This window comes from Stenotrophomonas rhizophila (assembly GCF_001704155.1).
GTDB lineage: Bacteria > Pseudomonadota > Gammaproteobacteria > Xanthomonadales > Xanthomonadaceae > Stenotrophomonas > Stenotrophomonas rhizophila_A.
Genome location: NZ_CP016294.1, coordinates 162,672 through 218,986, shown reverse-complemented (window position 1 = coordinate 218,986; position 56,315 = coordinate 162,672). Strand labels below are relative to the sequence as shown.

The 56,315-nt window shown below is 65.6% G+C and carries 51 protein-coding genes (2 of these 51 cut by a window edge); 18 read left to right on the top strand and 33 right to left on the bottom strand.

All coding sequences use genetic code 11. From position 1 onward, the window contains the following. The 5 genes from BAY15_RS00860 to BAY15_RS00840 all read right to left on the bottom strand — a co-directional run. On the bottom strand, positions 1–1,468 hold the 5' portion of the coding sequence (locus BAY15_RS00860) for a family 43 glycosylhydrolase (protein ID WP_208856128.1). 110 nt of this gene lie to the left of the window's left edge; 1,468 of the gene's 1,578 nt are visible here — the first part of the coding sequence; it begins with the start codon at positions 1,466–1,468; its stop codon lies beyond the left edge, outside the window. 89 nt (positions 1,469–1,557) lie between these two features. Further along, the gene (locus BAY15_RS00855; protein ID WP_068848098.1) at positions 1,558–2,841 is read right to left on the bottom strand and encodes a TRAP transporter large permease; all 1,284 of its coding nucleotides are present in this window, start codon (positions 2,839–2,841) and stop codon (positions 1,558–1,560) included. A 3-nt stretch (positions 2,842–2,844) separates the two neighbouring features. Further along, positions 2,845–3,378, bottom strand: coding sequence for a TRAP transporter small permease (locus BAY15_RS00850; protein WP_068848096.1), 534 nt, complete (start codon positions 3,376–3,378; stop codon positions 2,845–2,847). 11 nt (positions 3,379–3,389) lie between these two features. Beyond that, on the bottom strand, positions 3,390–4,397 hold the full coding sequence (locus tag BAY15_RS00845) for a TRAP transporter substrate-binding protein (protein WP_068848094.1): 1,008 nt from the start codon (positions 4,395–4,397) through the stop codon (positions 3,390–3,392). 37 nt (positions 4,398–4,434) lie between these two features. After that, positions 4,435–5,256 (bottom strand): 2-keto-4-pentenoate hydratase, encoded by an 822-nt coding sequence (locus tag BAY15_RS00840; protein WP_068848092.1) that lies wholly within the window; start codon positions 5,254–5,256, stop codon positions 4,435–4,437. A 164-nt stretch (positions 5,257–5,420) separates the two neighbouring features. On the opposite strand from BAY15_RS00840, the gene BAY15_RS00835 reads away from it, so the two are divergent. The 3 genes from BAY15_RS00835 to BAY15_RS00825 all read left to right on the top strand — a co-directional run bounded on the left by BAY15_RS00835 (position 5,421) and on the right by BAY15_RS00825 (position 8,778). After that, the gene (locus BAY15_RS00835) at positions 5,421–6,404 is read left to right on the top strand and encodes an alpha/beta hydrolase (RefSeq protein WP_237334297.1); all 984 of its coding nucleotides are present in this window, start codon (positions 5,421–5,423) and stop codon (positions 6,402–6,404) included. Then, the gene (locus BAY15_RS00830) at positions 6,401–8,026 is read left to right on the top strand and encodes a carboxylesterase/lipase family protein (protein WP_068848090.1); all 1,626 of its coding nucleotides are present in this window, start codon (positions 6,401–6,403) and stop codon (positions 8,024–8,026) included. The genes BAY15_RS00835 and BAY15_RS00830 overlap by 4 nt, the downstream gene beginning before the upstream one ends. Positions 8,027–8,187: 161 nt before the next feature. Continuing rightward, positions 8,188–8,778: a cysteine dioxygenase family protein gene (locus BAY15_RS00825; RefSeq protein ID WP_068848089.1), complete on the top strand. Its 591-nt coding sequence runs from the start codon at positions 8,188–8,190 to the stop codon at positions 8,776–8,778. A gap of 21 nt (positions 8,779–8,799) precedes the next feature. Here BAY15_RS00825 and BAY15_RS00820 read toward each other — a convergent pair whose 3' ends face one another. Beyond that, a complete protein-coding gene (locus BAY15_RS00820) occupies positions 8,800–9,156 on the bottom strand; it encodes a hypothetical protein (RefSeq protein ID WP_068848087.1) in 357 nt (118 codons plus the stop codon). Positions 9,157–9,321: 165 nt separating this feature from the next. Here BAY15_RS00820 and BAY15_RS00815 point away from each other — a divergent pair, with 165 nt between their 5' ends. Then, positions 9,322–10,161, top strand: a complete 840-nt coding sequence (locus BAY15_RS00815) for a PhzF family phenazine biosynthesis protein (RefSeq protein ID WP_068854478.1) — start codon at positions 9,322–9,324, stop codon at positions 10,159–10,161. A gap of 4 nt (positions 10,162–10,165) precedes the next feature. On the opposite strand, the gene BAY15_RS00810 is transcribed toward BAY15_RS00815, so the two are convergent. Both BAY15_RS00810 and BAY15_RS00805 read right to left on the bottom strand, forming a co-directional pair. Next, positions 10,166–13,981: a LamG-like jellyroll fold domain-containing protein gene (locus tag BAY15_RS00810; protein ID WP_083214017.1), complete on the bottom strand. Its 3,816-nt coding sequence runs from the start codon at positions 13,979–13,981 to the stop codon at positions 10,166–10,168. Between the two features lie 205 nt (positions 13,982–14,186). Then, positions 14,187–16,946 carry a TonB-dependent receptor gene (locus BAY15_RS00805; RefSeq protein WP_068848085.1) on the bottom strand — a complete coding sequence of 920 codons (2,760 nt, stop codon included), beginning with the start codon at positions 16,944–16,946 and terminating at the stop codon, positions 14,187–14,189. Positions 16,947–17,220: 274 nt separating this feature from the next. On the opposite strand from BAY15_RS00805, the gene BAY15_RS00800 reads away from it, so the two are divergent. Genes BAY15_RS00800 through BAY15_RS00790 form a run of 3 tightly spaced genes read left to right on the top strand, consistent with a single transcriptional unit; the run spans position 17,221 to position 19,251 of the window. After that, the gene (locus BAY15_RS00800) at positions 17,221–18,237 is read left to right on the top strand and encodes a sugar kinase (protein ID WP_083214240.1); all 1,017 of its coding nucleotides are present in this window, start codon (positions 17,221–17,223) and stop codon (positions 18,235–18,237) included. Then, positions 18,224–18,862, top strand: coding sequence for a bifunctional 4-hydroxy-2-oxoglutarate aldolase/2-dehydro-3-deoxy-phosphogluconate aldolase (gene eda / locus BAY15_RS00795; RefSeq protein ID WP_068848083.1), 639 nt, complete (start codon positions 18,224–18,226; stop codon positions 18,860–18,862). The genes BAY15_RS00800 and eda overlap by 14 nt, the downstream gene beginning before the upstream one ends. A gap of 5 nt (positions 18,863–18,867) precedes the next feature. Further along, entirely contained in the window at positions 18,868–19,251 is a 384-nt protein-coding gene (locus BAY15_RS00790) for a hypothetical protein (RefSeq protein WP_068854475.1), read from the top strand. 14 nt (positions 19,252–19,265) lie between these two features. Here the strand turns inward: BAY15_RS00790 and ligD are convergent, their stop codons facing one another. The 3 genes from ligD to BAY15_RS00775 form a co-directional block, all read right to left on the bottom strand. After that, complete coding sequence (gene ligD / locus BAY15_RS00785) at positions 19,266–21,821, bottom strand: DNA ligase D (protein WP_068848081.1); 2,556 nt, start codon at positions 21,819–21,821, stop codon at positions 19,266–19,268. 5 nt (positions 21,822–21,826) lie between these two features. Next, a complete protein-coding gene (locus tag BAY15_RS00780) occupies positions 21,827–22,783 on the bottom strand; it encodes a Ku protein (protein ID WP_068848079.1) in 957 nt (318 codons plus the stop codon). A gap of 96 nt (positions 22,784–22,879) precedes the next feature. Next, entirely contained in the window at positions 22,880–23,278 is a 399-nt protein-coding gene (locus tag BAY15_RS00775; protein WP_068848077.1) for a hypothetical protein, read from the bottom strand. 154 nt (positions 23,279–23,432) lie between these two features. On the opposite strand from BAY15_RS00775, the gene BAY15_RS00770 reads away from it, so the two are divergent. Beyond that, complete coding sequence (locus BAY15_RS00770; RefSeq protein ID WP_068848076.1) at positions 23,433–23,774, top strand: hypothetical protein; 342 nt, start codon at positions 23,433–23,435, stop codon at positions 23,772–23,774. A gap of 21 nt (positions 23,775–23,795) precedes the next feature. On the opposite strand, the gene BAY15_RS00765 is transcribed toward BAY15_RS00770, so the two are convergent. Further along, complete coding sequence (locus BAY15_RS00765; protein WP_068848073.1) at positions 23,796–25,931, bottom strand: TonB-dependent receptor family protein; 2,136 nt, start codon at positions 25,929–25,931, stop codon at positions 23,796–23,798. A gap of 149 nt (positions 25,932–26,080) precedes the next feature. Between BAY15_RS00765 and BAY15_RS00760 the strand changes: the two genes are divergently transcribed. The 7 genes from BAY15_RS00760 (at position 26,081) to BAY15_RS00730 (ending at position 34,430) form a co-directional block, all read left to right on the top strand. Beyond that, on the top strand, positions 26,081–27,283 hold the full coding sequence (locus tag BAY15_RS00760) for an aromatic amino acid transaminase (RefSeq protein ID WP_068854474.1): 1,203 nt from the start codon (positions 26,081–26,083) through the stop codon (positions 27,281–27,283). Between the two features lie 155 nt (positions 27,284–27,438). Continuing rightward, positions 27,439–28,452, top strand: coding sequence for a class 1 fructose-bisphosphatase (locus BAY15_RS00755; protein WP_068848071.1), 1,014 nt, complete (start codon positions 27,439–27,441; stop codon positions 28,450–28,452). Between the two features lie 101 nt (positions 28,453–28,553). After that, positions 28,554–29,264, top strand: a complete 711-nt coding sequence (locus BAY15_RS00750) for a 2OG-Fe(II) oxygenase (RefSeq protein WP_068848069.1) — start codon at positions 28,554–28,556, stop codon at positions 29,262–29,264. Positions 29,265–29,583: 319 nt separating this feature from the next. Next, positions 29,584–29,904, top strand: coding sequence for a SymE family type I addiction module toxin (locus BAY15_RS00745; RefSeq protein WP_068848065.1), 321 nt, complete (start codon positions 29,584–29,586; stop codon positions 29,902–29,904). A 100-nt stretch (positions 29,905–30,004) separates the two neighbouring features. After that, entirely contained in the window at positions 30,005–30,385 is a 381-nt protein-coding gene (locus BAY15_RS00740) for a tautomerase family protein (RefSeq protein ID WP_068848063.1), read from the top strand. A 139-nt stretch (positions 30,386–30,524) separates the two neighbouring features. After that, positions 30,525–30,926, top strand: a complete 402-nt coding sequence (locus tag BAY15_RS00735; RefSeq protein WP_068848062.1) for a GFA family protein — start codon at positions 30,525–30,527, stop codon at positions 30,924–30,926. Between the two features lie 153 nt (positions 30,927–31,079). Next, a complete protein-coding gene (locus tag BAY15_RS00730; RefSeq protein ID WP_068854473.1) occupies positions 31,080–34,430 on the top strand; it encodes a response regulator in 3,351 nt (1,116 codons plus the stop codon). 40 nt (positions 34,431–34,470) lie between these two features. On the opposite strand, the gene BAY15_RS00725 is transcribed toward BAY15_RS00730, so the two are convergent. From BAY15_RS00725 to BAY15_RS00715, 3 genes are all read right to left on the bottom strand, one after another. After that, positions 34,471–34,845, bottom strand: a complete 375-nt coding sequence (locus BAY15_RS00725; RefSeq protein WP_068848060.1) for a DUF6404 family protein — start codon at positions 34,843–34,845, stop codon at positions 34,471–34,473. Positions 34,846–34,917: 72 nt separating this feature from the next. After that, positions 34,918–35,211 carry a hypothetical protein gene (locus tag BAY15_RS00720; protein WP_068848059.1) on the bottom strand — a complete coding sequence of 98 codons (294 nt, stop codon included), beginning with the start codon at positions 35,209–35,211 and terminating at the stop codon, positions 34,918–34,920. A gap of 82 nt (positions 35,212–35,293) precedes the next feature. Beyond that, positions 35,294–35,698, bottom strand: a complete 405-nt coding sequence (locus BAY15_RS00715) for a hypothetical protein (RefSeq protein ID WP_157771657.1) — start codon at positions 35,696–35,698, stop codon at positions 35,294–35,296. A 186-nt stretch (positions 35,699–35,884) separates the two neighbouring features. On the opposite strand from BAY15_RS00715, the gene BAY15_RS00710 reads away from it, so the two are divergent. Continuing rightward, positions 35,885–36,805: a polysaccharide deacetylase family protein gene (locus BAY15_RS00710; RefSeq protein ID WP_068848057.1), complete on the top strand. Its 921-nt coding sequence runs from the start codon at positions 35,885–35,887 to the stop codon at positions 36,803–36,805. An 18-nt stretch (positions 36,806–36,823) separates the two neighbouring features. On the opposite strand, the gene BAY15_RS00705 is transcribed toward BAY15_RS00710, so the two are convergent. Further along, positions 36,824–37,240 (bottom strand): hypothetical protein, encoded by a 417-nt coding sequence (locus BAY15_RS00705; protein WP_157771656.1) that lies wholly within the window; start codon positions 37,238–37,240, stop codon positions 36,824–36,826. A 281-nt stretch (positions 37,241–37,521) separates the two neighbouring features. Continuing rightward, positions 37,522–38,577, bottom strand: a complete 1,056-nt coding sequence (locus BAY15_RS00700) for a hypothetical protein (protein WP_068848052.1) — start codon at positions 38,575–38,577, stop codon at positions 37,522–37,524. Positions 38,578–38,700: 123 nt separating this feature from the next. On the opposite strand from BAY15_RS00700, the gene BAY15_RS00695 reads away from it, so the two are divergent. After that, positions 38,701–38,967 carry a transglycosylase domain-containing protein gene (locus tag BAY15_RS00695; protein ID WP_068848050.1) on the top strand — a complete coding sequence of 89 codons (267 nt, stop codon included), beginning with the start codon at positions 38,701–38,703 and terminating at the stop codon, positions 38,965–38,967. Here the strand turns inward: BAY15_RS00695 and BAY15_RS00690 are convergent. The 6 genes from BAY15_RS00690 to cls form a co-directional block, all read right to left on the bottom strand. Further along, positions 38,954–39,346, bottom strand: coding sequence for a hypothetical protein (locus tag BAY15_RS00690; RefSeq protein WP_237334296.1), 393 nt, complete (start codon positions 39,344–39,346; stop codon positions 38,954–38,956). The genes BAY15_RS00695 and BAY15_RS00690 overlap by 14 nt on opposite strands. A 282-nt stretch (positions 39,347–39,628) precedes the next feature. Then, positions 39,629–39,886, bottom strand: coding sequence for a hypothetical protein (locus BAY15_RS00685; protein WP_068848049.1), 258 nt, complete (start codon positions 39,884–39,886; stop codon positions 39,629–39,631). 781 nt (positions 39,887–40,667) lie between these two features. Continuing rightward, complete coding sequence (locus BAY15_RS00680) at positions 40,668–41,759, bottom strand: PA0069 family radical SAM protein (RefSeq protein WP_068848047.1); 1,092 nt, start codon at positions 41,757–41,759, stop codon at positions 40,668–40,670. 256 nt (positions 41,760–42,015) lie between these two features. After that, a complete protein-coding gene (locus tag BAY15_RS00675) occupies positions 42,016–42,759 on the bottom strand; it encodes a pyridoxine 5'-phosphate synthase (RefSeq protein ID WP_068848045.1) in 744 nt (247 codons plus the stop codon). Continuing rightward, positions 42,756–43,040: a hypothetical protein gene (locus BAY15_RS00670; protein WP_068848043.1), complete on the bottom strand. Its 285-nt coding sequence runs from the start codon at positions 43,038–43,040 to the stop codon at positions 42,756–42,758. The genes BAY15_RS00675 and BAY15_RS00670 overlap by 4 nt, the downstream gene beginning before the upstream one ends. A 63-nt stretch (positions 43,041–43,103) precedes the next feature. Then, positions 43,104–44,573, bottom strand: a complete 1,470-nt coding sequence (gene cls, locus BAY15_RS00665) for a cardiolipin synthase (RefSeq protein ID WP_068848041.1) — start codon at positions 44,571–44,573, stop codon at positions 43,104–43,106. 116 nt (positions 44,574–44,689) lie between these two features. On the opposite strand from cls, the gene BAY15_RS00660 reads away from it, so the two are divergent. After that, positions 44,690–45,319, top strand: coding sequence for a hypothetical protein (locus BAY15_RS00660; protein ID WP_157771655.1), 630 nt, complete (start codon positions 44,690–44,692; stop codon positions 45,317–45,319). A 199-nt stretch (positions 45,320–45,518) separates the two neighbouring features. Here the strand turns inward: BAY15_RS00660 and BAY15_RS00655 are convergent, their stop codons facing one another. The 10 genes from BAY15_RS00655 to dnaN all read right to left on the bottom strand — a co-directional run. Further along, positions 45,519–45,935 carry an ExbD/TolR family protein gene (locus BAY15_RS00655; RefSeq protein WP_068848037.1) on the bottom strand — a complete coding sequence of 139 codons (417 nt, stop codon included), beginning with the start codon at positions 45,933–45,935 and terminating at the stop codon, positions 45,519–45,521. A gap of 3 nt (positions 45,936–45,938) precedes the next feature. Beyond that, the gene (locus BAY15_RS00650; RefSeq protein WP_068848035.1) at positions 45,939–46,364 is read right to left on the bottom strand and encodes an ExbD/TolR family protein; all 426 of its coding nucleotides are present in this window, start codon (positions 46,362–46,364) and stop codon (positions 45,939–45,941) included. Positions 46,365–46,421: 57 nt separating this feature from the next. Then, positions 46,422–47,183, bottom strand: a complete 762-nt coding sequence (exbB, locus tag BAY15_RS00645; RefSeq protein ID WP_068848033.1) for a TonB-system energizer ExbB — start codon at positions 47,181–47,183, stop codon at positions 46,422–46,424. An 84-nt stretch (positions 47,184–47,267) separates the two neighbouring features. Further along, positions 47,268–47,936 (bottom strand): energy transducer TonB, encoded by a 669-nt coding sequence (locus tag BAY15_RS00640; protein ID WP_068848031.1) that lies wholly within the window; start codon positions 47,934–47,936, stop codon positions 47,268–47,270. A 145-nt stretch (positions 47,937–48,081) separates the two neighbouring features. Beyond that, positions 48,082–49,287: a tetratricopeptide repeat protein gene (locus BAY15_RS00635; RefSeq protein WP_068848029.1), complete on the bottom strand. Its 1,206-nt coding sequence runs from the start codon at positions 49,285–49,287 to the stop codon at positions 48,082–48,084. Positions 49,288–49,419: 132 nt separating this feature from the next. After that, a complete protein-coding gene (locus BAY15_RS00630; RefSeq protein WP_068848027.1) occupies positions 49,420–50,226 on the bottom strand; it encodes a M48 family metallopeptidase in 807 nt (268 codons plus the stop codon). Between the two features lie 68 nt (positions 50,227–50,294). Next, a complete protein-coding gene (locus tag BAY15_RS00625) occupies positions 50,295–51,134 on the bottom strand; it encodes a CPBP family intramembrane glutamic endopeptidase (protein WP_068848025.1) in 840 nt (279 codons plus the stop codon). Positions 51,135–51,207: 73 nt separating this feature from the next. After that, positions 51,208–53,667 (bottom strand): DNA topoisomerase (ATP-hydrolyzing) subunit B, encoded by a 2,460-nt coding sequence (gyrB, locus tag BAY15_RS00620; RefSeq protein ID WP_068848023.1) that lies wholly within the window; start codon positions 53,665–53,667, stop codon positions 51,208–51,210. Between the two features lie 110 nt (positions 53,668–53,777). Beyond that, positions 53,778–54,875, bottom strand: coding sequence for a DNA replication/repair protein RecF (recF, locus tag BAY15_RS00615; protein WP_068848021.1), 1,098 nt, complete (start codon positions 54,873–54,875; stop codon positions 53,778–53,780). Positions 54,876–55,671: 796 nt separating this feature from the next. Beyond that, positions 55,672–56,315: the 3' portion of a DNA polymerase III subunit beta gene (gene dnaN, locus BAY15_RS00610; protein ID WP_068848019.1), read on the bottom strand. It continues 457 nt past the right edge of the window; 644 of the gene's 1,101 nt are visible here — the last part of the coding sequence; its start codon lies beyond the right edge, outside the window; its stop codon occupies positions 55,672–55,674.

Here is a 56,315-nt window from a genome sequence, read left to right as displayed (position 1 = left end):
CGGAGACTTCCATCTGAACCGGGTACTTCTGCCAGGTTTTGCCGTCGGTGCTGGAATGGATGGTCACGATGTGGCGGTTGTTGGTCACCCGCAGCCACAGCTTGCCGCCTTTGGCACTGGGGGCCAGCCGGGTGGGGCGCTCCTCGCCGTAGCGGTGCATGATGAACTTCTCGCCGTTGCTGCCCACGCCCACGTACAGCCGGTCGCTGTAGAAGAGCAGGGCACCGCCCACCGCGCCGGGCGCGATGTCCATTTCGACCTCGAACTGGTACGCCTGGTCGCCGGCAATGGCGGTCAGCGGCGAGCTGTCCTTCGGGGTGTCGCCCTTGCCCTGCAACGTCAGGCCGTTGGCGCTGAAGCCGAGGCGTTTGTACTCGTCCTGGGCCGGGTTGAAGAACGACCACTGCGCGCCCAGGGTCTTGCCGGTGAAGTCGTCCGACAGCGCCATGCCGTGCGGGCCGACCGACTCGCCCGAAGGCTTGGCCAGCGGCTGGCCGAGATCGCCGCCCTTGGCCACGAACCAGCCATCGTCGGTCCACTCGATCGGCTCCAGCAGTGCCTGGCGGCCCAGGGTCCAGTAGCCGTTCTCGTAGCCGTGGTAGATCATCCACCAGCGCCCGTCGGTGCCTTCCACCACGGTGGCATGGCCACGCGACCACCACGGCTCACTGGCGGATTTCGTGCGGGTGATCGGGTTGTTCGGCGCGTTCACCCACGGCCCGTGGATCGAGCGCGAGCGCGCGGTGATCACCATGTGCCCGGTCGGCGGGCCGGCGGTGCCGCCCACGGCGGTGGTCATGTAGTACCAGCCGTTGCGAAAATTGATCTTCGGACCTTCCTGCGCGTAGGCCTCCACGTCCCAGCTTTCCGGGTACTTCCAGCCGTCGTAGACGTGTTTCGGCTTGCCCACCACGCTCAGGCCATCGTCGGCCAGCTGCACGTAGGCGCCGCCGCTGAGGAACAGGTAGCGCTTGCCGTCTTCGCCCACCGCGTGGCCCGGGTCGATGTAGCCGCCCAGGCCGATGTCGATCGGCTCGCTCCACGGCCCGCGGATGTTGTCCGACCACACCACGAAGTTGCTGCGGGTTTCGCCGGTACGTGCCGGGAAGTAGATGAAGTAGCGGCCGTCGTGCTTGACGATGTCCGGTGCCCAGATCGCGCCGACATTCTTCGTGATCGCGTGGCCCAGCGGCTGCCAGTTCACCAGGTCGCGCGAATGCCAGATCGGCAGGCCCGGGTAGGCGTCGAAGGAAGACAGGGTGAGGTAGTAGTCGTCGCCATCCTTGAGCACCGAAGGATCGGGGCGGTCGCCGGCGAACACCGGGTTGAGGAAGGTGCCGTTGCCCAGGTCGGCCTGGCGCTGGTTCTCGATGCCACGCTTCCACGACGTGGCCGGCACATCGGCGGCATGCAGGGCGCCGGCGAGCAGCAGGCCGGCGGTGGCCAGCCCGGCCAGCAGGGTCTTCATACGCATGGGGTGTCTCCCTGGTTCGGTGCAGGACCCGCCCGTGCGGGGCGGGTCCACGTCAGCGATGGCGGCAGTGGGCCGCCGTGCGGTCAGGCGCGCAGCAGCGCAGGCAGCCACAGCGACAGCTGCGGGAAGAACGTCACGATCAGCAGCACGCCCACCGCCGCGAACCAGAACGGCCAGATCGAACGCATGCTTTCGCCCACGCTGATCTTGCCGATCGCCGTGCCGATGAACAGCACCGAGCCCACCGGCGGGGTCACCAGGCCCAGGCCGCCGGTCAGCACCAGCACCAGGCCGAAGTGGATCGGGTCGATCCCGTAGGCCTTGGCCACCGGCAGGAAGATCGGCGTGCAGATCAGGATCATCGGTGCCAGGTCCATGAAGGTGCCCAGCAGCAGCAACATCACCACGATCATCAGCAGCACCATGAACTGGCTGTGCGCGAACGACTGCAGGAAGTCCACCGCCGCCGCCGGCACCTGCAGGAACGCCAGCAGCCAGCCGAACACGGCAGCGGTGGCGATCACGAACAGGATTACGCCGGTACTGCGCGCCGCATGGGTCACCGTGCCCAGGAACTCGCGCCAGTTGAGCTGGCGGTACAGCACCGTGGTCACCAGCAACGCGTAGACCACGGCAATGGCCGCGCTTTCCACCGCAGTGAAGATGCCGGCGCGGATACCGATGAAGATCAACGCCACCAGGCCCAGGCCGGGCAGGGCGGAGACCATGCGCAGCAACACCGCGCGCCAGCCCGGGAACACTTCCACCCCGTAGCCACGACGGCGTGCCACCACGTAGCCGGTGACCATCAGTGCCACGGTCATCAACAGCGCCGGCACGATGCCCGCCGCGAACAGGTCGGCGATGGACAGACCACCACCGGCGGCGGCCGAGAACAGGATCAGGTTATGCGAGGGCGGCACCAGCAGCGCCACCAGCGCGGCGGTGATGCTCACGTTCACCGCGAAATCGCGGTCGTAACCCCGCTTGACCATCTGCGGAATCATCGTGCCGCCGACCGCAGACACGTCCGCGATGGCCGAACCGGAGACACCGCCGAAGAACAGCGAGGACAGGATCGACACCTGCCCCAGGCCACCGCGCATGCGCCCGACCAGCGACGAGGCCAGCGCGATCAGTCGTTCGGAGATGCCGCCGCGCATCATGATTTCGCCGGCGAAGATGAACAGTGGAATGGCGATCAGCGAGGCCGAACCGGTACCGGCCGAAATCTGCTGCACCAGCACCAGCGTTGGCAGGTCCAGGTACCACAGGGTGGCAAGCGCCGCCGCGGCCAGCGCGTAGGCCACCGGCACGCCGAGCAGCAGCAGCACCGCAAATACAGTGAAAAGAATCGTAATACCCATGACTCAGCGGTCTCCCTCTGCTTCAGCGACGGCCGGTTGCACGGCCTGCACCATCTGGTTCACGGCGAACACCGCCATCAGCGCACCGCCAATGCACAGCGGCAGGTAGTTGATGCTCTGCGGCAGGTTGGCGCCGGCGGTCTTGATGTCCAGCCCATCCAGCAGCAGCACGGCTGCCCACCAGGCGATCACCACGCCAAGCAGTGCCACCACGAACGAGGCGAACACGTCCACGGCACGACGCAGGCCGGGACCCATGTGCGCGGCCAGCAGGAAGAAGCCGAAGTGGCGTCGGGTGTGCACACCGGTGGCCGCGCCCAGGCTCATGGCGGTGGCCAGCAGCAGCAGGGTCACCGGCTCGGTCCAGCTGGGCGAATCGTTGATCACATAGCGGGCGAACACCTGCCAGCCCTGCACCACCACCAGCCCGAGCAGGGCAAGTACGGCGATGTAGATGGTGATGTCGGCAACGCGGTCGAGTGCGCGCTGCGGCAGCGTGCGCAGGTCTACGGCGGTTTCGGAAGTCGGGTCGGACATCGCGGCAGGCCTCAGGCGAAGTCGCGGATGCGACGGGTGAGGGCAGCCAGCTCCGGCTGCTGCAGGTACTGCTGCAGCAACGGGTCGGCGGCCTTGCGGAAGGCCGGCATGTCGACCTCGTTGAACTGGATGCCGAAGTCGGCCACCGCCTGGCGGGCGGTGCTTTCCGAGGCGTCCCACTGCTGGCGCATCACCCCTACCGATTCGCGCGCGGTCTGCAGCAGCAGCTGGCGGTCTTCCGGGCTGAGCGATTCAAAGCTGCGGCGCGACATCAGCAGCACGTCCGGCGCATACGAATGGTCGCTCTGCGACCAGTAGCGCGCGGCCTCGAAGTGGCGGCTGGAGTGGAAGCTGCGCATGTTGTTTTCCGCACCGTCGATCATGTGCGTTTCCATGCCCGAGAAGGTGTCGCCCAGCGACATCGGGGTCGGGTTGGCGCCCAGCAGGCGCATCAGCTGGATGAAGATGTCCGAGGAGGCCACGCGCAGCTTCAGGCCGTGCAGGTCTTTCGGTTCCACGATCGGATGCTTGGTGTTGTAGAAGCAGCGCGCGCCGGAATCGTAGATCGCCAGCCCCACCAGGTCGCGGCTTTCAAAGCCGCGCAGCACGGTATCGGCCACGCCGCCGTCGAGCGCGCGGCGCATGTGCGCCACCGAATCGAACACGTAGGGCAGGCACAGCGCCTGGGTGAGCGGGAAGGCGTTGTTGAGCGCGCCGGAATACACGCGGGTGATGTCGATGACCCCGAAACGGGCCATGTCGATCGCTTCCGATTCGCGGCCGAGCTGGCCCGAATGGTACTGGCGCAGCCGCAGGCGGCCGGCGGTCTTCGCTTCCAGCTGCTGGCCGATCCACTTCACCGCGGTCACGGTGGGGTAGTCGGCCACATGCACATCGGTTGCGGTCAGCAGGCGCGCGCCATCGGGCGCGTCAGCGGTGGAACGTGAACACCCGGCCGACAACAGGGGCACGCTGAGCGCGCCCACGCTGGTGGCAAGGAAACTTCTGCGAGTAATCATCTGCGCCCTCCCAAGCGTACTCGCCATGGCCGCCCGGTTACCCGGCGGCGATGGCCCTGCAGGTAATGTCGCCGTAACCGGCGAAACGGATCAGTGCCTGTTGGCCTACGGCGATGTCATGGATACCGGTGGCATTGCCACTGGCGATCAGATCGCCGGCCTTCAGCGGGCGCCCACGCTGGGCCGAACGGGCCAGCGCGAAGGCATACGCGGTGCGCAGCCCACCCGGCAGCAGGGTGGCGCCACCGGTGCCTACCACTTCGCCTTCGATGCGGGTTTCGGCGCGCAGGTCGGCATCGTCCAGCGAGGTCCAGTCCGCAATCTCCGGGCCCAGCACCAGGCCGTTGTTGTTGCCGAAGTCCGACACCACTACGCGCGGGCCCAGCTTGTTGATCGTGGCGAGCGGGCTGCTGGCCACTTCCACGCCGATGAACAGCTTGGCGGGCAGGGCTTCCGCCTCTTCGGCGGTCCAGTGCAGCTTGTCGGCCGGGGCGTCCTGCTGCAGCTGGATCACGTACTCGGCTTCCACCGCGCCGAAGCCGCCGACGAACACCGGAATGTCCACTGTTCCACCGGTAGCATTCCAGAGCCGCTGAGAGAAGATCGGGCCCAGCAGGCGGTCGTCGCCGGAGCCATCGCGGCGCTCGGCGGCAATGTAGCCGACCTTCCAGCCCACTACCTCGTCGTCCCAGAGCGCGATGGCCTGGTCCTGCACCTGGTAGGCGGTGACCAGGTCTTCCGGGATGGTTCCGGGGAAATCCGGCAGTGAACGGCCCTGCTGGCGGGCCGTGACGAACGCGTGGGCGATGTCGCCCAACCCTTGTTCTGGCAGGTCCTGTTTGCCTTGATCGTTGCTCAAGCGGGTCTCCCGGTGAATTGTTGCACTGCCCATCGACAGCACTTGGATGAGCTGTATATGGTAAACCGGTGTCATTGGCAATGTGCACCGCGTCAGAACCTGCACGAGCCCGGCACGCTACCGTTTGCCCACCCCTGAGAGGACTGCCGCGGATGCGTTGCGCTGTGTTGATATCCCTGTTGGTCGGCTGCCTGCTGGCCGCCGTTGCCCCACCGCCGGCCCAGGCCGTTGAGCGCCCGGTGCCGCAGAGCGAGCCCGCCCCCGGCACGCCCACCCGCATCGCGCTCTGGCCCGCCGGCAGGGTGCCCGGGGAACCCAAGCGCGCCGCGGTGCCCAACGTGGTCGAGCGCAGCGCCGACCCCGCGCTGCCGGACCGCTACATCGACAACGTCTCTGCGCCCTATCTGGTCGCCTACAGCCCGGCCAGACCCAACGGCACCGCCCTCCTGGTCATTCCCGGTGGCGGCTACCAGCGCATCGTGCTGGACAAGGAAGGCACCGCGCTGGTGCCGGCCTTCGTGGAGCAGGGCGGGGTAACCCTGTTCGTGTTGCGCTACCGGCTGCCGGCCGGGCGCGGGGACCGCCAGGCCGCACTGGCCGATGCACAGCGCGCGATGCGGGTGATCCGCGCCGGCGCAACGAAGTGGCAGCTGGATCCGCAACGGATCGGCGTGATCGGCTTTTCCGCAGGCGGCCATGTTGCTGCGCGGCTGAGCAACGGCTACGCCACCGCGCTGCCGGGCATCGGCGATGCAACCGATGCGCTCAGCGCGCGCCCGGATTTCGCGCTGCTGCTGTACCCGGTGATCGACATGGGCCGGCACGCGCACAGCGGCTCGCGCACCCGGCTGCTGGGCGAACACCCCACGCCCGCGCTGGAGCAGCAGTATTCGATGCAGGCGCAGGTCAGCGCGCAGACCCCGCCCACCTTCCTGGTCCACGCGCAGGACGACGACGTGGTCTCCGTGCACAACAGCCTGCTGTACTACCAGGCACTGCTGGCGGCGGGCGTGCCCAGTGAAATGCACCTGTTCGCGCACGGCGGGCACGGCTTCGGTGTACGCCTGCCGCCCGCTGCGCTTGCCACCCAGTGGCCCACCCTTGCGCTGCGCTGGATGCAGGCGCAGAACGGGGAGAAGGCGCCATGACGTACACCCCTGCCGACCTGCAGCGCCGCCGCTTCCTGCGCGACAGTGCGCGCTACGCAATGCTGCTGGCGGCCGGTACGTTGCCGCTGGCGTCATCGCTTGCAGGCGCGTCTACCGGCACCACCCCGACCGTTTCACTGGCGAAGGTGCGCGGCGGCCGCCTGCGCGGCCGGTATGACCAGGGCGTGCACCGTTTCCTTGGCGTGCCCTATGGCGCGGACACCGCGACCCGGCGCTTCCAGCCGGCACTGCCTGAACGGCCGTGGCGCGGGGTGCGCGATGCACTGGCCTACGGGCCGGCCGCGCCGCAGGGCAGCAAGGAGGACGGCCCCGGCAGCGAAGACTGCCTGTACCTCAACGTGTGGACGCCGGCGCTGCGCGACGGCAAGCCCCGGCCGATCCTGTTCTACATCCACGGCGGCGCGTACAACAACGGCTCCGGCAGCGACCCGCAGTACGACGGCAGCGCGCTGTGCCAGCGTGGCGATGTAGTGGTGGTCACCGTCAACCACCGGCTCAATGTGTTCGGCTACCTGTACCTGGCACAGCTGGGCGATGCGCGGTTCGCCGATTCGGGCAACGTGGGCCAGCTCGATCTCATCCAGGCCCTGCGGTGGGTGCGCGAACATGCGCACGAGTTCGGTGGCGATGCCGGCAACATCACCGTGTTCGGTCAGTCCGGCGGCGGCGCCAAGATCGCCACGCTGATGGCCATGCCCGCCGCGCGCGGCCTGTTCCAGCGTGCCTGGACGATGAGTGGCCAGCAGGTCACCGCGGCCGGGCCGCGCGCCGCTACCCAGCGCGCGCACATTGCGATGGAAGCGGTAGGCGCAACGGACGTTGACGCGCTGCTGGCGCTGCCTGCCCAGGCATTGCTGGCTGCCACCCGGGCCCGCGACCCCTCGCGGGTGGAAAGCAGCAGCCTGTACTTCGGACCGGTGGTGGATGGCCACAGCCTGCCGGTGCATCCGTTCTGGCCGCAGGCGCCGGCGCAGTCAGCGGCCATCCCCATGGTGATCGGCAACACCCACGACGAAACGCGCGCGTTCCTGGGCCACGACCCGGCCAACTTCACGCTGACCTGGGAGACCTTGCCGGCCAAGCTGGAGAAGGAACAGTTCGTCGATCTGCTGCCATCGGTGGTGATCGCCGAATATCGGCGCCTGTATCCGCACTACACGCCCTCTGATGTGTTCTTTGCCGCCACCACCGCCGGCCGCTCCTGGCGCGGGGCGGTGGAGGAACTGGAAGCACGCGCGCGGCAGGGCGCGCCCACCTGGGCGTACCAGCTCGATTGGGGCTCACCGCTGGACGGCGGCAGGCTGGGAGCGTTCCACACGCTGGATATCCCGCTGGTGTTCGACAACACCCGGGCAGAGGGTTCGCGTACTGGTGAAGCGGCCGACGCGCAGCGCATGGCGGCAGCGATGAGCGATGCCCTGATCGCCTTCGCCCGCACCGGCAACCCGCAGCACCCGGGACTGCCGCAGTGGGAGCAGTACGGGCTTGATCGCCGCCAGACGATGCTGTTCAACACCCCGCCACAGCTCGCTGACGACCCGCGTGGCGGCGAACGGCGCCTGTACCAGCAGGCCCCGTTCGTACAGCGAGGCACGATGTAGCGACACGCCACGCGCGTCCCACGCATAGTCGGCCCCACTCCAAACAACGATAGGCAGCACCAACCAAACAACGAAATCCAATAGATTTTCGGCCAAAAAGCGGTAATCAGCCGTGATTCAGATCAAACATGTCCTTAACCTCCATCGCCTAGACTGGAGGCATGCAGGACCATTGCGATCCCTTTCCGCCGTTCCATGGCCGCGATCGATTGATAGCCGCCATCGATCACGCCGTGCAGCATGACGATCCCCAGCAGATCGCCAGAACCTTGCGTGGTGCGCTCTGCGAGGCCATTGCCGACAGCCGCATCCAGCTGCCGGCCTGCGTGCACCGCCCGATCAGCGACCACTACGCACGCCGCGAGCTGTACCGCAGCCCGGCGCACGGCTACAGCATCGTGGCGATGAGCTGGGCGCCGGGGCAGGGCACGCCGCTGCATGACCACAGCGGACTGTGGTGCGTGGAAGGGGTGTGGCTGGGGCAACTGGAAGTCACCCAGTACCGGCTGCTCGAACGCAGGGGCGAACGCTTCCGCTTCCAGGCCGAGCCGTCGGTGATCGGCGACTGCGGCAGCGCCGGCAGCCTGATTCCGCCGCACGAATACCACACCATCCGCAACACCAGCGACGAGCGGCTGGCCATTTCCGTGCACGTCTACCAAGGCGAAATGACCCGCAGCGCGATCTTCGAACCCGAGCACGACGGCTGGTACGAGCGCCGCATGAAGGAAATGGAAACCGACGCCGCGTGACGCGGCGTTGCCAAGCCGCAGTCACGCGGGATGGATGCACCACACCGCTTCTTCGCCTTTGCTGAAACGGGTAAGGGAGAAACGCGCACCGGCGTAGACCTCGGTGACTCTGGCGCCCTCGGGCAACTTCAACCGCCAGTTCGGCAACGACACCCGCGCTGTGGGAAACCCTACGTGGAGTGCCCAGAACACGCCCGCGGCGTAGGCGATGACCAGTTGCACCCGGCCCGTGCCGTCGCGGACTTCAACGTGGTCCACACCGCCGTCCTCGTACTCCCGCACCCGCCAACCGTGGGTTGCGCCAGAAACGTCAGGCTGTGGGCGCGGACATACCTCGATCCGCACCGCCTCATCAATGTCGGCGACGTTGGTGTTCATAGGTGTTTCCCCAAGAGAGGTGGCGCTGTGAATCGGTGTGGTGATGACGACCAGATGCTATCTGCGGCCATTGGGGTGGTGCGTTGAAAAAGATCCTAGATTTGATGCAGGGTTCACCGCCAAGATGCACGCATGTCGCCACATCCCGCCAAGGAACCGCTGCCCATGACGTCCCACCCCTTCCTCCAGGTCAACGTCTTCAGCACCGATCCGCTGCTGGGCAATCCGCTGGCCGTGGTGCTTGATGCCGATGGGTTGAGCGATGCGCGCATGGCCGCCTTTGCGCGGTGGACCAACCTGAGCGAGACCACGTTCGTATCGAAGCCGAACGACCCGCGTGCCGATTACCGCGTGCGGATCTTCACCACGCTGGGCGAGCTGCCGTTCGCCGGGCATCCCACGCTGGGCAGTTGCCATGCGTGGCTGGCCAATGGCGGCGTGCCGCGTGGCGGGGAAATCGTGCAGGAGTGCGGGATCGGGTTGGTGCGGATCCGCCGCGATGCAGCCGGGTTGGCGTTCGAGGCGCCGCCATTGCGGCGGGAGGGGCCGTTGGACCCGTCGTTGCGCGAGCGGGTGCGGGCGGGATTGGGGGTGGCCGTGGATGAACTGGTAGATGCGCAATGGGTGGACAACGGCCCGCCGTGGTTGGCGTTGCGATTGCGCAGCCGTGCGGCCGTGTTGGCGGTGCGCCCCGATTACGCGGCGTTGGATGGGCTGATGGTGGGCGTGTTCGCGGCGTGTGGCGAAGGCGACGCGGTGGATGCACAGTTTGAATCGCGTGCGTTCATTGCCGGCGAGGCCGCACCAGAGGATCCGGTAACCGGCAGTCTCAATGCGGGTATCGCGCGGTGGTTGTTGCGGGAGAGCGCGGCGCCGGACCGGTATGTGATCAGCCAGGGCACGGTGATGGGTCGCGCCGGACGCGTGCAGGTGGAACGGGTGGGGGACGCGCTGTGGATCGGGGGTGCCTGCGTGACGTGTATCGAGGGGTCGGTGATGTTGTAGGCGGTCACTCGACCGCCACCACGTTGTTGAGCTGGGTCACTTCGGCGCCGCCATCGGCCAACATCACCCGCACCTTCAGGCCGCTGCGGTTGCCGGCCGGCAGCGGCAATGCCACCGTGGTGGTCTTCGGCACCAGATCGGTGGGCGCTGCCATTGCCGGAATTTCGGTCCGCGCCAGCTCACGCCCGTCCGCATCTTCCAGCACCGCCGTCCCCAGCGGCGTGCCCACATGCCCCAGGCTGTGCACGGTCACGTGCACCTGGCGGCCATCCACGCGCACGTCGCCACGGCCTACCGCCAGGTCGGGCCGCTGTTCCACCGGCGTGCCCGCCTGGATCAGCTCGAACTCCACCACCTGCGCCTGCCCCGGCGCGAACCGCAGTGGCACGGACGCGCTGCGCTCCAGCGTCACCTCGCGCACGTCGGCCCTGCCGTCGATCCGGTCATCCCCGTCGCGGTCGACCCCGCTGGTCATCCGCCAGGTCCCGGCGGTGACATTCCACGTGCTCATCTGCGCATCCACCGCGCGCTTGCCGGTGTTGTAGGCAATCACCTTGAAGCGCTCGGTTGAGGGCGCGTGCACCAGCAACGCCACCTTCTCGGCTGCGTCCGGCTGTTCGAAGCGCCAGCTCACCGTGTGGCCCGGCCAGCTCTGGTTGCGCTTGAGCGCGATACCGCCCAGGCGGGCGCGCTGCAGGAACTCGCTCGGTGCTTCCACCCGGTCCGACCACCAGTGGCCTTCGGTGTTCATGTACTCGCGCTGCGCCTTGGCCTGGATTCCATCGGCGTGCAGCGCTTCCAGGTACTTCTTGTCGCCAGTGGCCTGCCACGCCATCAGGCTGGTGAACCCGGTGTTGCCTGCATCGGCGTCGGCGACCAGGCCGGGGTTCCACTCCGCGCCCTTGCCCAGCACCTCGACGAAGTTTTCGCCCAGGTTGGCCAGTGCGCCAGGGCCACCCCGCTGCACGCGGTAGTCCAGCGCCTTCAGGTACTTGTCGTCGCCACTCCAGCGCCACGCCGCCCAGAACGTGTGCATGACATCGCCGCCGCCGGAGCCGTTGTTGAGCTCACCGCCGCGCACCTTGCCGGTGGCCCAGTTGATCTCGTTGGGCAGCGCCCAGCGGCCCTTGTCGTCGGTGTAGGCGTGGGCCAGGTAGCTGTCGGCCAGTCCGGTGACCAGCTTGCGGCCGGTCGGGTCGGCGTTGTACTGGCCCATCAGGAAGGCCGGGTGCAGCGCCGGGAACGAGTACGGCTTCTGCCACTGCCAGTTCGGCTCGCGGTAGACCTTGTTGCCGCCGAACCAGTTGCTGGAGAACAGCAGGTGGCCCTGCGGGTTGGGCAGGATGATGCGCTCGTCGAACGCCTTCACCGTTTCCATCAGGCGCTCCACCGTGAGCGGGTCGCCCCAGTTGAGGTAGAGCATGGCGCTGTTGGCGTTGATGCCTTCCTCGTAGGCGTGCAGCTCATCGGTTTCGATGGTGCTAAGGCCATTGGAGAACATGCCGTTGCGGTACACCGCATCGGACAGCGCGGTGAGCGAGCGGTTGAGCCGGTCCGGCTCCACGCCCATCAGCGCCAGGCCCGGCCACTGCTGGGTCAGGTCGGTGTCGTCGGAGATGCCGCCACCGAAATCGCCGTAGGCGATCTGGCGGTTGTCGATCCACCAGTCCACGAAGCGGCGCACGTACTTCAGGTCTTCGGTCTGGCGGAACGCCCACAGCGGCACGCCCTTGGGCGCATCGGGCTGCGTGAACGGCGGTTTGCCCTGGCTGTTGTAGCTGATGTAGTTCCAGTACAGCCGCCCCAGTTCGTGGTCCGGGTCGACCCGCAAGAGGTCGGTCAGGTCCGCGTACACGCGCGCATACAGGCGCTGGCGCTTGGAGGTGGTGTGCTCTTCGACCAAGAAGCCCCAGTTGTCGCGGGCCTGGTTGAAGCGGTCGGCTACATGTTCCTTTTTCGCTTCGGCGCGATCCTTGTACACCATGCGGATTTCCGCACCGTCCAGCGAGCCGGCGTTGAACCCGGGCGCACCGGAAGCGATGTTGATCCACAGGCTGTCGGCGGTGAGGATGCGGTCGCGCAGGTCCAGCCACAGCGTGCGCTTCTCGTTCGGTTTCACCGACACCGACACGTCGATCATGTCACGCGCCGGCCAGATCGGGTCTTTGATGCGGATGTTGAGCGGAATGAGCCCGTCCTTCGCCGCCGGCAGGTCCAGCGCAGGCAGGTCGATGGCCACGCCGTCCAGCCCGTCATGCATGTTTTCCCAGCTGTGCGCCCAGCTGCGGATCAACGGCTGCGCAGCGGGGGCGTCGCCCACGCCCGAAGGAATCAGCACGTGCACGATCGGCAGCGGGTTGGCCGGCAGCGTATTGGCCGCACGCCGCCGCGAACCTGCGCCCTTGGGCAGGGCCATCACGGTGCTGCGTTCGGCCGCTGGATAGCGGCCGTCGATGTAGTCGCGCAGCGCGGTGATGTTGAGGTAGTCGGGCAGCGCCTGGCTGTCGATCAGGTACCGTTGCTTGACGGTGCCCGTCGGCTCGGCCGCGTCGCTGACCTGGTAGGCCCAGATTTCCTGGATGGGGGTTTCCTGCGCGGTGTTGCGGAAGTGCAGCACCCCGCCGGTCTGCGCCGGAATCTGGTCAACGCTGCGCACCACGCCCTGCGGGCGCTGCAGCAGCGGTGTAGGCGCCGCGCTGCCCGCGCTGTGACTGAGCGCGCCAAAGGCCGCGCCGCGCACCTCGATGCGGTTGACGGTCTCACCGTCAGGCAGGGTCAGGTCGAGCTGCTGCCCGCCTTCCACATAGGTGTTCCAGTCGGGCAGCTGGAAATAGTCGTTGCGACCGGGCAGGCGCGAGCGGTTGTACACGCCCGGCCAGGTGGTCTCGGCGATGCCATCGGTGGCCTTCCACATCCACTGCTTGTGGTCTTTGGTGTCGGCGAACTCGATCTTGCGGATGCTGGTGCTGGGCGCGGTCAGCGCGGGCGGTGCCGCCGCGTCCCAGCCGAAGCGGTGGTTCCAGGCGCGCATCGCATTGCCATCGGCAACGGCAGAGGCCGGTGCCCTGTTCGCGGCAAGCGCGGCCATGCCTGCTGGGTCCAGCAGGCGGTCGTAGACGCGTATTTCGTCGACATCGCTGCCGCGCAGGAAGTTGTAGCGGCTCTGCACCTGGTACGGCGCCATCACCCGGCCGGCGAGGCCGAGCTGGTCCAGCGCGGCGTCGTAGTCGGCGGTGGTCTCCTGGCGGGCGACCTCCCTGCCGTCCACGTACAGGCGCACGCCGTGGTTCTCGTCCCAGCCGAAGGCGATGTGCTGCCACTGCTCTGGCGACGGAAGGGCATCCAGTTTGAACGACACGCGGGTACGCGCCAGGTTGGCGTCGGTCACGAAGGCATCGAAGCCGTGGCCGTTCCAGTCGATGCGCAGCCAAGCCATGTCCCAGCTGCTGTGGTCGGCATAGCCGACCCGGAAAATCACGAACGGCGCTTCACCCACCGCGTAGCGGGGGCGCCAGAAGAAGCCCAGGGTGCCGCGTTGTGCCTGGATGTTGCCGGGAGCATTCCAGGACAGCACGCCGTCGTCTTCCCACTGGATGGCCGAACCGTGTGCGCCATCGGGCACGCGTTTGACCTTGTCCTGGAAGTTCGGAACCGCGTCGCCTTGCGCGGTATCGGCGGTGAAGCCGTTGTCGGCCGACACATGGAACAGCAGCTGCGGCGCGCCCTGTGCCCAGGCGCCGGCACTGCCTCCCAGCAGCAGCACCATCAGGCTGGCGGAAAGGCGGGTACGGCGGGGCGAACGGACAACGTGCAGCGGCATGGCAGGTTCCTTTCGACAACTCAGCAGTACGGCAGTGGCGTTGGAGAGCGGCACAACGCAGTGCACGTGCGCTGCGTGCAGGCGCGCGGACATCCCGGCCGCACGCCTGCACGCAGCACACGCTAGCAAAGCAGCGGTTCCCCAACATCTTGCGTCGCAGCAGCGGCGGCGTGCACGTGCACGCCGCCGCCGGGTCTGCGATGGATCAGAACTTGTAGCGCGCGCCCAGCATGAACTGCCGGCCGGTTTCGGTGTACTGAAGCGGCAGGCGACCGGTGGCCGGCGAGTACACCCACTCGTCGCTGGCTTCGTTGGTCAGGTTCATGCCTTCCAGGCTCAGCTCCAGCTTGTCGCTGATCGCGTAGCGGATCGAGGCGTCGATGAAGGTGGTGCCGGTCATGCCGTGGGTACCGTCCACGTTGAAGCCTGCTTCGGTGCCCGGCACCTGGGTCAGGTAATCGTCGCGGTTGGTGGCCGAAACGCGGCCGGAGAACACCTTGCCTTCGTAGAACAGCGTGGCGTTCCAGCTCGACTTGGACAGACCGGTCAGGTCGGCCTTCATCACCGGCTGGCCGCTGGAGTTGATGTACTGGATCTGCGATTCAACCCAGGTGTAGTTCAACTGGATGCCCAGGTTGGACCAGTTGCCCGGCAGGAAGGTGAAGGGCTGGGTGTAGTTCGCTTCCACACCGTGCAGCTCGCCACCGGGGGTGTTGACCGGTTTGGTGTAGGTGAAGTCATCGGCCGGCGAGGCGCCGGTACCGATCAGCAGCTCGGCCGGCAGGCCGCTGGCGCTGTACGGCGCCACTTCGCGGGTGGTCTGCACGAAGCTTTCGATGTCCTTGTAGAACAGGCCGATACCGGCCATGGCGCCTTCGCTGAAGTACCACTCGAAGCCCAGGTCGACGTTGGTGGCCCGGATCGGGTCCAGGTTCGGGTTGCCGCTGGAGATCGTGCGCGCACCGCCGGCCACGGCCACCGTGGCGCCCGGGGTCAGGCTGCCCAGGCCCGGGCGGCTCATCACCTTGGCCGCACCCAGGCGGATCAGGAAGTCCGGCGCCACTTCGGCCACCACGTTGAACGAAGGCAGGGTGTCGTCGTAGCTGCGGTCCACCGTGGTGGACACGGTGCCGGTGGCCAGCGTGGAAAGACCGGTGGAGCTCTGCTTGGTCTTGACGTAGCGCACACCGAAGTTACCGGAGAACGGAATGCTGCCCAGGTCGGTGGAGAATTCGCCCATCAGGTAACCGCCGCGGTCTTCCTCATCCACGCTGCGCACGTTGTTGGCGCGCGGCGCGACGGCAAAGATGCCCGAGTTGCTGTAGATGTCGAACTGGTCGGCAATGGCGTCCAGGTTCGGCACGACCCACTGGTCGGGCGTACCGGTGATGCCCTTCAGGCCGGCCTGTTCGGTCATGTCCACCGGCACGATCTTGGTGCCGTTGGGGAAGTTGGGCACGGCCAGTTCGCTGGCGCGGCGCAGTTCCACGGTGCTGAAGGTGTAGTTCTTGGCCAGGATGCCGCCCTTCAGGCGGAAGCCGGGGCTGATGTTCCAGTTGAAATCGACCTGGCCGGTGTCGAAGTCATTGTCGACGTACTGCGGGCGCAGGCGGATTTCCGCCAGTTCCCAGCCCGCCGGGTTGGTCGGGTCGATGCCGTAGTTCAGCTTCGGGAACCGGCTGTTGCCCCGGTAGTCGTAGCTGTAACCATCCACATCGTACTTGTCCATGATGATGGTGGTCTGGATCGGGTTCTCGTGCTTTGAGCGCGAGATGCCCACCTTGCCGGACAAGGTGAAGTCATCGCCGAAGCGGTGCTGGCCGTTCAATGCGATCTGCTTGAACTCGGTGCTCCACTCGTCGTGGCGGTTTTCGGTGCGGATGTCGACGTTGTCGAATTCACCGTAGACCAGCGCGTTGTTCTCGATCACGCCGTCCTTGACGATCATGTTCGGCTTGCCGACCAGGCGCGGGGTGCTGCTGGTGCCGCGGCTGAAGGAAATGGCTTCGATGTAGTGCTCGTCGCGCTCGGCGTCGATCTTCGAGTACAGCGCATCCAGCGAGATTTCAGTGGCGTCGGTCGGCTTCCACTGCAGGGTGCCGGTCACGCCCAGGCGCTTCTGCTCGTGTTCCATCTGCACGTAGCGCGGGAAGCGCGGGTGGTAGACGTTGGCCGAACGCGCGGCGGCGAACGGCGAAGTCGCGCTGAAGTTGCCGTTGCTCGGGCCGTTGGCCCAGCGGCCGGTGTTGGAACCTTCTTCCAGCGCCTGGCGCTCGGAATAGGCCACCGACAGCAGGCCCCCGAAGGTGCCATCGGCCCAGGTGTTGGAGATCAGCGCGGCGACGCGCGGGTCGGCCTTCTCGGCCATGGCGTTGTAGCTGGCCTGGCCGCTGGCGGCGAAGGTGTAGCCGTCATAATCGAACGGACGCGCGGTGCGCAGGTCGACCGTGGCGCCCAGCGAGCCTTCTTCCACGTCGGCCGACGCGGTCTTGCGCACGATCAGCTGCGAGAACAGGTCCGAGGCGAACACGTTGAAGTCGAAGCCACGGCCGCGGTTGGTGCCGCCGCTCTGGTCGCCCGCGCCTACCGTGGTCAGTGCTTCCATGCCGTTGATGCGGACGCGGGTGAAATCCGGGCCCAGGCCGCGCACCGAGATGTTGCGGCCTTCACCGGCTTCACGGGTGATGACCACGCCCGGGACGCGCTGCAGCGACTCGGCCAGGTTCAGATCGGGGAACTTGCCGATATCCTCGGCAACGATGGCGTCGACCACGCCCGATTCGCTGCGCTTGATGTCCAGCGCCTTCTCGACGCTGGCGCGGTAGCCGGTGACGGTGACGGTATCCAGGTCGGTGGCTGTGGCCGGGGCAGGATCCTGCGCCAGGGTGGTACCGCTCAGCGCCAGGCCGATGGACAGGGCGAGCAAGGTAACCGGTGTCTTTTTATGGATGTTTCGATATTGCATGTTTTCCCTCTCCCAAGGTGCTACATGAAACAGCTATCCGGCGACATGTCAGTGCAATGACACCGCTGGTCAGGGCGGACGTTAACAGTCCGTTGGGGATCGGGCATCTTGCACCGCAACAGACTTTCAATGTCCCGTAGACGCTTGCGGGACATAGGTTCCGACAAACCGGGTTGGTGGACGAAGCCACCCGCACCGCTAGAATGACACCGCTAGCCATTACTGTCCGGGCCCTGACCCGCAGGTCATGCCCACCACGAAGGGATCCATCGCCATGAGTCGTGTTGTCTGTTTCGGGGAGTTGTTGCTGCGCATGAGCGCGCCCGGCCGTGAGCTGCTGCTGCAGACGCCGCAGCTGGCCGTGCATGCCGGCGGCGCGGAGGCCAACGTGGGGGTTTCGCTGGCCCACTTCGGGCACACCGTGCAGATGGTCAGCACACTGCCGGCCAACCCGCTGGGCCAGTTCGTGGCCGGGGAACTGCGAAAGCATGGTGTGGGCACCTCCACTGTGCAGACCCGTCCCGGCCGCATGGGACTGTACTTCCTCACCACCGGGGCGGTGCAACGCGCCAGCGAAGTGGTCTACGACCGCGTGGACTCTGCATTCTCGCTGGGCACGGCGGCCGACTACGACTGGGATTCGCTGCTGCGCGGCGCGCAGTGGCTGCACCTGTCCGGGGTGAGCCCGGCGCTGAACCCGGCGATGGCCGAGGCGACCCTGGTCGCAGCGCGCGCGGCGTGCGAACGCGGGGTCAAGGTCTCCTTCGACGGCAACTTCCGCCCGTCGCTGTGGGCGCGCTGGGAAGGCGATGCACCGCGCATCCTGCGCGAGCTGTTCGGCTGCGCCACGGTGGCGTTTGCCGACTACCGCGATATCGGCGTGGTGTTGGGCGGGCAGTTCGAGCAGGCCGCGCTGGCCGACCGCGTGGACGCCGCTGCGATACAGGCCTTCGCCGCCTTCCCGCGCCTGCAGTGGATGGCATGCACGCAGCGCACACCGGTCAGCGTGGATCACCACACGCTCGGCGCGATGCTGCTGGGCCGCGACGGCACCCGCGCGGTGGCGCCCGCGCGCGAATTGATCGGCATCGTCGACCGCATTGGCGGCGGCGATGCATTCGCTGCCGGCATCCTGCATGGCATGATGCAAGGGTTCGAACCGGACGCGATCGTGCGTTTCGGCCTGGCCGCGGCCAGCCTGAAGCATTCCATCCCCGGTGATTTCAACCCCGTCAGTGAAGCTGACGTACTGGCCCTGACGGGCGAGGAGCGATTCGATGTCCGGCGCTGATCCGCGCGTACGCGCAGTCCTGAAACTGGCCCCGGTGATTCCGGTGTACACCCCTGAAAGCGTGGACGAGGCGGTGCATGTCGCGCAGGCGCTGTTCAACGGCGGGCTGCCGGTGATCGAGGTGACCCTGCGTACCGCCATTGCGATGGAGGCGATCCAGGCGATGGTGGAAGCCGTGCCCGATGCCGTGGTCGGTGCCGGTACCGTGCTGACCGCCACCCAGATGGAGCGGGTCAAGGCCGCAGGTGGCCGCTTTGCGGTGGCGCCCGGTGCGACCGAACGGCTGTACGCCGCCGCGCGCGATACCGACCTGCCGTTCCTGCCGGGCGTGGCCACCTCGTCCGAGCTGATGCTGGGGCTGGAGCACGGGCTGGATACGTTCAAGTTCTTCCCGGCGGTGCAGGCCGGTGGCACGGCAATGCTCTCGGCATGGAACGGCCCGTTCGGCGATGTGCGGTTCTGCCCGACCGGCGGAATCAGCGCGCAGACCGCGCGCGACTTCCTGCACCTGCCCAATGTGCTGTGCGTCGGTGGGTCCTGGTTGACCACGCGGGCGCTGCTGCAGGCGCGCGATTGGGCGGGGATCGAGGAACTGGCGCGGGCGTCGGCGGCGCTGGTGGGGTGACCTCGATGTCCGCACTGTCCACCGCGAAGACCGTGGTGCTCTCGGTGCTCTGCGTCGTGGTGGCGCTGTTCGTGCTGGGCATGGTGAGCGGTGCCGGTGGATGGATCGCGCCCTGGCTGGGCTTGGGCGAGGGCGAGGTGCGGCTGGCGTGGGACCTGGGCTGGACGATCCTGGGTGGCATTGCCGCTACGGCATTTGCGGCGCGCTATGCGCCAATGTGGCCGTATGTGCATGGGGGCGTGGTGTGGGTATTGATTGCCGCCGCGTCGGTGTTTGCCGCGTGGGACCTGGGCAGCGATTACCCGTTCTGGTTCGTGGTGACGTTGTTGGTGTCGTTGCCGGTGCAGGCGATTGGAATCTGGGTTGGAGCGCGGTATCGGCCTCGGTGAGTCCGCGCGCCCGATCACAGCGCAGGCAACACCTGCTTGACCTGATCGATCCCTTCCCAGGGATCTTTCTTCAGCTTCTGCGCACGCTGCAGCGCCTTGGGCAACGCAAACGCATCGGCGGCGGTGACACGTCCCAGCTCTTCCCAGCGCAGCGGCACTGCCACGCCGGCTGATGGCCTGGCACGCAGCGACCACGAACACACGCTTGTGGCGCCGCGCGCATTGCGCAGCCAATCAATGAAGATCACGCCGGTGCGCTTGGCCTTGCTCATCGTGGCCACGTAGCGATCCGGTGCGTGCTCGGCCATCGCCTGGGCGAACGACTCGCAGAAATCCTTGGCCTGCGCCCAATCCGCCTTGGGCGTGAGTGGCACCACCACGTGCACGCCCTTGCCGCCGGACAGGCGTACGAAGCTTTCCAACCCGATCTCCTGCAGGCGGTCGCGCACATCGCGTGCTGCGGCCTTGATCGCCGCCCAGGTCACGCCCTCACCGGGATCCAGGTCGAACACCAACCGGTCCGGATGCTCGGGGTCGTCCACGCTGGCGCCCCACGGGTGCAGTTCCAGGGTGTTCATCTGCACCAGCTGCAGCAGGCCTTCGGTGTCTTCGATATAGAGGTAGTCCTCGCGGCCGCTCTTCTGCTCCAGCGGGATGGCTTCCACCGCGTCGCCCAGGCCGGTGCCGTGGTGCTTCTGGAAGAAGCACGGCTTGTCCACGCCATCGGGGCAGCGCAGCAGTGACAGCGGGCGGCGGGCGACCTCGGGCAGGATCCAGCGCGCCATCTGCCGGTAATAGTCGGCGACGTCGCCCTTGGTCAGCCTGGCGTTGGCGAACACCACACGTTCGGGGTGCGAGATGGTCACGCCGTCGGCGGCGCGATCGGGCGCTTTCGCCTTTGCGGGTGCCTTCGTCGCCTTCGCGGCCTTGGCAGGTACCGCACTGGCAGCCGCACCCAGCTCCTTGGCCGTCTTGTCTTCGCGCAGGCGCTTGAAGCTGGCCTGCCGCAGCAGCCCTTCCTTGGCCCAGCCACGGAAGGCAACTTCGGCCACCAACGTGGGTTTGACCCAATGCACGCTGCTCGCCTTGAACGGCACGTGCGAAGGCAGTTCCACGGCGGCCTTGTCGGTATCCAATGCCTTCAGCTGGCGGTGCATGGCAGCCAGCTTGGCATCATCGAAGCCGGTACCCACGCGGCCCACGTAACGCAGGCCGCTTTTTTCGGGCACAGCCATCAACAGTGAGCCGAAGCCACTGCGTGATCCCTTGGGGTCGGTGTATCCCACCACCAGGAACTCATCGGTGTTCTCGTGCTTCACCTTCACCCAGCTGGGCGAGCGCGCGTTGACGTACGGCGCATCCACCCGCTTGCTGATGATGCCTTCGAAGCCGGCCTTGCCGCTTGCCTCGAAAACCGCCGGGCCGTGATCGAGCACGTGGTCGCTGTATGCCAGTGTGCCGGGCGTGTCACCCAGCAGGTCCTTCAGCAGTGTCTTGCGTTCCAGCAGCGGCGCGCGGCTGATATCCACACCGGCCACGCCGGGCATGTCGAACACCACGTAGCGCAGCGGCTGCTTGGCGGTGCCGTCAATCACTTTCTGCAGGCCGGTGAAATCGCTGCGGCCCTGCGCATCCAGCACCACCAGCTCGCCATCCAGGCGCAGGTCGGTGACCGGCAGTGCCTGAATGGCCTGCACCACTTCCGGGAAGTCTTCCGTCCAGTTCAAGCCGTTGCGCGAGCGCAGCGCCACCACGCCATCGCGCACATCGGCCAGCAGGCGGTAGCCATCCCACTTGATCTCGTGCAGCCAGGTTTCGCCGTCGGGTGCAGTGTCGCGGTGATCGGTGAGCTGGGGTTTGAAGTCGTGGGGATAGGGCTTGTCGCGTGCATGCTCCAGCGACAGCGCGCGTTTTGCCCAGCGAGCGTCGGCGTTGCGGCGTGCAACCGGTTTGATTGTCCTGGTCGTCCTGGAAGAGCGGCTGGAGCTTGTCTTTGTGGTCGTGGTGGACTTGATGGTCTTTACGGTCTTCGTCGACGTTCGCTTCGGTGGCACAGCCTCCTCCAGCAGCGCGTCCGCGTCGGTATCGCGCGCCTCCTCGTCATCACGCTTGATCAGCAGCCACTGATGCTGCTTCCCTTTCATGTTGGTGCGCACCAGCTTCCAGCCGCCCTTGAGCCGGCTCCCATGCAGCACGAGGTCGACTTTGCCGGCGGCGATCGCCTCCAGCGGGTCGCCATCACAGGCCCACGTGCCGTGGTCGTAGACATCCACATGCCCGGCGCCGTAGTGGCCTTCGGGAATATCGCCCTCGAACGTGGCGTAGGACAGCGGGTGGTCTTCCACCTCCACCGCCAGCCGCTTCTCGCCCACGCGCAGCGACGGTCCCTTCGGCACGGCCCAGCTCTTCAGCACGCCATCGGCTTCCAACCGGAAATCGTAGTGACGTGCACTGGCGTGATGCAGCTGCACCACGAAGATGGGTCGGCGCGCGACGGCGCCCCGGCGCTCGTCGTCGGGTTCCGGGGTTTCACCGAAGCGGCGCTTGCGCCGGTACTCCTGCAATGACATGGCGCTTACCCGGCCTTGCGCGTCGGCGCGCTCTTGGCAGGCTTCTTCGTCGCCTTCGTGGCTTTGGTCGCCTTGGTTGCCGCCTTGGTGGTTTTGGCTGCCTTCTTCGCAGGTGCCGCCTTCTTCACCACCTTCGACACCGCCGTCTTCTTGGCCGGGGTCCGTTTCTTCGCATCCAGGCTCTTCTGCAGCAGCGACATGAAGTCCACCACGTTGGTGGTGGCGTCATGCGGCGCGGCCGGCTCGTCTTCCACGGTGGTGGTGCCGCCCTTCTGTTTGATGCGCTTGGTCAGCACTGCCTGCAGGCGTTCGCGGAATTCGTCGTGGTAGTCGTCCGGCTTCCATTCACCGGACATCGATTCGATCAGCTGCTCGGCCATCGCCGTTTCCTTGCTGCTGATCCGGTAGTCGGCCAGCGAGCCGGTAGGCAGCTTGTGTTCTTCAGGATCCACCAGCTCCTGCGGGTAGCGCAGGATGAGCAGCACCAGCGCATGCTCGTGCGGCATCACCGCGCACAGGTATTCGCGGGTGCGCACCACCACGCGGGCAATCCCCACCTTGCCGGTGCTGCGCAGGGTTTCGCGCAGCAGCACGTAGCCCTTCTCGGCTTTTTTGCCCGGTACCAGCAGGTAGGGCTTTTCGAAGTAGCGCGGGTCGATCTGGCTTGCGTCGACGAAGCTTTCCACTTCCACGGTTTCGTGGCTTTCCGGCGCGGCCGATTTGATATCGGCCTCATCCAGCACGACATAACTGCCCTTGTCGTATTCGTAAGCCTTGACGATGTCCTTCCACGGCACTTCTTCGCCGGTATCGGCGTTGACCCGCTCGAAGCGGATCGGCTTGCGGTCGCGTGAATCTAGCATGCGGAAGCTGAGGTCGGTCTTGCGCTCGCCCGACATCAGCGACACCGGCACATTCAGCAGCCCGAATGACAGGGTTCCAGTCCAGATCGGTCGGGCCATGGCGGCGCCACTCCAGTGCAAGGCGGGAGGCCAGCTGTACCGCGCAGGGCGTGAAACGCCCGTGTCCGGCCCGTAAAGGCCGGCTGCACGCGCCGCTTACTGCAGCTGCCCGTGCACTGCGGCGGCGGGCATGTGGTCCAGCGCCATCCAGGCGTCCTCGACGATCGCGCGCGCCTGCTGCCAGCCCAGCCGTGACTGGCCGCGCATCTGTTCCCAGTGCTCGGCCAGCTCGCCGTCGGTGTCGTCGTCGCTGCCACGCGGCCAGTCTGCATAGTGGGTGGTCAGCGCGAAGGCATACGCCGGGTAAAGATCCTTCCAGCTGCGCCTTCCCTGACTGCGGCGGCGTTCGTAATCGCTGCGCATGTACTGCAGGTAGTCCTGCGCCACGGCCTCCGGCTCTTCGGCGCGCGGACGACGGCCGCGGCGCGCGTTCCGGTCCGGCTGCAGGTAGGCGTTGAACAGCGCGGGTGCGGTACGGCGATCCAAGCGGGGCATGGCACGTCTCCGGCAGGGGTGGGGGTTGGCAGGAATAGCCCCGCCGCCGTTATCCAGCCGTGACAGATCCGTTGAGATCGGCGCGCTCCGCTTCACGTCGGCCTCCCCTCCGGGGTGCGTACAGTCCAGCCAACCCTCCACGGAGACCACCACCATGCAACGCGATCCCCTGCGCGAAGCCACCGCCCCGGTACCGGGCGAACAGCGCGCCAAGCACGACCTGCAGAACGAAGAAGACCGCGGCGCCGGCATGTCGCCCTCCGAAGCGCCCGAGCACATGCGCACCGGCATCGACCCGGTCCACGTCGGTGAGGTGCACCCCTCCCGCGACCGTAAGGACCCGGCCGCCGCGCCGCACCCGGGCGGGGAAGAGCATGAGCACCACCGCGCCGCGCGCAAGGCGCACGAGAGCGACAACCAGGACGAGGCGTTGGAGGAGACGTTCCCCGCCAGTGACCCTACGTCGCCGTTCGTGCCGGCCAAGATTCCCAAGTGAATGGGGCAGGGTGGGCGTGGATCATTGCCACGCCCACTGCACCCCCACGCTGTAGCGTCGGTCCGGCCCCGGTTCGAAGAACCGCTGGTTGCCGTCGTTGACGATCACCGAGCCGATGTAACGCTGGTCCAGCACGTTGTCCACCCTCGCGAACACCCGCAGCGCGCCCTGCGCGGTGGTCCACCTGCGGGCCGCTTCCAGATTGAACAGGGCATACCCTGGCGCCTGGTCGGTGGCCAGGTCATTCACCACCGTATCGCTTGAGGCCACCACCTCGCCGGCCCACTGCCACGCGCCGGGCTGGTACTGCAGCCGCCCGAACCACTGCTGCTCCGGCACGCCGGGCAGCCGTGAGCCGGCCGCCACCACCGTGTTGGGGACGGCGCAGCCCGTGCCCGCGCACACCAGATACGGCTCGCGCACCGTGGCTTCCACGTAGGTATAGGCCAGGCTGGCCTCCAGCGCCGCGGTGATCGGCAGCTGCAGGCTGGCTTCCACGCCCTGCCGGCGGGTCCTGCCGATGTTGCGGTAGGTGCTGCGCCCGTTGGTGTTGCTGGCCACGGCCAGCTCGTCATCGGTATCGGCGCGGAACACCGCTGCATCGAAGGACGCGCCACCGGCACCGCGCCACTTTCCGCCCAGCTCCAGGTTCCGGCTGCGCGCGGCCGAGAGGTTCAGCGCCAACCCGGCCGCGCCATCTGACCGGTAGCCCAGTTCGTTGAAGGTGGGCGTTTCAAACCCGCGTCCGGCCGAGGCATACACCCGCCAGGCATCGCTGGCGTGGAACACCACCCCGGCCACCGGCGTGGTGGCGGAGTAGTCGCGCGCGCCGCTGTCGTCCGGGTTGCGCGCGGTGACGTAGTGGTCGTTGGAGCGGAACCGCACCTCGCTGTGGCGCACGCCCAGCAGCAGCGACCAGCGCGGCGCCCACTGCCAGAACGCCTGCGCGAACTGGTCCACGTTGCGCACCCGGTCGGCCTGGTCGCGCCGCAGTGCGCCGCGCACACCCAGCGTATCGCCGACGAAATTCTCATAACCGCGTCGATCCTGCTGCTGCTGGTCGGCATTGGCGCCGATCACCACTTCCAGCGGCCGCCCGGCCCAGTCGCCCTGCCAGCCCCAGCGCAGGTCCAGCCCGCCATAGCCGCCGTCCAGGTCGATCACCCCACCGGCGTGCAGCGGGTTGGCCTGCGGCCCCGGCGGAATGGCCAGGAACTGCTCCACGCTGCGCTGCCCGGCATAGCCCATCGCGCGCCAGGTCTGGGCCCCTTGGGTGCGGGTGAACACCAGCCCAGCCTGCGCCTGGCGCACCGATTTTCGGGTGTTGTACTGGGTGGCCACCGCCGTGGCCTGGCGCGGGTCCTGCCGCACCTGCTCGCGGGTGAGGCCCAGCGGGTCCTTCGCGTCGGGGGAATCGAAGTAGTTCAGCACCAGGTCCAGCTGGCCGCCGCCCACGTCGGTGCCCAGCCGCGCGTTCACCGATTCGCGGCGCGCTGCGCTGTGCTCGCGCCAGCCATCGGTGCGGAAGTGGTTGGTCGCCACGTTGTAGCGCACCGGGCCCTGCTCGCCGCGCAGCTGCGCCCCGGCGCTGAGCGTGCCGTCGCTGCCGCCGGCCACCCGCAGCCGCCAGGGATCGCCGGCCTGGCCATCGGCGCTCCACACCTGCACCACGCCGCCGGACGAGTTTCCGTACAGCGCCGAGAACGGCCCGCGCAGCACCTCTACGCGCTGGGCGGAAAGCATGCTGGCGTGCGAGAGCTGACCCTGCCCATCGGGCATGGTGGCCGGCACCCCGTCCACCAGCACCCGCACCCCGCGCACCCCGAAGGTGGAACGCGCGCCGAAGCCCCGGATGGAAAGCTGGGTGTCCTGGGCCAGGTTCTGGCGGTCGCGTGCGACCACGCCGGGCACCCCGCTCAATGCGTCAGCGATCTGGGCCAGGGTGCCGTTGGCATCGTCATCCAGCCACACCGTGCTGAGCGAGGCCGGCAGATCCACATCGGCCACCTGCTGGCCCCGTGCGGCCTGCACCTGAACCGTGGGCAGCCGCTCGATCGGGGCAGCGGAAACCGGGGCAGCCTGGGCCTGTGCCAGGTTCGGCAGGGCGGTGGCCGAAAGCAGCGCACACCAGTACGCCAGGGGGGTAAGACGGAACATGCGCAGAGGGGAATCTCCAGAAAATGAGCACCGCACGACAGGGTACGGTCCCAAGCGTGACGGCAGCCGCCGCGCCCACGCCGAGGCTTTGTTACGATGAGGTAGTTTCGCGCCAACCTCCCCCATCCGTCATCCGAATGAGTACCGCCGTGTCCTTCTTTGCAAATGTGGAACTGGTCCCGGGCGACCCGATCCTGGGCCTGACCGAGGCATACAACGCCGACAGCCGCCCCACCAAGGTCAACCTGGGCGTGGGCATCTATTACGACGAAAGCGGCCGCATTCCGCTGCTTCGCGCCGTGAAGCAGATCGAGCAGCAGCTGGCTGGCGAAGCCAAACCGCGCGGCTACCTGCCGATCGACGGCCTGCCTGCCTACACCCAGGCCACCCGCGAACTGGTCTTCGGCAAAGATTCGCCGCTGCTGGCCGCCGGCCGCGTGGCCACCTCGCAGACCATCGGTGGCAGCGGTGCCCTGCGCGTGGGCGCGGACCTGCTGCACCGCCTGCTGCCGCACGCCACCATCGCCATCAGCAACCCGAGCTGGGAAAACCATCGCGCGGTGTTCGGCGCGGCCGGCTTTGAAGTGGTCGAGTACGCCTACTTCGACCCGGCCACCCACGGCGTGGATTTCGCCGGCATGCTGGCTGACCTGAACAAGCTGCAGCCGGGCACCGTGGTGCTGCTGCACGCCTGCTGCCACAACCCCACCGGCGCCGACCTCACCGTGGCCCAGTGGAAGCAGGTGGCCGAGCTGCTGAAGGAACGCCAGCTGTTCCCGTTCATCGACATGGCCTACCAGGGCTTCGACAAGGGTATCGACGAAGATGGCGCCGCCGTGCGCATCATCGCCGAGGCCGGCATCGACAGCTTCGTGGTCGCCAACTCGTACTCCAAGTCGTTCTCGCTGTATGGCGAACGCGTGGGCGCGCTGTCGGTGGTGGCCCCGGATGCGAACGCCGCCAAGGCCGTGCAGTCGCAGGTCAAGCGCATCATCCGCACCATCTACTCCAGCCCCTCCACCCACGGCGCGGCCCTGGTGGCCGGCGTGCTGACCAGCCCCGAGCTGCGCCAGCTGTGGGAGCAGGAACTGACCGAGATGCGCGAGCGCATCCACGCCCTGCGCCACGGCCTGGTGGACAAGCTGGTGGCCGCCGGTGCACCGGAGTTCGCCTTCATCAACGACCAGGCCGGCATGTTCTCGTATTCGGGCCTGAGCCGCGCGCAGGTGGACCGCCTGCGCGACGAGTACGGCATCTACGCCGTGGGCACCGGCCGCATCTGCGTGGCCGCGCTGAACCAGGGCAACCTGGAGTACGTGGCCAAGGCCGTGTCGACCGTCGCCAAGGGCTGAGCTGCTGCAACGGTGAAATGAAGGACGGCCGCCACGTGCGGCCGTTTTTCTTTTCGTGCAGGCAGGTTGAAACCGGTTACGTGTCCCGGTTGCCTCGTAATGCCCTGCCGAACGGGCCACAATACGGCCCCCGAAATGTCTTTGGCAGCCATTCCATGTCCCGTACGTCGCTTACCCGGTACCTGATTGAAGAGCAGCACGCAGGCCGCATCAATGCCGACCTGCGCCAGCTCATCGCAGTGGTTGGCCGCGCCTGCACCAACATCTCCATCGCGGTCAGCAAGGGCGCGCTGGGCGGCGTGCTCGGCGACGCCGGTACCGGCAACGTCCAGGGCGAGGCGCAGAAGAAGCTCGACGTGATCAGCAACGAGATCCTGCTCGAGGCCAACGCCTGGGGCGGCCACCTGGCGGCCTGTGCCTCCGAGGAAATGGACCACTGCCAGCCCGTGCCGGACACCTACCCGCGCGGCGACTTCCTGCTGCTGTTCGATCCCCTCGATGGCAGCTCCAACATCGACGTGAACGTCTCGGTCGGTACCATTTTCTCGGTGCTGCGCAGCCCGGCGGGCACCGAACAGCCCACCGACGAGAGCTTCCTGCAGCCGGGCACCGCCCAGATCGCGGCGGGCTACTGCATCTACGGCCCCAGCACGCAGATGGTGCTCACCACCGGCCACGGCACCCATTCGTTCACCCTGGACCGTGAAACCGGCGAATTCGTGCTCACCCAGCGTGACATGCGCATTCCAGAGGACACCCAGGAATTCGCCATCAACATGTCCAACCAGCGCCATTGGGAAGCCCCGATGCAGGGCTACGTGCAGGACCTGCTGGCCGGCAAGGAAGGCGCGCGCGGCAAGAACTTCAACATGCGCTGGATCGCCAGCATGGTGGCCGACGTGCACCGCATCCTTACCCGCGGCGGCATCTTCATCTACCCGTGGGACAAGAAGGACACCAGCAAGGCCGGCAAGCTGCGCCTGATGTACGAAGCCAACCCCATGGGCCTGCTGGTGGAACAGGCCGGCGGCGCCGCCACCACCGGCCGCGAGCGCATCCTGGACATCCAGCCCGACCACCTGCACCAGCGCGTGCCGGTGTTCCTCGGCTCACGCAACGAAGTGGCCGAAGCCACCCGCTACCACCGCGAGCACGACGCCCGGGCCTGACGTAGCGCGACCCTTTGTGACCCCGTTCCCAATCATGGCAACGGGGTGACACCTGCACCAACACAGGTCACCATCGGGCTGAAACGCCCACGGATGACCCCATGCCGGCCGATACCCCTCTCGACTTCATCGAAGTAATCCACAACGCCATCCCCGTTGAGACCTGCGCCGCCATACAGGCCCAGATGCGCGCCAGCGCACAGTTGAAGCCCGGCGAAGTAGGCAGCGGCGTGTTCCCGGAACTCAAGCACAGCAAGGATCTGCGCATAAGTGGGCGTCCCGAGTGGCGCCAGGTGGAAATCCAGCTGCAACAAGCAGTATTCAGCGGGGTTTTGACTTATCTACGCCGTTATCCACAGGCGCTGATCTCCCCGCTGATGTTGCAGGTTCAAGACAACGATGGCACCGCGCGCCGCCTGAAGGCTGAAGATTTCCCCGGCATGGACGACAACGCGCTGTCCGAACTGGCCCGTACCTGCCTGCGCCCGGGCGCCATCAACCTGCAGTGGTACGCGGCGGGCGAGGGCGGTTACCCCTATTGGCACTGCGAGCTTTACCCGCGCGACCCCGGTGCGGAGACCCTGCACCGGCACCTGCTGTGGACGCTGTACCTCAACGACGAGTTCGACGCCGGCGAAACCGAGTTCCTGTTCCAGGACCGGAAGATCGCCCCGCGCACCGGCAGCCTGCTGATTGCGCCTACCGCATTCACCCACACCCACCGGGGCAACCGCCCGCAGGGCGGGGACAAGTTCATTGCGACAAGCTGGATCCTGTTCCAGAGCGCGGAGAAGCTTTACGGGGGTGGGTGAGATGCGTGGGCTGGTTCACACAGAAACACCAATCGGAATGCTGCAACGGGCTGCACGCGTCACCAGTAGGCTGTGCCTACTGAAATCGAAAATTCAACAGAAACAATCGTTTTGTGTTGCGCAGCCGACGTCTGCATGGTGGGTGCCGGAGCTCAAAAACTCCGCATAACCGAAAATAGTGGATGCCCCATGTCGGGAGGGTGGTTAATACAAGACCCTTTACGGGGGAATACGCCCGCCGTCTGGTTATGCACGGTTTTTGACCTCCCGACGCCCTCGCCCTCACCGGCGGGGGCCATTCCCCGTTTGGAGGCAAACCATGAAGAGCGACCCGGCCCAGCCGACTGAAGACCACCGCGTCCCGCGCGAGCGGTGGATGCAGTACAGCCAGATCAACAACGTACGTGCGGTTCCGCAGATCTTCGAGCGCGACCGCGACCACTTTGGCCCCGTTCCCTTTGTGATGCTGCGCGGCACCTGGCTGCGCAGGTTCGGCTTTGACGTGGGTGTCCATATAAGGATTGAAGTGGTCCACGGCCAGATCACCGTCAGGCCGCTTTGGAACGACGGCCAGTTCAAAGACCAGGCCACAGCGGCAGACAAGCCCATCACCTGGCGCGCGCAAGTAAAGGACCGCTGAGGACCGAGGCTGGGCGGGCCCCCACGCAGCGCCATGTAGTGGCACCGCACCCGCCCATGTGCTTCCATTGCCAGGCACACAGATCCGTGAGGAGTCCGCCATGCCTTTGGCCCGCATTGACCTCCGCAAAGGCAAGACCGCCGCCTACCGGCAGCAGGTTGGCCAGGTGGTGTACGACGCCATGCTCAGCATCGGCGTGCCGAAGGATGATCGCTTCCAGATCATCCAGGAGCACGAACCGGATGGACTCATCTACGACCCCGGCTACCTGGGCATTGCGCGCACCGATGACTTCATCTGCATCCAGGTCACCTGGAACGAGGGCCGCACGCTGGAGCAGAAGAAAGCCTTCTACAGCGCCGTCGCCCATGGCCTGCACGAAGCGGTGGGCATTCGCCTTGAGGATGTCTTCATCAACCTGGTGGAGGTGAAGCGCGAGAACTGGTCGTTCGGCAATGGTGTGGCGCAGTATGCGACGTGAGCCTCCCATCGAAGATCAGACCGCGCTCTGCCCGCGTTGCGGAGTGGATGCCGTGGTGGGCTTCAATGGCCCAGTGGATGCGACGTGGATTCGGTCCGGGCACCAGATTGGATTTGGTTAGAGCCAAGGTGAACTGCACATGCTGAAGGAAGTTGGCGGCGTCCCCATCCAACCCAAGCACCGCGCCACGTGCCACTGCGGCGCCGTGGAGCTGGAGCTTGATCTTCCCAACGGCATCGAGAGCCCACGCCGGTGTGACTGCTCGATCTGTCGGCGCAAAGGCGCGGTGGTGGCTTCGGTGCCTCTCTCCGGGCTTCGTGTCGTGAAGGGGGCAGAGCACCTCAAGCGCTACGAGTTCAACACACACACGGCCAAGCACTACTTCTGCAGCAACTGCGGCATCTACACCCATCACCGACGCCGCTCGAACCCTCATCAGTACGGGTTCAACGTCGGGTGCCTGGAAGGCATCAACCCCTTCGCCATACCCTACGTTCCCGTGGAGGATGGAGTTCACCATCCAGCAGACGGAACAGTCTGACAAGCGATCCGGCAAGGGTTCCGCAGCCTGCGCGCGTGATAATCTGATGGGTTGCACCCACCCACCTGCCAACCCATGCCCACCACGCCCAAACCCCGCGTTGCCACCCAGGCCGGAACCGGCGTCCGCACGCTTTGGCCCCTGCTGGCGGTCATGCTGTTCTTCCTCGGCAGCGGGTTCCTGGCCGGCAAGAACATCCACACCATCCGCGAGGGCAACGCCCTGGTCATCCGCTCCCAGGAGACGATGACCGCGCTGGGCGATGTGCTCTCTGCGGTGCAGGACGCCGAGACCGGCCAGCGCGGCTATCTGCTCACTGGCGATGACAGCTACCTGGAGCCCTATCGCACCGCCCTGGGGGTAGCCAGCACCCGGCTGGAGACAGTGGAAAAGTCCTTGGCCGATGACCCGGCCCAGGTCGACCGGCTCAAGCTGCTGGCACGGCGGGTCCAGGACAAGCTGGACGAACTGCATGAAACCATCGAGGTGCGGCGCACCCAAGGCTTGGAGCCCACCCTGGAGGTGGTCGGTTCCAACCGCGGCAAGGCAGCCATGGACGACATCCGTGCGCGCCTGGCCTCGATGGGGGCCATCGAACTGGACAAGCGCGCCAAGCGTCTTGAAGAGATGGAATCGGCCTACAACGCGGCGCTGAGCTCCGGCGCGGCCAGCGCGGTGCTGGGCATCGTGCTGACGATCTTCATCGCCATCCTGCTGCGCCGCCATACTCGGGCCCGCGAGCGCGATGCGTGGTTGCAGCGGGGTCGGCTGGAGCTCACCACCGCCACCGGTGGCGACCTGGACAGCGGTTCGCTCGCGCGGGCCAGCTTGGGCTTCCTGGCCGGCTTCACCGGCGCACAAGCCGGCATGTTGTTCGTGCCGGAGGACAACGGCTTCCGGCAGATCGGTGCGGTGGGCACCGCGTCCGCCCCGGACGGGACCGCCCAGTTGCGCGACAGCGGCAGCCTGCTCGGCCGCGCGGTGGACGAGAAGCGCGTGCTGGTGGTGTCGGACGTGCCGCCGGGCTACTTCACGGTCGGCTCCGGGTTGGGGCAGGCGCAGCCGCGCCACCTCGTCATCGCTCCCAGCATCCACGAGGGCGAAGTGAGCGGGGTGATCGAGCTGGGCTTCTTCAGCGCGGTGCCAAGCGAAGTGGTGGAGCTTCTCCAGCTGGCATCCGGCGACATGGCGGTAGCGCTGCGGTCGGCGGCCTACCGCGCCAAGCTTTCCGAGCTGTTGGCACAGACCCAGCGGCAGACCGAAGCGCTGCAGGTGCAGAGTGAGGAACTGCGGGTTTCCAACGAGGAACTGGAGGAGCAGAGCCGGGCGCTGCGCGGCTCCCAGCACGAGCTGGAAGAGCAGCAGGCCGAGCTGGAGCAGACCAACAACCAGCTGTTCGACCAGTCGCAGCAGTTGGAGAACGAGCGCGACAAGTTGGCGCGGGCCAACGCGGCCATCGTGGCCGAGGCGGACAAGGTACAGCGCGCGAGCCAGTACAAGTCCGAGTTCCTGGCCAACATGTCGCACGAGCTGCGCACGCCGCTCAATTCGGCACTCATTCTTTCCAAGCTGCTGGGCGACAACCGCGACGGCAACCTGAGCGCGGAGCAGGTGAAGTTCGCGCGCACCATCCATTCGTCCGGCACCGACCTGCTCAACCTCATCAACGAGATCCTGGACCTGTCCAAGATCGAGGCCGGGCACATTGAAGTGCACGCCGAGCGGTTCGGCGTGGAAAAGCTGCTGACCGACATCTCGGCGCTGCTGGGCCCGGTAGCCAGCGAGAAGGGCCTGACGCTGGACGTGTCGATGACGGCCGATTGCCCGGTGGTGATCGAATCCGATCGCCAGCGCATCGAGCAGATCCTGAAGAACCTGCTGTCGAACGCACTGAAGTTCACCGAAACCGGAGGGGTCACGGTGTCGGTTTCGTCGGCCGGGAACGGCAAGGTGGCGTTCGCAGTGACCGACAGCGGGATCGGCATTGCGCCGGAGCAGCAGGCACGCATTTTCGATGCCTTCCAGCAGGCCGATGGTTCGATCAGCCGGCGCTATGGCGGCACGGGCCTGGGGCTGTCCATTTCCCAGGAACTTGCACGCCTGCTGGGCGGCGACATCACGGTGGAAAGCGAGCCCGGCAAGGGCAGCTGCTTCCGGTTGGTGGTCGCCACACGGCTGGCAACCACCGAGCGCCCTGCAGCGCCTGAAGCGCTGCCAGTGCCGGCGCCCGCACGCGCGGCATTCGCAGCGGGTGGTGTGGCCATGGCGCTGGAAGCGCGCCCCGTGGTCGCCCCAGGCAGCAAGGCCAGCAGCAACGGCCGCGGCCTGATCCTGATCATCGAGGATGACCCTGCCTTCGGCCAGATCGTCAGCGACCTGGCGGTGGAGATGGGCTTCCGAGCACAGGTGGCGCAGACGGCGGCAGAGGCCCTGGCCGCCGCGCGCACGGAGCTTCCGCACGCCATCGTGCTGGACATCGGCCTGCCCGACCAATCCGGCCTGTCGGTGCTGGACGTGCTCAAGCACGACATCCGCACGCGGCACATTCCCATCCATGTGGTGTCGGCGACGGACCATTCGCGCAAGGCGCTGGCGCTGGGTGCGGTGGGTTATCTCGGCAAGCCGGCCACCCGCGAGGAGCTGGGCAACGTGCTGCTCTCGCTGGAGCGCAGGCTGTCGCAGCGGCCGCGCCTGGTGCTGGTGGTGGAAGATGACGATGTGCAGCTGGACGCGGTGCGCCAGCTGCTGGCGCTGGCCGATGTGGAAACCATCGGCGCGCGCTCGGCCTCGGAGTGCCTGCAGGCGCTGGCCCAGCATACATTCGACTGCATGGTGCTGGACCTGAGCCTGCCCGATGCCTCCGGCTTCGAGCTGCTCGAGCTGCTCAGCGAGCAGAGCCCGCATGCGCTGCCGCCGATCATCGTCTACACCGGCCGGGTGCTGTCGCCTGCCGAAGAGGTGCGGCTGGGACGGTACTCGAGTTCGATCATCATCAAGGGCGCGCGCTCGCCCGAACGCCTGCTCGATGAGGTCACGCTGTTCCTGCACAAGGTAGTGAGCGACCTGCCCGAATCACAGCAGGGCATGATCCGTTCTGCGCAGCACCGCGACACCGCGTTGGAAGGCCGCCGCGTGCTGGTGGTCGAGGATGATGTGCGCAACATCTATGCGCTGATGAACGTGCTGGAGCCCCACGGGTGCAAGGTCACCATCGCGCGCAACGGCCAGGAAGCCATTGACGTGCTGACGGCGGCCGTCGGCGGCCCGTCGCCCATCGAACTGGTACTGATGGACATCATGATGCCGGTCAAGGATGGCCTTACCGCCACCCGTGAGATCCGCCAGGACGGGCGCTTCGGCAAGCTGCCGATCATCGCCCTCACCGCCAAGGCGATGCCCGATGACCAGCAGCAATGCATCCAGGCCGGTGCGAACGACTACGTCGCCAAGCCGCTGGACGTGGACAAACTGGTGTCGCTGATCCGGGTGTGGTTGATGGCGTGAGCTGCAGAAGTGCTCACCGCCAAGTGCAGCCCATTTCGGATCAGTATCTGCGCCAGGGTGGAAGTTGCAGTCGTTTGCGGTGAACATCCGCGACGCCGGCCATCACCACCGCGAAGGTCGATCCGCCGAATAGTGCCGCTCCAACGGCCGCTACGCCATCGGGCATTGGAAGGAACGGAAGGTACATCCAGGCGATCAGCCACACCACGGCCCATACGCTCCCGAACGCCAGGGCATTGACCCAGAAGCTCCGGAACAACGGCGGTGTCCACTTCAAGCCCAACCGCCAGGCGATTCTCCAAAGCGGTGGAGCGGCCAAGCTCAGGCTCAGGCTACCGCCTCTGGCAGCCAGGTCCTTCCGCATGCGAGCGATCTTGCTGTTGAAGTCCTCAACGGAAGCTTCTTCATTCGTCATCGTTGGTTCCTTCAACGTGTAAGACCCGTCGCGTCGCGACCTGGGCAAGAATGCAGAAGGCTACCTGCTTCCTCAGGTTCGTTGTATCAGAAACCTCTGAGTTCCCACCCTATCCTGTATCTCCAACCGAAGCCGCGCCTGCTCCCGCTGCACCCATAGCTCGGCGCCGGTTTTGCCATTGGCAAAGGCGGTGCAGCGCCGGTGCCGCCGGCCTTCCGGCTCCCGATGCGCATCAAGCATGGCCACCCATTCCCTGCCTCGCTCGGGTTGATAGATGTGGACCACCCACGTGTCGCCATGGGCGATCACCGTTTCGTCGTAGGCGGTGGCGGCGGGTTTGATCCATCGGAAGTCGGGCGGGAGCATGGGCGAGAGCTTTACCGTTCCGGCTCTCAGAAACTGCGACGGGGAGGGTGGCCTGCGAAGTCCTGCTGGTCTGACCGTTGCTTCAGAGTTTGCCAGCTGCCTTGTAACGGGAGACGCCCTGTTCGATCAGCTGCTGGAGCTCCTGCAGCAGGGTGGGATCGATGACGTCGAAGTTGAAGCATGATTTCCCCTGCATGCGCTTCTTCAGGCCAGGACTGAGGCTCTGCAGCAGCTCGGGAAAGTCGTAGACCGGCATGAAGTGGAAGGCGTGCTTTCTGGCAGAGACTTTCACCGCCCCGAAGAACTGCGCCTTGCCCTTGCTGTCATCGTCTTTGCAGTTGGCGTAGAAGTGGGTGTCGGTATCGTGCACGACCGCCAGCGCCTGCTTGTGGGCCAGCAGCAGATTGCGCAATGCGACGAACAACGCCGACGGCGTCCCCGATTCCAAATGGTGCGTCTGGGAGGCTGGTTTGCCGGGAGACTTCATGGGTACCTCCGGAAGTTCTCGCAACCATACCCCCGGCGAGGGCACGACAGATAGTGGCATGCCTGGGCCCAGCGTTTGAGGGTGACCGGAGACGGCGCTATGCTGGCCCAGCTATCAAGAAGGGAGCTGCGGGTGCGAAGTGGATGGGCTTGGTGTGTCGTTCTGGCACTCGCGTGCATTTCGGGTATGGCCCATGCGGCCGAGCCGGATCGGCGCATCGCGCTGACCATCGACGATCTTCCCTGGCAGCGGCTGGGCGAACGTACCGAGCCGGAGCTCGCCGCCCAACACGCCAGGTTGCTTGCCGCGCTGAAGCACGCCAGCGTCCCGGTGGTGGGCTTCGTCAACGAGGCCAAGCTTGAGGTCGGCGGCCAGGTGCAACCCACGCGCGTGCAGATGCTTCGCGACTGGCGTGATGCCGGGTTCGAGCTGGGCAACCACACCTTCGGGCATGTCGACCTGCATGCGATGCCGCTGGAAGCTTACGAGCAGGACATCCTGCGCGGTGAAGCCACCCTGCGCCCGCTGCTGGCCGAAACCGGGCAGACGCCGCGCTGGTTCCGGCATCCCTACCTGCATGCCGGGCAATCGCCGGAGGTGCGCGCGGAGCTTGGCGCGTTCCTGAAGCGGCACGGCTATGAGATCGCCCCGGTCACGATCGACAACAGCGAATGGATCTGGGCCTTTGCGTACGACCACGTGCGCGACACCGAAAGCGATCCGGCCAAGCGGGATGCGCTGATGCAGCAGCTGCGCCGTGGCTACGTGCCGTACATGCTCAACAAGCTCGACTACTACGAACAGCGCTCGCAGGAACTACTCGGCCGGCTGCCGGCACAGGTCTGGCTGATGCATGCCAATGCGCTCAATGCCGATTCCGTGGGCGAGCTGATAGCCGCCACCCGTCGGCGCGGCTACCGCTTCATCTCGCTGGAAGCTGCGCTGCAGGATCCTGCCTACCAGCACGCCGACGGCTACAACGGCGGCAGCGGCATGAGCTGGATCCAGCGCTGGGCGATGGCCGAGAAGGTACCGAAGTCCTTCTACGCGGGCGAGCCCACGGTGCCTGGCTGGGTCATGAAGCTTGCCGGGCGGGATGGCGAGTAGTTGAGCCCGGCAGATCGATCAGTTTTCCTGATACTCGCTTTCATCGTACGTGCCCGCAACCGTGCAGGTCAGCTGCGGCGCTACGCCCTCGCCCAGCATGAGCTCGCCCATCGTAGTCGTGCGCCCACCCGCCGTGCTGAGTTTTGCAGCTTTGCGCACCGCCGCTGCGTTGGCACCAAGGGTTGCTGTGTAACTCTCACCCAGTTGGCCGTCCGCGTCGATGAAGATGGACACTTCCTGCACCGGTAGACCGAACACCGTGAATGGCACAGGTGGCTTGATTGCCTCAATGGCGCCGGCTTCGTCGCGGGGCAGCGCCTTCCAGGCCATAGCAGTGGTATTGGGCTTTGCGCGGCATTCAATAGCTGCCTGGATCGCGGGTGCTACGGCCTGCCATTGCGATGCGTCGAACGCCTGCGCTACCGGAGCGAACAAGGCGCCAACAAGCAGGGGGGGGTGAGGATCTTGATGGTTGCGCCGCGCTGATGCGGCTTCCCCTGGGTATTGGTCATGAGGCATTCCATTTGCGCTGTAGGGCTCTACTTCCAAAGCAAGTTTACTGTGCAACGCATCAGGCCGCCCAATGGGCGGCCTGATGGTCTACAGGGTTGCGATGCTCAGAAGAAAATCGCGTAGAGGATCAACAGCGGGATCGGTACGCCGAGTGCCCAGAGCAGCAGGGTCTTCATGGGAAGTCTCCTTGTTCGATTGAAAAGTTACAGGTCGCGGCGACGGCCGCCCCAGGTGGCACTGAGGCTGGCGAAGAAGGCGCCGATCAACAGGGTGATGAACAGCCACAGTGCCGCGTAGGCGGTAGCCTTGCGCGCATCGTCGGCCACCTGCTTGGCGGTGTTCTTGGCTTCTTCCAGTGCAGCACGCATGCGGGTCTGGGTTTCGGTAACCCGGGCCTCGGCCTCGGCCTGGCTCATGCCGGTCTCGCGGGCAATCACCTGCGCCAGGTACTGCTTGTCTGCCGGGTTGAGGCCTTCGGACTGCAGGCTGGTGACGATGATGCGGTTCACCTCGGCGCGCACTTCACGGCGGTCGCCGCCCGGTCGCGGGCCCTGCGGCGGCAGCGGGCGCGGCGGTGCAGCGTTTGCAGGACCCACCGCGGGAACCATCGCCGACGGATCGACCGGTGCGGCCGGATCAGCCGGCGTCTGGCCGGGCATGGGTGCGGGCATGCTGCCACTGCGGAACAGCGAGTCCACCCAGTAGTTCAGGTCGCCCTGGTCCGACCCCGCGACGGCGGTGCCGGCACCCGCGGCGGCAGCACCGGCGGTGGATGCTGCAGCACCTGCAGTTGCGCCGACAGCTTTGACGCCGGTGCCAAGCACGCCGCCAATGGCCGAGGTCAGCAGGCCGGCGGTGAGGAGCGTGGCGACGGCCCAGGAGACGAAGCCGTGGGCGGTGTCGCGGAAGTAGGTTTCATCGCCGTGCAGGCGGGTCCACTTGGTGCGCAGACGGCCGGCCAGATAGCCGCCCAAGCCGGAGGCTGCGAGTGCGGTAAAGGTCAGCCAGACGATGCTGCCCCAGCCGAAGGTTTCCTTCGAGACGCCATCAAATGCCCACGGCGATACCGAGGACAGGCCCAGCCCCACGCCGAGGATAAGCAGGACCAGCGACAGTGCTGCGGCGGCGACGGCACCGGCCAGGATCGCGCCCCATGACACCGCGCTTTCGGGCGCGGGTTCGATGACGGATGTTTCAGTCACAACGGCGATGTCGGGCCCGAGGGCGCCTCGATCAGGGTAATCAACTCGGGTGTTCATCGGTACTTCGCTCCGTCTGGATGCTGCGTGTGCAGCTGGCACCCAGAGGCTGCGCGAAGGCAGGTGAAATCGGCGAGACCTGCGTCTTCACTTCCTGCATGCGCGGGCGGGCGCCAGGGCGATATGCTGTTTGTCTCCCTGCACCTGTCACAGGACGAGGTGTTGGGACTCTATGCGAGCCTTGCCTACAACGGAAAGGGGCAGGGGTTGAACTCCCTTTCGCAGCGCTTGTTCACCAAGCCATTGGATGCGCTGTCGGACGAAGAGGCTGCGATGGTGGTTGCCTTCACATGGGCACCTGATCTCTATGCCCAGCATCCGGAGCGGCTGCGGGCGCGTACGGACATCCTGCTTTCCCGGGCGCGCAGCACCCAGCTCAACGCTCTCTGATGGCGCCGTGGGCGATGGCTTGCGCAACTTCTCTGTCAAAGCGCTCACTCTTGGTGATGTGTCGTCTGACGTCGTCGGCCATCAGCTGGTCAGCGTCCAGGTAGGAAAGCTCGACCAGCTTCAGCAGAACGTCTTTCGACGGAGATTGCTTCAGCCACCAATGGAAGACGCCATTGCGGTCGTGTTCTGAAGCATCCTCCATGCCAGGTTCGTAGCTCTCCATCAGCAGTTGCAGCTGGTCCGCCGGTACCAGCCCGTACTCTTTCCACTTGGGGTGAAAGTGCATGAGTGCGAGGTAGCTCTCAATGTCCATCACGCGCTCCGTTGAAAACGTGACCAGGTCGGTGCCGGTGTCCAGCACCCAGGCAACGCGATCCATGAGAGGAGGAAACCGACCCAGAGGCGTGTTCTTTCTTTCGGGGAGAGCGGTGGTGCGATTGTCCTCTTGCCTTCCATGAGCAGCTCCTGCGGAATGGTATCGGCGTGTGACGCTTCAGAACAACTGCCCCTGCGGCGAATCCTCACGCGGCGGCCGCGACGGGCGACGGAGCTGACACCTCTGCCGGAAAGCGGGCCGGCTCACTGTCTTGGTGGAGGTTACAGGGCAGAGGACTCACCATCCAGATGGCTACACGATTCACCTGGGGTCAGGAGGCGAACTTCAGATTTTCTTGTCAAGAGAGTGAGAAGCAATGAAGAGGACAAGAACAGATGCAATGATGAGATAGATGTAGCCCTCAATCGAAACCGGATAAGTCTGGCAGAGCTCGATTACCACCGGCTGCGCTACTTGTTCCACGCACTCGCGTAGTTGCTTGTATGTGCTGACCGCCTTGAACTGCGCATAGAAGAAAGCGACCAAGGAGATCGTGCGCGCTCCAAGAAGTGTCCATCTTTGGGCCTGACCACTCATCTTCATTTACATTTCTCAAAGAAAGTCCGCTTGGAACCTTACCAGCTCGATCCTTCTCCACTCAGCCCAATTGGGTCGCTCTGAATGTACCTGCCGACACTGGCGTCGTAGTGCCCGAATCCGTTGTACCAGAGCCGGGAAGGTGCCATCAAATTGCCCTGCGTTGGTGCCAAGCGGTGCCGGTGTTTGCCCGCGGGTTCTACAGCTCAACAGCTCCAGCTATGCGATGGGGTTCTTTGCAGTCCTCCGGCCAACCAAGCGGACTCACAAGCCGAAACTGGAGTTTGTAGTGCAGGGTAGTTGTATTTGCCGACTTCTTGATCTCCGCTGTTCCATCTTCCAACACGCCTACGCAGCCAGTTTTTCCCCTCAGGTCAAACAAGCCCTGCGAATAGAACGCATCGAACCTGACAGGGCCTGCCTCGCCTATTGCGCTAGCCGGCCGAATAAAGATCGATGTCATCTCTCTTTCAGCCGTGTCACTGCGCACGGACACGCGCCTATTTGCGTTCGAAATAAGCACTTGAACTCCATCTCCCGCAACTCCTTGATGGCATGCCATCTGTGATCCAGCTATTTCATCGGCGATTGCAGAGGTTGGACGGCAGTTGGTCGCATTAGGAATTTCCCCTGTTCTCAAATTTACTGACGTGCTATTGCAACCTGCCAATAAAAGAACTGCAGCAAGATAGAGAACAGGTTTAGTTTGTGCAGCCACAGCCCTCACCTCCAGCGTTGGTCTTGGCCGCTTCCGTTCTCTTAGCGGCTTCGTCGTAGATATTGGGATTCAGAACAAGGACCCCTGCGGCGACTCTTCCCTCGGCGGCAGCGGCCGAACAAACTTCGTGCAGTCCAGCTTCGGCCAATGGCTGTTCTGCGCGTCGAAGCCCAGGCGCTTGCGGGCGAGCTTGAAGCGGCTGGAGAGCAGGTCGGCGTAGACACCTTCGCCGCGCATGCGGGTGCCGAACTCGCTGTTGTAGTCCTTGCCGCCACGCAGCTGGTTGATGGTGCTCATCACGTGCGCGGCGCGGTCCGGGTGATGCGTATCGAGCCAGTCGCGGAACAGCGGGGCCACTTCGAGTGGCAGGCGCAGCAGCACGTAGCCGGCGGTGCTGGCGCCGGCGTCGCGTGATGCTTCGAGCACCGCTTCCAGCTCGGAATCGTTGATCCAGGGAATCACCGGGGCCACCATCACGCCCACGGGGATGCCGGCGTCGTGCAGGCGGCGCATGGCACGCAGGCGCGCGTGCGGGGCCGATGCGCGCGGCTCAAGGCGGGCCGACAGGTGCGGGTCCAGCGAGGTCACCGAGAAATGCACGCTGACCAGGTTCTTTTCCGCCAGTGGGGCGAGCAGGTCGATGTCGCGCTCGACGAGGGCGTTCTTGGTGATGAGCGAGAACGGGTGCTGGGTTTCCAGCATCACTTCGATCAGCTGGCGGGTGAGTTTGAGCTTGCGTTCTATCGGCTGGTAGGCGTCGGTGTTGATGCCCAGGGCGATCGGCTGCGGGGTGTAGGCGGGCCGCGAGAGTTCCTTGCGCAGCAGCTGCGGCGCATTGGTCTTGGCAAACAGCTTGGTCTCGAAATCCAGGCCGGGAGACAGATTGAGGAAGGCGTGCGAGGGGCGCGCGAAGCAGTACGAGCAGCCGTGCTCGCAGCCGCGGTAGGGATTCACCGATTGGCTGAAACCTACATCGGGGGATTTGTTGCGGCTGATGATGCTCCGCGCGGTTTCGGCGCGCACTTCGGTGCGCAGGCGCGGGGTGGCGAATTCTTCGCTGGTTTCGGGTTCCCAGCCATCGTCCATGGCTTCGCTGACCGTGACTTCGAAACGGCCGGCGAGGTGCGTGGTGGAACCACGGCCTTTGATTGCGATACCCATCTTCAGAGGCTACCGGCGAGACGTCTCAGGGGCTGAGACGTGAGGTGGAGCGTGGCGGAGTGCGGAGGGGTACGCATGGGTTAGCAGTATTACTAACCACAGGGTCGTAGGGAAGCACCATCCGCGCCCCTGTTGGGTTTGGGCTGAATGGTTGGGGTTTGTTCCCCAGGGTTATCCACAGGGGATTCTTCAGCGCACTTGGGTCCCAGCGAAGAGCATCCGGTCGGGGCCCGAATCTACCTTTGCGCGGGATCCATCACAGGAGGGCGAGGTAGCCCTTTACCGTTGCGTCCAGGCCGGCGTAGAGGGCTTCGCTGATCAGGGCGTGGCCGATCGAGACTTCGAGGACGTTCGGGACCGTTTGCAGGAAATCCCGGAGGTTTTCCTGGGAAAGGTCGTGGCCGGCGTTGACCCCGAGGCCGGCGGCCTGGGCGCGGCGGGCGGCGTCGGCGAACAGGGCGAGCATAAGGGTGGCGTCGCCCGCGGCGTGCGCCTCAGCATAGGGGCCGGTGTAGAGCTCGATGCGGTCAGCGCCAATGTCGGCTGCCTGGGCCAGGTCCGGGTTGCCGGCGTCCACGAACAGGCTGACCCGGCAGCCGTAGCTTTTGAGTTCGGCGATCAACGGGCGCAGGCGGTCGGCGTCGCGGCTGAAGTCGAAGCCGTGATCGGAGGTGAGCTGGCCGTCGCTGTCGGGCACCAGGGTGGCCTGGGCGGGGCGGGTCTGCGCGCACAGCGGAAGCAGGCCCGGGTAACCCGGGCGCGGTGGGGCGAACGGGTTGCCTTCGATGTTGAATTCCACGCCGCGCGCGTTGGTCAGCGCCGAGAGGGCGAGCACGTCCTCGGCGTGGATATGCCGACGATCCGGGCGCGGGTGCACGGTGATGCCGTGGGCACCGGCGTCCAGGCAGGCGCTGGCCGCCTGCAGTACATCAGGATCCTGGCCGCCGCGCGAATTGCGCAGGACGGCGATCTTGTTCACGTTGACGCTGAGGTGGGTCATAGGCTCGGGGGAAGGTCATTCGGGTCGCGGTCGGCCTCGCGCCGGGCCTGGGCCTGCTCGCGCAGCCGGCGCAGCTCGGCAGGGTCGATCGCGTTGTAGATGTCGTGCGACCCGGCCGCGCCCCGCTGGCCGCCGCCAAAGCTGGCCAGGTAGCGGCCGCGGATCCAGGCCAGCAGGAACACCAGTGCACCGGCCAGCCACAGCATCATCATGCCGGTGGACGGTGTCTTGATGGCAAAGGTGAAACACCCCAGCGAAAGCAGCAGGAACAGCCAATACATTGTCATTCTCCCCGTTGACCTGCGCAGTGTAGCGCCGGGGTGGGGGGCGGTTCCACGTGGCGGCTACAGCAGCGGGGAGGCCAGGCGGGCGAACGCCTCGGGGACCCGGTGCAGCCACAGCGAGCGCTGGCGGTCGTTGCGCACGGGCGTGGAAGCGGCGAACTCCGCGATGAGGATTTTCTCCAGTTCCGCCACGCACTGGGCGCTGCTGATCATCATCGACAGTTCGAAGTTGAGGCGGAAACTGCGGTGGTCGAAATTGGCGCTGCCGGCGATGCAGACGTCGTGGTCGGCGATGAACGCCTTGGTGTGCAGCATGCGCGGCCCGTACTCGTAGATCTTCACCCCGGCCTGCAGCAGCTCGTCAAAATAAGAGCGCGCGGCCTGGGTGACGAACCAGGAATCGCTCATCTTCGGTACCAGCAGGCGCACGTCCAGCCCGCCCAGTGCGGCCGAGGTGAGCGCCATGCGCGCGGCTTCGCCCGGCACGAAATAGGGCGTGACCAGCCACACGCGTTCGCGCGCTTCGTGGATGGCGGCCACCTGCAGGCGGTGGATGGTTTCCCAGCCCGAGTCCGGCCCCGAGACCAACACCTGGGCGTTGATGGCGCCGTCCTGGCGGCCCGGCATGTCGGTGGGCCACAGCTGGGCGATGTTGAAGCGCTCCTTCGGTTCGCCGGTGGCGTAGATCCAGTCTTCGACGAACACCAGCTGCAGGCTGCGCACCACGTGGCCGGTCAGGCGCATGTGCAGGTCGCGGTAGGCATCGGGCCGGCGGCTTTCGTCTTCTTCGTCGGTGATGTTGATACCACCGGTGAAGGCGACGCGGCCATCGATCACCACCAGCTTGCGGTGGGTGCGCATGTTCATCCACGGCCGCTTGAACGGTTTGAGCAGCTGGCGCGGGTGGAACCAGGCCACTTCGGCGCCCGCATCACGCAGCGGCTTGAGGAACCGCGTGCGGATGCCGGACGAGCCCACCGCATCCAGCAGCAGGCGCACGCGCACGCCGGCCTTGGCGCGTTCGACCAGGGCATCGCGCAGCGCGGTACCGGCATGGTCGGGGTTGAAGATGTAGTACTCGACGTGGAGGTGGTCGCGCGCCTGCGCGATGGCCTTCAGCAGCGCGGCGTACGTTTGCGCGCCATCCACCAGCCACTCCACTTCGGTAGCCGAGCTGGGGGAAAGGCCGGTGGTGGCCTGCGCGATCTTGGCCAGTTCGGTGCAGTCCGCATCAGGCGGGCACACGCTGCTGTAGTGCTCCATGCCGGAACGCGCGCGGCCACGGCGCAGGCGCTGCCGTTTCACCTTCTGCGGCCCGAGCAGGTAGTACACGAACAGGCCCAGGTAGGGCAGGGCGGCCAGCGAAAGGATCCAGCTGAGCGTGGCCACCGGCTCGCGCTTCTGCAGCATGATCCAGCCGATCAACCACAGCAGGTACAGCACGTAGGCAGCGATGAGCAGCGGGCGCAGGTGCGGAAAGGCATCCAGCCAGTGGAGCCAGTCGGCAAGCGCGGGGTAGGTGGCAAGCATCCGCGGATCATAGCCGGACGCGGGTGTCCGGCGCATGCGTGACTGTTTTGGCCTTGAAGTCGGGGCGCCTGTAGCCCGAGTCTCTTGACGCACAACAGGGTGTCATGGAGCAAGGGATGGCGGTCAACTGGTCAGGCGGTCTAATCCGCTGGATGCCCCACAGGGACAGGCAGGGCAAGGCCTTCCCCTTGAATCACCTGCATCCCTTTCGTCTCAACTACGTCCTGGTTGCCGCTAAGGGGCACCCCGGCCGGGAGGTCGTCCTGTATGTCGGCTTTGGGCTTCATTGCTTCTCTGTGCAGCGTCGTGGAGCTGATGACGACATGATTTCCGACAATCGCGAGTGCCGCGCATTTGATGGTGTTCGATACACGTTGTCGAAGCGGCTTCCGGAGATCATTCGCCACGTGATCGAAGGGCGACAATCCTGCGAGCGCACCGCAGCGGACAACTATGTTGCCGTGCGGCTGGACAGCGGCGAACGCTATGGCGTCTTCTTCAATCTTAAACGGTGGAAGCGGCACGGCTCGAACAGTGTGCTGCTGCTGGTGCAATCCGCGTATCCGCTTGATCCGCGCAAGCCGCATCCCGGCAAGGGACGCTATTCCTTCAATCTTTTATTGGGAGAGATCCTGCGGGGACGCGCAAAGCAGGACGATGAACCCGATCCAAGACGATTCGCGGATGTACTGGAGGCGCCTCAAGAACGAAAGCCCCGGCCAGCGATGCTGGGCGAGGCTCCGTGAGTCCGATTCCCTTGGATATACCCGGGCCGGCCGGGACCTGGTGACCAGGTGGGATGCGCAATGGCTCGGCTATGTGTTGCTTGCGCGTAACCATGGTGGAACGGCCCCGGATTGATGTCAATGGCCGAACGCGCCAACAAAAAAAGCGCCCCTGTTTCCAGGGGCGCTTTCCAGTCGCGTCATGACTTGGTGTTGCGTCTTACTGCTGCTGCTGGAACCCGATCTTCTTCATCTGCGCGTTCTTCGCGGCGGCCAGAACCTTGGCCATCACGTCGTACTCGGAGTCCGGGCTGGCGTCGATGCGCAGCTCGGGCTGGTTGGTCGGGTCACGCTGCACTTCCTGTTCCATACGCTGCTGGAGCTCAGCCGTTGCAACCGGGCTGTTGTTCCAGAACACCTGGTTGCTGGCGTCGATCCGCAGCTCGATCGGCGGCGGCGGTTCGACCAGCTGCGGCGGTGGGTTGAGCACGCGCTGCGGCAGGTCCACGGCGATCGGGTACGTCATGATCGGCGCGGTAACGATGAAGATGATCAACAGCACCAGCATCACGTCCACGAGGGGCGTAACGTTGATGTCGGCCATTGGGCCCTTGCCACCACCAGAACTGAATGCCATGGCTTACTGCCCCTTCTCTTTGGTGGCCACGAAGCCAACGTCGAGCATGCCCTGCTCCTGCGCGACCTTCGTCATCTCGTTGATGACGCGCATCTTGGTGGTGCGGTCACCACGCAGATTGAGCGGGGGCTGGGGGGTCTGCTGGGCGGCGGTCGCCAGGCGCGACTCGAGAGTCTGCTTGTCGATCTCTTCGTCGTTCCAGTAAATCGAGCCGTCTTCCTTCACCGCCAGGGTGATGGGGCCCTTGCGATCAGCCGCATCTTCCGGCTTCTGCACCAGGTTGGCCTCAGGCAGGTCGACCTTGACCTTATGGGACATCAGGGGCGCCGTGATGATGAAGATGATCAGCAGCACCAGCATCACGTCCACGAGGGGCGTAACGTTGATGTCGGCCATGGGGCCGCCGCTGTTACCACTACTGAAAGCCATAACGGGCTCCGTCTAGATCGTGTTGACTACGTTCTCGCTGGGTACAGCGCGTCGCAATTAGCGGACGCGCGAACCGGTGGCGAAGAAGTCGTGCAGGTCGTGAGCGAACGTATCGAACTTGCTGATCGTGGCGCTGTTGATCTTGCTGAAGAAGTTGAAGGCGAACACGGCCGGGATTGCCACGAACAGACCGATGGCGGTCATGATCAGGGCTTCACCCACCGGGCCGGCAACGGCGTCGATGGAGGCCGAACCGGTTGCACCGATCTTGATCAGCGCGCCGTAGATGCCCCACACGGTGCCGAGCAGACCGACGAACGGAGCGGTTGCACCGACGGTGGCCAGCAGGGTCATGCCCGACTGCAGGTTGTTGCTTTCGCGGGTCACGGCCTGACGCAGGGCGCGGTCGACGAACTCCGAACGGCTCAGGTTTTCACCCAGGCCACCGGTGGCGCCACCTTCGGCACGCTGGTGGTGGGCAGCAGCCTGGGCTGCGTCCAGGGCGATCTTGGAGAACGGCTCCGAAGCCGGCTGTTCTTCCATGGCGCGGATGGCGTCCTGTGCGTTCGGGGTATCCCAGAACAGGCTCACGACCTTGTCAGCAGCGCTCTTCAGGCGGGTAGCACGGAAGATGTTGATGACGGTCCAGTACCAGGACATGGCCGACATGATCACCAGGGTCAGAAGCACGACCCAGGAGACGGCGAAGTCGCCCGGCTTGGAGGTCATTTCGTGGATCAGATGCTCGAAGCCCATCTGCGAGAGGGCATTCGACGGGTTGCCCCCGGCAGCAGCGGCGATGAAGAGTTCCTGCAGCATGACGCTTACCTTTGTTGTGTGTGGTGATGAATGTTGTAGCTAGGTTCAAGTGACAGGAGGGTGGCCGGCAGGCCACCCGGCCCATCAATTCAGCGCAAAGTTGACCGGGACGCGGACGCGACCTGCAGCTTTCTTCCCGCCCGATTCGGCTGCGTTGAAGCGCCATTTACGGGCGGCTTCCATCGCTGCACGGTCCAGATCGCGGTTACGGCTGGACTTTTCGACCGACACATTGGTGACGTTGCCGTTGGCATCGACATCAATGATCAGGATCACTTCACCCTGGATACCTGCGCGGAACGCGGCCGGCGGGTAACGCGGGGGATTCATGGCCTTGGACGAGATATCGACGCTGGCCTCGATGGAACTCGGCGGCTGCGGCGGGCTCGGCGGACTCGGCGGCGTGACGATGTCGTTCGGACGCGGTTCCGGCACGTCGATCACCGGCGCCTGCGGCGGCGGCGGCACCGGCGAGGGCTTGGGCGGCGACAGGTTCTTGACCGGCGGCGGCGGCGTTTCAGTCGGCGGCGGCGGCGGCGGCGGCGGTGGGGGCGGCGGCGGAGCGTCGACCAGGGTCACCATGATGTTGCGTTCCTTCTCCGTCACGGCCTTGGGGGCCACGGCGGGGATGAGGAGCAGCATCAGGGCGGCGAGATGCAATGCGATTACAAAGGCGATACCCACGATGCGCGGCCAGCTGAGGCCGGTGTCATCGCGTTGTTCGTACCTGTGAACGACTAGTTGTTCCGTCATGCGCCAAGAGCTCATTAGTGGGGCCGGGTACCTGGGGACAGATAGCCCATGATCAGCGGTGCATGACACCGCAGGAACCTCCAAGCTTATACCAATCCTGAGCGCCTGCGCATCACTCACGCAGGCGTTCAGGCGTTATTCCTACTTACTTCAGGTTGATGATTTTCTTGGCATCGGCCTGGTTCTTCACACCCTTCGCCAGCGCCTGCTGGGCGGCCGTCTTGGCCTCCGGAATGCGACCTTCCGAATGCAAGACACGTGCCAGGTTCAAGTAGGTTTCACCGTCCTTGGAAAGCGGGGCGGCCTTCTGCCACGCTTCGATCGCCTTTTCAACCTGCGGCGGTTCCGAGTAGTAGTACGCCTGGGCCTGGGCCAGGTAGACCTGGTAATCCGGCTTCAGGATGCCCTTCTGCAAGCCGTCGTTGATCACGGCAATGACCTCGGCTTCCTTCTTGTCCGAGTTGGCGTAGATCGAGTACGCCTGCTTGTACTCGCGCTCCTCGGTCAGCTGGCCGCCCTTGAAGAGCTTGTCCATGACCGCGCCAGCCTTGTCCATCTGGTCGGCCTGCAGGTACATGCTGGCCAGGTTCATCTGGGCCTTCTTGTCGGCCGGGTTCTTGGCGGCAAGGGCTTCAGCCTGCTTCACTGCTTCACCGGTCTGGCCGGACTCGGACAGGGCGGCCATCAGCAGCTGGTTCCAGTTGTCCTTCGGCTCGGTGGCACCGGCGATGGCCTGCTGGATCACCGGCACTGCTTCCTGGTAGCGCTCGAGCTGGTACAGGGCCTGGCCCTTGATGATCAGCTCTTCCGGCTTGGTCGACTTGGTTTCAGCGAAGTACTTGTCCAGGGTGGCCAGGCCTTCGGCAAGCTGGTCGTCCTGGATCTGCAGCTGGCCCAGCATCAGCATCGACTGGAAGTGGCCGTTGTTGTCCAGGCCATTGAATTCCAGCACCTGCAGCAGGTACTTCTTGGCAGCGGCGTTGTCGTCGGTGTTGTAGGCGGCCTGCGAGGCGAGCTGCGCGGCCAGCGACTTGTCATACGCATTGGCGGCGCTGTTGCCCAGGATTTCATTGGCCGCAGCCAGCGTCTCCGGGAACTTCTGATCGTTGTAGCTGTCGATCATCTTCTGCAGCTGCTTGCCCAGCTTCGGCGATGCCTTGATGTCCGGCTCGGCGCGGGTGGCCTGCGGGTACAGCGCTTCAGTCTTGGCCTGGTCCTTCTTGCCACCACGGCGATCGGCGCTGCGATCAGTGGTGCGGGTCTGGGCGACGGCGTCAGTGACCACAACGCCACCAATGGCGGTCGCGATGAGGACGGAAAGCACGGCTTGCTTGTGGTTGCGGAAAATCATCTTTCACCTCGATCGAACCGCCGCGGCGGCATCAAAACGGACTGTCAGAAAAATCTGAGCCGCCAAACGTATCAGAAACCGATGGCGTGAGAAATCGTTTCCGATGCTGCAATACAGCATCCTTTAGTCGAATCACCCGCACTTCGGGCGCCGTCCAGCGGCCTGGGCCTGCTGGAAAACACCGCTCAGGGCGGGGGCATCGCGTTGCAGCTCCCGGATCCGGTTGGCCGGGTCCGGGTGGGTGGACAGCCATTGCGGGGAACGCCCGCCGCTGGCGGCCATCATGTTCTGCCACAGGTTGACCGCCTGGGCCGGGTCGAACCCTGCCTCGGCCATCAGCCGCTGACCGACCACGTCGGCTTCGCTTTCCTGGGTGCGCGACCCGGGCAACAGGAAGGCGGCCTGTGCGCCGGCACCGCCGAGCTGGTTGACCGTGCTGGCCGCGCCGTCGCCGTATGCCGCGCCGGCCAGCGCACCAAGCACGGCCAGGCCGGTCTGCGCGCCCATCTGGCGGGTGAGGCGCTCTTCGTGGTGGCGCGAGATGACATGGCCGATCTCATGCCCGATCACGGCGGCGAGCTGGTCCTGGTTCTTGGCCACGGTGAAGATGCCGGTGTTCACGCCGACCTTGCCGCCGGGCAAGGCGAAGGCGTTGGGCTCGGCATCGACGAATACCGCGGTCTCCCACCGTACGCCACGGTACTGAGGCGGCAGCTGCGCGACCAGCGCATTGACCACGCACTGCACGTAGCCGTTCTGGCGGCCGTCGCTGCTGATCTTCTGCTTCTGTTTGGTTTCGGCGAAGGCCTGCGCGCCAAGCTGGTCCAGCTCGGCCTGCGATACACCGCCCACCATCTGCTTGCGCCCGGTGGGCGAGGTGGTGGTGGCGCAGGCGCTGAGCGCCAAGGTGATGACAAGTCCGAGCAGCAAGGGTTTCAAGGCGGGGACTCCCGTGTTCATGTCTGCAGTGTGGCGGGCCGAATGTAAGGTTTTGTCAAACCGTCGAGTCAGTGCAAGCCCAGGAATACCAGCGCGGCCAGGGCGATGGCGTTGTTCAACGCATGCGCCACGATCGGGGCCCACAAGGTGCCGGTGCGCTGGTACAGCCACGCGAACGCGGCGCCCATGCCGCCGTACACCAGCCACAGTTGGGCGATTTCCCACGGGCCATTGGCACTGGTGCCGGGCACTTCGTGGACCAGCGCGAACGCCAGGCTGCTGAGCAGCATGCCCAGCCAGGGACGACCGGCCTGCCACAGGCGGCCGAACAGCACGCGGCGGAACAGCAGTTCTTCGTAGGCCGGGGCCAGCACGATCGCGAACAGGGCCAGGAACCACGGGAAGCGGGCCAGCGCCTGTTCCATCAGGGCCAGGTTGGTGGGTACCGGTTCAATGCCCGCCTGCCGGGCCAGCCAGGCGATGCCGTTGCTGCCGATGATCACGCCCAGCGCAACCAACGCGGTCCAGCCCCAGGTGGACGGCCGGCGGGTCGCCTCAAAGGAGGCGCGGCGCTCGGTGGCGTCGGCACGGCGCCTGAGGAAGTACAGGAAAATCGCAGCGCCGCCGGTGGCGAACACGGCCATCAGGATCTGCGCGAGCGCGCCAGGTTGGCCCACCTGCTGGGCCAGCGCATCGGCCGCTTGCGTGCCGGTGTCGCGGACCACGATCACGGCGCGGTAGAGGCCCCATAGCAGGCCGCTGGCCATGCTCAAAGCGAGCAGCGAGAGCGTGGCGATACCGAGATCGATCAGGAATCCCGCGATCGGGGAGCCTGGTTTCCGTTGGGGCGCCTTGGGCAGGGCGGGCGGCAGCGGAGGCGTGGTGGACGCCGGGGCGGTAGCGGACATCGGGTTCCTGGCAGCAATAGGCGGTGGCCAGGCCGGTTGCAGGTCGCAACCGGCCGGCCCTGAGCCGATTGTGTCAGATATCCAGGTTGGCGACCCGCAGCGCGTTGTCTTCGATGAAATCGCGGCGCGGTTCCACCACGTCACCCATCAGGGTGCTGAAGATCTGGTCGGCCGCCACGGCGTCCTCGATGCGCACCTGCAGCAGCCGGCGCGTATCGGGGTTCACGGTGGTGTCCCACAGCTGTTCGGGATTCATTTCGCCCAGGCCCTTGAAGCGCTGGATCTGGCGACCCTTCTTGGCTTCGTCCAGCAGCCAGTTGCGGGCATCGGCGAAACCACCGATCTCCGACGACTTGGCACCGCGGACGATCTTGGCACCTTCGCGCACCAGCCCGTGCAGCAGCAGCGAGGACTGGTGCAGGGCACGCAGTTCGCCGGTTTCGAAGGCCGACAGCGGCAGCACCTGGATCAGCTGTTCGCCCATGTGGCGACGGGTGACCAGCAGCGCGGCGGGACGCTCTTCGGTGGGTTCCTGCAATTCCAGGCTGAAGCGCGGCGAGCCCAGGCTGCCCTGGTTGAGGCGCTTGGCCAGTGCGGCCAGGCCTTCGTCGGCGCCGGCCTTGCGCAGGTGCTCCAGGTCCATCGGAGTGAAATCGACCAGGGCTTCAAGCACCTGGCGGTCGTAGCGATGGGCATTGCGGCCGATCGCTTCCTGCGCCGAGGCATAGGCCAGCAGCAGCTTTTCCAGGGCGACGCCTTCGATGGCCGGCTCGTTCTCGGCCGGAATCAGCGAGGCGTTTTCGACCGCGTTGCTGGCCAGGTAGGCGTCCAGTGCGGGGTCGTCCTTCAGGTACAGCTCCTGCTTGCCCTGCTTGATCTTGTACAGCGGCGGCAGGCCGATGTAGACGTGGCCACGCTCGATCAGCTCCGGCATCTGCCGGTAGAAGAAGGTGAGCAGCAGGGTGCGGATGTGCGCGCCGTCGACGTCGGCGTCGGTCATGATGATGATGCGGTGGTAGCGCAGCTTGTCCGGGTTGTACTCGTCGCGGCCGATGCCGGTGCCCAACGCGGTGATCAGCGTACCGACCTGGTCGGAGGCCAGCATGCGGTCGAAGCGGGCACGTTCCACGTTGAGGATCTTGCCGCGCAGCGGCAGCACGGCCTGGTTCTTGCGGTTGCGGCCCTGCTTGGCCGAACCACCTGCGGAGTCACCCTCGACGATGAACAGTTCGGACAGCGCCGGGTCCTTCTCCTGGCAGTCGGCCAGCTTCCCGGGCAGGCCGGCGATATCCAACGCGCCCTTGCGGCGGGTCAGGTCGCGCGCCTTGCGCGCGGCTTCGCGGGCGCGGGCGGCATCGACGATCTTGCCGGCGATGGCCTTGGCTTCGTTTGGGTTTTCCTGCAGGAACTCTTCCAGGCGCTGGCCGAACGCGCTTTCTACGGCCGGACGCACATCCGAGCTGACCAGCTTTTCCTTGGTCTGGCTGGAGAAGCTGGGGTCGGGCACCTTCACCGAGAGCACGGCGATCATGCCTTCGCGCATGTCGTCGCCGGTCAGGTTGATCTTGGCCTGCTTGGCGATGCCGTTCTGCTCGATGTAATTGTTGAGCACACGGGTCAGCGCGCCGCGGAAGCCGGCAAGGTGGGTACCGCCGTCCTTCTGCGGGATGTTGTTGGTGAAGCAGTACATCGTTTCCTGGTAGGAATCGGTCCACTGCAGCGCCACGTCGACGGTGATGCCGTTGGATTCGCCGGTGACCGAGATCACGTTCGGGTGCAGCGGGGTCTTCAACTGCGCCAGATGCTCCACGAAGCTGCGGATGCCGCCTTCGTAGTGGAAGTCGTCACGGCGGCCATCGCCACGCTCATCGACCAGGACGATCTTGACCCCGGAGTTCAGGAACGAGAGTTCGCGCAGGCGGCGCGCCAGGATCTCGTAGTGGAACTCGACGTTGTCGTGGAACGCGACCACCGACGGCCAGAAGCGCAGGGTGGTACCGCGCTTCGTGCTGGTTTCGACCTGGGCCAGCGGGCTTACGGCCGCGCCATCGGCGTATTCCTGGTGGAAGTGGAAGCCGCTCTGGAAGATATCCAGGGTGAGCTTCTGCGACAGCGCGTTGACCACGCTGACGCCGACGCCGTGCAGGCCGCCGGAAACCTTGTAGCTGTTGTCGTCGAACTTGCCGCCCGCGTGCAGCACGGTCATGACCACTTCGGCAGCGGACACGTCGCGGCCGAGCTTCTGGCTCATCTGACCGTGCTTGCCGGTGGGAATGCCACGGCCGTTGTCGGACACGGAGACCGAGCCGTCGGCGTGGATCGTCACCGCAACGTGGTCGGCGTGGCCTGCCAGCGCTTCGTCGATGGAGTTGTCGACGACTTCGAACACCATGTGGTGCAGACCGGTGCCGTCATGGACGTCGCCGATGTACATGCCGGGCCGCTTGCGGACCGCCTCCAGGCCTTCCAGGGCGGTAATGCTGTTGGCGTCGTAATTGCCGGTAGGTGCCGGAGTGTTCTGTTCTTCAGTCATTGCGCTTGCCATAGGCTCCGCAGTTCGGGCCGCCGCGGGAAGCGGGGCGCCGATGGATAAGGGGTTGCAACAGCAATTATACCAGCCGGGCGCTTCGGCCCCTGCCGGCACTATGGCACAAGCTGGACCTGGCCATGTTCCACGTGGAACCGGGTGATATCGGTGCGGTCCTGCAGCGCGGCGGGCGTTTCGGTGGCGGTGATGAATATCTGCGCCGGGCCTGCCCGCAGACGATCCAGTACCCGGGCTTGATGGGTCCGATCCAGCTCGGACGCGAGGTCATCCAGCGCGATTACCGGCCATTCGCCGCGCTGTTCGGCGTAATCCTCCGCCTGGGCCAACAGGCAGGTGAGGGCGGTGAGCTTGGCTTGGCCACGCGAGAGCGCGTCGCGGCCGGGAATGCTGGCAAACCCCACGCTCCAGTCGGCCCGGTGCGGGCCCACGGAGGTGTAGCCCGCCAGCCGGTCGCGTTCCCGGGCCAATAGGAGGGCGTCGGACAGGGAAAGCTCGTGTTTGCGCCAGCCGGGGCTCAGGGTGAGCGACTGGATGCCCAGGTTCGGGGCCAGATCCTGCGCCAGGCCAATGGTTCGGTCCTGCAGGCGGTCCAGGTAGTGCTGGCGCCGGGTGGTGAGCGGTTCGCCGGCTTCTGCCAGCTCGCGGTCCCATGCATCCAGTGCATTCGGGTGCCCGCCTTGCTTGAGAAGGGCATTGCGCTGCTTCAGCGCCCGCGAGTACCGCCGCCAGAGGGCGAGGAAGTCTGGTTCCACGTGGAACAAACCCCAATCCAGGAACCGGCGACGCGGCTCGCCGCCACCACTGACCAGCGCGTGACTGCCCGGCTCAAACGTGACCACGGCCAAGGCCGCGCAAAGGTTTCCCAGCTGCGCAACGTCTTCGCCATCCAGCCGTCCCTTCCATTCCTGCCCGCTGTGGCGCAGCCCGGCCTTGCGGCGCGTGGCCGATTCCGCCCCTGAACGCTGTTCGTCCCATTCAACGAAGACATCCAGCGCGTCCTGGCCCTGGCGCACCAGCCCATCCCGCACCCGACCGCGGAAACTGCGCCCGTAGGCCATCACGTGCAGCGCTTCCAGCACGCTGGTCTTGCCTGCGCCATTGTCGCCAGTGATCAGGTTGATGCCCGGTTGCGGGGCCAGTTCCACGCTGTCGAAGCGGCGGATCTGGTGCAGGGACAGACGACGGATGTGCATGCGATCGAATCTGCGCCGCAGATGCGGCAAGAGGGGCTGGGGGAATCGATCAGCTTACTGCATCGGGGTGGATTCGCCGCACGTTCGAGACGCCGTGAATTCTTTGAAATCTGAGAGAGCGTCAAGGGTGAAGCCGTGCAGATTTCAAGAAATTGGCGCGCTGTCGGGATGGGGTGCCCGAGGGCCCGATGCGATTACCCGCTCGATTCTTTGAAATCTGAAACGCGGGGCAGGGTAGGCGTTCTCAGATCTCGCGAGATTGATGTCTTCCATTTCTGGCTATCCACAGGGGGTCTGTATGACTTATGCACAATCTCTGCGCAATCTGTGGATAAAAAAGGCACCTTGGGTACCTCTGAAAGATATCCACAGGTTGAACCCCAGGCTCAGACCCTGTTTTACCGGGGGTTTCAGCACCATATTTACCTTTAAATTCAACTAGATAACGTACTTTTCAACCAAATCTGGCTCTACCACCACCACCTAGCTTTAGATTTATATACAGTTTTTAAAAGCTTAGAGCTGGGAATCAGGCAGCAAACCAATGCGTTCTGCGAACTCCGTAGAGCACGCCCTGTGGCTGCTCTCGCCGTGGAATTCGAACGGTCCCTGTCTGGACGATGATCGCGTTGTCCAACCGCAGCGCCAAGAAGCAGGATCAAAAGCAGCCACGCAGGGCGTGGCTCTACGCGTGCTGCTTGTCCGATGATCCACGTGGAACGTCTGGGCAAAAAGAAACCCGGCGCTTGGCCGGGCTTCCTGGTTCCCGCGGTTCCACGTGGAACCAAGCGCCCGATCAGAGGCGCAGCGGCATTACCACGTGGCGCGACTTCTCGCTGCTGGCTTCGCGAACCAGGGCCGAGGAGTTGGAGTCGCGCAGCTGGATGACCACGTGCTCATCGCGCAGTGCGGACAGGGCGTCCAGCAGGTAATTCACGTTGAAGCCAATGGCCAGATCGCTCACGGTGGTATCCGCTTCGATCTCTTCCTGGGCTTCTTCCTGCTCCGGGTTGTGTGCGCTGATCTTCAGGTTGCCCGGCGAGACTTCCACGCGGATGCCGCGGTACTTCTCGTTGGACAGAATCGCGGCACGCTGCAAGGAGGCACGCAGGGCTTCGCGATCCACCTTCACTTCACGGTCGGCACCGATCGGAATCACGGCCTCGTAATCCGGGAAGCGGCCATCGATCAACTTGGAGGTGAAGGTCACATCGTCGCGCTTGACGCGCACGTGGCTGCGGCCGACTTCCAGCTCGATCTCACGATCCCCGCTTTCCAACAGGCGCTGCAGTTCGGTCACGCCCTTGCGCGGCACGATGATCTGACGCTTGGCGCCACTGGCCTTTTCCAGGTCGGTTTCGCACAGCGCTAGGCGGTGGCCGTCGGTGGCAACGGTGCGCAGCGCATCGCCGCGCAGGTCGAACAGGAGGCCGTTGAGGT

Bases quoted from the DNA above. Each gene is read 5' to 3' on its own strand.
- BAY15_RS00855 (WP_068848098.1), bottom strand. From the start codon at position 2,841: ATGGGTATTACGATTCTTTTCACTGTATTTGCGGTGCTGCTGCTGCTC.
- BAY15_RS00850 (WP_068848096.1), bottom strand. From the start codon at position 3,378: ATGTCCGACCCGACTTCCGAAACCGCCGTAGACCTGCGCACGCTGCCG.
- BAY15_RS00845 (WP_068848094.1), bottom strand. From the start codon at position 4,397: ATGATTACTCGCAGAAGTTTCCTTGCCACCAGCGTGGGCGCGCTCAGC.
- BAY15_RS00830 (WP_068848090.1), top strand. From the start codon at position 6,401: ATGACGTACACCCCTGCCGACCTGCAGCGCCGCCGCTTCCTGCGCGAC.
- BAY15_RS00825 (WP_068848089.1), top strand. From the start codon at position 8,188: ATGCAGGACCATTGCGATCCCTTTCCGCCGTTCCATGGCCGCGATCGA.
- BAY15_RS00820 (WP_068848087.1), bottom strand. From the start codon at position 9,156: ATGAACACCAACGTCGCCGACATTGATGAGGCGGTGCGGATCGAGGTA.
- BAY15_RS00815 (WP_068854478.1), top strand. From the start codon at position 9,322: ATGACGTCCCACCCCTTCCTCCAGGTCAACGTCTTCAGCACCGATCCG.
- BAY15_RS00810 (WP_083214017.1), bottom strand. From the start codon at position 13,981: ATGCCGCTGCACGTTGTCCGTTCGCCCCGCCGTACCCGCCTTTCCGCC.
- BAY15_RS00805 (WP_068848085.1), bottom strand. From the start codon at position 16,946: ATGCAATATCGAAACATCCATAAAAAGACACCGGTTACCTTGCTCGCC.
- BAY15_RS00800 (WP_083214240.1), top strand. From the start codon at position 17,221: ATGAGTCGTGTTGTCTGTTTCGGGGAGTTGTTGCTGCGCATGAGCGCG.
- eda (WP_068848083.1), top strand. From the start codon at position 18,224: ATGTCCGGCGCTGATCCGCGCGTACGCGCAGTCCTGAAACTGGCCCCG.
- BAY15_RS00790 (WP_068854475.1), top strand. From the start codon at position 18,868: ATGTCCGCACTGTCCACCGCGAAGACCGTGGTGCTCTCGGTGCTCTGC.
- ligD (WP_068848081.1), bottom strand. From the start codon at position 21,821: ATGTCATTGCAGGAGTACCGGCGCAAGCGCCGCTTCGGTGAAACCCCG.
- BAY15_RS00780 (WP_068848079.1), bottom strand. From the start codon at position 22,783: ATGGCCCGACCGATCTGGACTGGAACCCTGTCATTCGGGCTGCTGAAT.
- BAY15_RS00775 (WP_068848077.1), bottom strand. From the start codon at position 23,278: ATGCCCCGCTTGGATCGCCGTACCGCACCCGCGCTGTTCAACGCCTAC.
- BAY15_RS00770 (WP_068848076.1), top strand. From the start codon at position 23,433: ATGCAACGCGATCCCCTGCGCGAAGCCACCGCCCCGGTACCGGGCGAA.
- BAY15_RS00765 (WP_068848073.1), bottom strand. From the start codon at position 25,931: ATGTTCCGTCTTACCCCCCTGGCGTACTGGTGTGCGCTGCTTTCGGCC.
- BAY15_RS00755 (WP_068848071.1), top strand. From the start codon at position 27,439: ATGTCCCGTACGTCGCTTACCCGGTACCTGATTGAAGAGCAGCACGCA.
- BAY15_RS00750 (WP_068848069.1), top strand. From the start codon at position 28,554: ATGCCGGCCGATACCCCTCTCGACTTCATCGAAGTAATCCACAACGCC.
- BAY15_RS00745 (WP_068848065.1), top strand. From the start codon at position 29,584: ATGAAGAGCGACCCGGCCCAGCCGACTGAAGACCACCGCGTCCCGCGC.
- BAY15_RS00740 (WP_068848063.1), top strand. From the start codon at position 30,005: ATGCCTTTGGCCCGCATTGACCTCCGCAAAGGCAAGACCGCCGCCTAC.
- BAY15_RS00735 (WP_068848062.1), top strand. From the start codon at position 30,525: ATGCTGAAGGAAGTTGGCGGCGTCCCCATCCAACCCAAGCACCGCGCC.
- BAY15_RS00730 (WP_068854473.1), top strand. From the start codon at position 31,080: ATGCTGTTCTTCCTCGGCAGCGGGTTCCTGGCCGGCAAGAACATCCAC.
- BAY15_RS00725 (WP_068848060.1), bottom strand. From the start codon at position 34,845: ATGACGAATGAAGAAGCTTCCGTTGAGGACTTCAACAGCAAGATCGCT.
- BAY15_RS00720 (WP_068848059.1), bottom strand. From the start codon at position 35,211: ATGCTCCCGCCCGACTTCCGATGGATCAAACCCGCCGCCACCGCCTAC.
- BAY15_RS00715 (WP_157771657.1), bottom strand. From the start codon at position 35,698: ATGAAGTCTCCCGGCAAACCAGCCTCCCAGACGCACCATTTGGAATCG.
- BAY15_RS00710 (WP_068848057.1), top strand. From the start codon at position 35,885: ATGGCCCATGCGGCCGAGCCGGATCGGCGCATCGCGCTGACCATCGAC.
- BAY15_RS00700 (WP_068848052.1), bottom strand. From the start codon at position 38,577: ATGAACACCCGAGTTGATTACCCTGATCGAGGCGCCCTCGGGCCCGAC.
- BAY15_RS00695 (WP_068848050.1), top strand. From the start codon at position 38,701: ATGCTGTTTGTCTCCCTGCACCTGTCACAGGACGAGGTGTTGGGACTC.
- BAY15_RS00690 (WP_237334296.1), bottom strand. From the start codon at position 39,346: ATGGATCGCGTTGCCTGGGTGCTGGACACCGGCACCGACCTGGTCACG.
- BAY15_RS00685 (WP_068848049.1), bottom strand. From the start codon at position 39,886: ATGAAGATGAGTGGTCAGGCCCAAAGATGGACACTTCTTGGAGCGCGC.
- BAY15_RS00680 (WP_068848047.1), bottom strand. From the start codon at position 41,759: ATGGGTATCGCAATCAAAGGCCGTGGTTCCACCACGCACCTCGCCGGC.
- BAY15_RS00675 (WP_068848045.1), bottom strand. From the start codon at position 42,759: ATGACCCACCTCAGCGTCAACGTGAACAAGATCGCCGTCCTGCGCAAT.
- BAY15_RS00670 (WP_068848043.1), bottom strand. From the start codon at position 43,040: ATGTATTGGCTGTTCCTGCTGCTTTCGCTGGGGTGTTTCACCTTTGCC.
- cls (WP_068848041.1), bottom strand. From the start codon at position 44,573: ATGCTTGCCACCTACCCCGCGCTTGCCGACTGGCTCCACTGGCTGGAT.
- BAY15_RS00660 (WP_157771655.1), top strand. From the start codon at position 44,690: ATGGCGGTCAACTGGTCAGGCGGTCTAATCCGCTGGATGCCCCACAGG.
- BAY15_RS00655 (WP_068848037.1), bottom strand. From the start codon at position 45,935: ATGGCATTCAGTTCTGGTGGTGGCAAGGGCCCAATGGCCGACATCAAC.
- BAY15_RS00650 (WP_068848035.1), bottom strand. From the start codon at position 46,364: ATGGCTTTCAGTAGTGGTAACAGCGGCGGCCCCATGGCCGACATCAAC.
- exbB (WP_068848033.1), bottom strand. From the start codon at position 47,183: ATGCTGCAGGAACTCTTCATCGCCGCTGCTGCCGGGGGCAACCCGTCG.
- BAY15_RS00640 (WP_068848031.1), bottom strand. From the start codon at position 47,936: ATGACGGAACAACTAGTCGTTCACAGGTACGAACAACGCGATGACACC.
- BAY15_RS00635 (WP_068848029.1), bottom strand. From the start codon at position 49,287: ATGATTTTCCGCAACCACAAGCAAGCCGTGCTTTCCGTCCTCATCGCG.
- BAY15_RS00625 (WP_068848025.1), bottom strand. From the start codon at position 51,134: ATGTCCGCTACCGCCCCGGCGTCCACCACGCCTCCGCTGCCGCCCGCC.
- gyrB (WP_068848023.1), bottom strand. From the start codon at position 53,667: ATGACTGAAGAACAGAACACTCCGGCACCTACCGGCAATTACGACGCC.
- recF (WP_068848021.1), bottom strand. From the start codon at position 54,875: ATGCACATCCGTCGTCTGTCCCTGCACCAGATCCGCCGCTTCGACAGC.